The sequence below is a fragment of the Viridibacillus arvi genome (genome assembly GCF_001274945.1).
In the GTDB taxonomy this organism is placed as follows: domain Bacteria; phylum Bacillota; class Bacilli; order Bacillales_A; family Planococcaceae; genus Viridibacillus; species Viridibacillus arvi.
On record NZ_LILB01000001.1, the window covers coordinates 313,365 to 371,035 of the forward strand.

A 57,671-nucleotide genomic window follows, 5' to 3' on the forward strand; every position below is an offset into this window, starting at 1 on the left:
AAGCTAAAATTCCTAAGGGAGCTGTACTTGTATCTAAAAGTGATAGACATAAACAGTTCAAAACAAACGGAGAATTTTATGCCGAATACCTTTTGAAACCAAAGCAAGTTAAAAGATTTAAAGATTCAATTGCAGAACATGACAAGTGGCAACCATTACCTGCTAGTGAAGAGTTTCAACAATTAGTAGCTAAGCAAATTCAACACGCTCTACCAACTGATGACCAGACCGGTAAATACTACTTTAATAACAATGAGAATAACGACTCCGTTCAAGATATTATGAAAAGTGAGACTTACGACTTTACAGTTGCTGTTTTAAATGAACAGGCAGGTAAACTGTATATTTTGAAAAAAGTACGGTAGAATCGATTTTTCATAGGAGTTTCCAATAACGGCGTGCCCGTCCAATCAAAACACAAAAATAAACAGCTAATTAATCCAGTCATTTTTAATATGATGTTGGAGGAATTAGCTGTTTTTTTGTAGTTTATATATTTACATGGGTATCTTTATACAAAACTAGTATTGCGGCTGTTATAAGGATTATACCCATAAAAGCCGGTGCGGCATGACCAATTGATACATAGATTTGACCTCCAATGATAGGCCCAATCATTCTTGCTAAAGCCTGAATAGATTGGCTACTTCCTTGAATCCTTCCTTGTTCACTAGAATCGACAGACTTGGAGAGCATCCCATTGAATGAAGGACCAAAGATCGAATCACCAAAACCAAATATAAACATCCCAGCGATAAAAAGAGGGTAGAATGAGAACAAAGCAGATAGCGCAATAAGACTGTAACCTATAATTTCCGAAACCATTCCAAGAATTGCTATCTGTTTATCACTAAGTTTTAATAAAAGCTTTGGCATTATGAAACCTTGTGAAATGATGTCTTGGAAGCCCATAATTGAAAACATGAGTCCGATTAGTGCAGGCTTCCAACTGAAAGTATCCATTGTAAATTGTGAAAAAACGGCCTGTAAAGATCCATTGGGTATCCAAATTAAGAACGCTGAGACAAGTAGCCTTTTTAAGTTTTTCATGGAAAGTACGTTAGCAAGCTGTATAAATGGATTCAGTCTTACAAAGGTAATCTCTTTTAGTCTATTATTTTTGGCAAGGCTCTCAGGCATATAAAAGATTCCATAAACAACATTCAATAAAGTTATTATTGCTCCAAAATACATGGGTACAGAATAACCAAACTTGGCAAGTAATCCTCCTAGAGTAGGACCAATAACGGTGCCCACACCTACAACCGCACTTACCCATCCAAAGTATTTGGTTCTCTGTTCTGGAGGAATGATATCTGCAAAATATGCGAAAATCGTGCTAATGCTCCCTCCTGTTATACCTTCAATTATACGACCAGCAAATAGTACCCATAAAGCTCCTCCTATACCAAAAACGAGGTAGCCGATTGCTGAACCAAAGAGGCATACTAAAAGCAAAGGACGACGGCCATACTTGTCGCTCAAAGCTCCAAGTACAGGGGCAGCGAAAAATACACAGACAGCATAAACAGACGTCAATAGTGTAACAACTATAGCTTGTTCTCCCGGGCTGCTTGTATATGGCTGTACTAGAAATGGGACGACGGGCATTATGATACTAAAACCAATTCCACAAAGAAATACAGAGATAAGACCGAATATTAAAGCGTGTTTATCTACGATTTGTTCTGTGTTCTGTTCATTTGGTGGTCTAAATATGGACATTTAAATGCTCTCCTCAAAAGTTATTATTTTGTTTCCTTGTCAACAAAATAATAACTTTAAATTGTTTCCTTGTCAACAATTTAAAAGCAAAAAAAATGCAGCCCGTTCTCAATAGAGTTGGGCTGCATGTAGTTTCATTTTTATTATTCAAATTTATTCTGACTTATTATCTATATCCATTTTCTTTATTTCTTGATCCAAATGCTTACTATACTTTTCCACGAAGCTAAGCATACTGTCAAATTGTTCCTCGGTTATCTTATCAAATACGGCTTTATCCCGCTCTTGAAACTCTTTGTGCAGGTCCTCATGGATTTTATAAATTACTTTTCCTTGCTCAGTCAGCCTAAAATAGATTTCTTTCTTGTTATCCGACTTCTGGTAGCTTTCGATAAGGCCTTTTTTTATGAGCTTCTTAGTTAATTTACTTATGGCACCGCGAGTCATATAAAAGTACTCCGCAAGTTTTGTCACGTTGGAATCTACATTTTTTTCAATGTATTCGATGCAATGTACTTCAGAAGACTTAAAACCCTTAAGGCTTTCTTCCATCTTATCCTTATTAAGCCAAACTATCTTGTTATATAAGTCCCTGAAACCCATTATGACCTGTTCTTCTTTGTTCATGACCTGTCCTCCCACTCGTTGGTGCATTAACATTATTATATTGAATTTTTGTTTCCATTTCAACAATATTGAAGATTACTTTCTAGACTGATATCAATTGATAGCGCACTTTTTTCCCTGGCAATCGCCCAAGGTAAAGACTGAAATAAATTGCGGTTGAACAGTTACAATATCTCGCCGTTTTAAAAAATATAACTAAGACTGCTTAAATACTATAGCAGTCTTTTTTGTTTTCAAAAGTATGAAAATTCTATATCATAAACTGTATAGAAATATTTCGAGATAGGAGTGATAGATTTGATAAGTATTAAGAAAAAATCACGTTTAGTTTATCCAATCATTGTGCCTACAAGTTATGGAAAAGTAGGCACTATTAATAGTTACATAATAAATGACGGAGATTCATTATCTCTAATAGATGCGGGGATTCATACAGAGAAATACAAAGATGCACTCATTACAACATTAGCTGCAAATGGTTATCGAATAAGCGATTTATCTCGTATTCTTTTGACACATCATCATGAAGATCATGTAGGCCTAGTCAATTGGATTCTACAGAAAAAAGATATACCCGTATATGCACATCATGAAGCGGTTCCTCGCCTAATGGTGGAACAAGAATTTCTCGTAATGAGAAAGAATTTCTTTACTGAACTATACATATCTATGGGTTGCATAGAAGAAGCGCAGCCACGCCTTGAGAAATTACAACAGACAATTGAACATAAAAATGAAAACACTCTTCAAACTATCATTCGTCCATTAGGGGAGGGTGATAGCATCTTAGGTATGAAAGTATTAGAAACCCCAGGACATTCTGCTGATTCTATTAGTTTTTATGACGAGGAGAGGCAATGGTTATTAGCAGGGGATGTTGTATTAAAAAAGACTACATCAAATGCAATTGTAGATCCAGATATAAAAGGGAACCGTCTACCTACTGTGAAACAGCATAAGGAATCTTTAAAAAGACTACAGCAGTTAGATGTAGAATACCTTTTTGCTGGGCATCAAGAAATTATTGAAGACCATCATAATGTCATCTCTCAAAAGTTAGATAAGATACAACATAAAGCGAATCGTTTATATTCCTTTATTAATGAAGGGACGCATCTCCCAAAAGAAATAGCACAAAATTTATATGGTCATAAGTTCAATACAGAGTTTTCACTCGTTATGTCAGAAGTTATTGGTTACTTAGACTATTTAGAAGAAGAAGGGCTAATAGAGAAATCACTGCAAAATGGTATATGGCACTATAAAGCACTGAAATAACAAAACCCACACCATATATAACTCATGGTGTGGGTTTTGTTGTGTTAGTCCCTCATTTCTCTTTATAGCATCTTTCAATCTTTCTTTCCTCCCTCATTTTGAATGTTAGTATATATGCTTTAACGCACCTTCTTTCTTTGCCAAACGTTTTGTCCTCCATTCATAACTACGTTTTGAAAATTCCTCCTGCATTTTTACTAATTCAATTTCGGTATTTTCTAAATTTTCTATATTATTTAACTTTTTGTATAAATCAATCATTTCAGACAATATATCTACTGATAGTTTAGTATCTTCGTAATAATCCGATAATTTTCTAGATAAAATTAGTCCCTCTATCGCTTCTTCATCTTTCCCTAATTGTTTGTTTATTTTTGACATAATAATATTTAATTGTATTTTTTGTTTTATAGTGTATTCGACCTTTTGATCTTTAGCTAAACTTTCTAAAATTATCGATGCTTCTTCTACTTCATTCATCAATAATAGTATTTCCACTAATTTTATATAAATTGTAAATTTAGGGGTAAAATTATTATTTTGCATTTTTCCTGCAAATTCAAGTGCTTTTTTACCAAATATGTATGCTTCGTTGATTTTTCCTTCTTTAATACATAATGAACATATATTGTTATAACTTGATTATCTTCTACCTCATTTGCAAGTGAGATTGTATTGAATAATGTACGCTCAGCTGCTTTATAATCACCTTGAATTTCCAACTTCCTTACGACTATTTGAGAAAATCGGTCTTTTTAAGACACCTCTCTGCTTCTCAATTTACATTACAATCATTAACAATTATACCATATTTACTCATATTGTAACTTAATTTATTGCTGAAATGGGGGGAGAAAACCGAAAAACCAAAGCAATTCGAGAGCTATAATGATACGAATATGGCATTCTCGAATCGTCTGAGAGCGAATTTGGAGCATCCTAATATTTAGGAGAAAATAGATTGTTTTGGAAGGGGACTCTTGATAAAAATTGTTTTTCAAAAAAGGTTCCCAAATACGCATTTGGGAACCTTTTTTATGCTAGAATAGTGGTATAAGAGGTGACGAATTTTGCAAACTACATACCCAAAAGTAATGAGAGACTTCCTAGTTTATTTAACAGCAATTAAAGGAAAGTCAAAAAGAACGCGCGAAGAATATGAATATGATTTATTATTATTTTTTAGATTTTTAAAAGCGGTACAACAAGATATGGATATAAAGTTAGTGGATCAAATAGATATATCAGACATAACAATCGATTTTATCCGTGAAATATCATTAGAAGACATGTACTTGTTTTTAGAGTATTGTGAGGAGCAAAGAAGAAATAGTGCCCATGCTAGAGCAAGAAAAGGTGCTACATTAAAATCTTTCTTCAATTATTTGAAATCAAAACGACATTTAATAGAAGATAATCCTGCTAGTGAGTTAGAATCCCCCAAGATAGGGAAGAGGCAACCTATTTATATGACGATGGAAGAGGCAAAAGTTTTCATAGATGGAATAAAGGAATCTACACATTACTATCGTAATTATTGTATGATTACCTTCTTTTTAAACTTAGGAATACGTGTAACAGAGCTATGTAAACTGAATTTAACCTCCATACAAGGTGACTATTTAACTGTTACAGGTAAAGGCGATAAGGAAAGAACCGTTTTCCTAAATGAAGCTTGTCAGAATGCTCTTTCACGCTATTTAAAGAAAGAACGCTACGCTATTAAAGACGCAGATACGAACGAGTCTTTATTTCTATCACAGAAAGGAACACGCCTAACAAGGCAGCGTGTTGCTAGAATAGTAAAAGAGATTAACGAGCAATCAGGATTGAATAAAACAAAGCTAACGCCGCATAAATTACGACATACTTCTGCAACAATGATGTATAAAAGTGGAGCAGATATTCGTAGTTTACAGCAGATTTTAGGGCACTCTAGCGTTTCTACAACGCAGATTTATACGCATGTAGAAGATAAAGAAATCCAACAAGTGATTGAAAACAATCCATTTAATCAATTAATTTAATAAGAACAATACATTTTGCATACAAATCCGCACTCATATTAAGCTAGCGGATTTTTTTAGTTTAAATCCATTTACACAGTACTTTATTAATAATATAATTCCTTATTAATACATAATGAATAGGAGGTTTCATATGTTTACTGTAGAGATTGATAAGAAATTGCAACTGAAGTTATTACAAGAGCATGATGCACAAGAGTTATTTACAGTTATGATGGGGTCAAAAGAGAGTTTAAGAGAGTGGTTACCCTTTATAGATTCAAATGAAGTTGTCGAAGATACATTACAATTTATTCGGTCTTCTATGAAGCAATTTAGTGCTAATGATGGCTTCCAAACTGCCATTGTATATGAAGATAACATAGTTGGAGTTATTGGTTTTCACCATATAAATTGGCAAAACAAGTCTACAAGTATCGGATATTGGTTAGCGAAAGACTATGAAGGATTAGGTATTATGACCAAATCAGTACATAAGCTTATGGATCATGCCTTTCATGATTTGAAGCTAAAACGTATAGAAATTCGTGCTGCTATTGAAAATAAGAGAAGTAGAGCGATTCCAGAGCGATTAGGAATGACTTTAGAAGGTTGTAGTCGTCAATCAGAGTGGCTATACGACCATTTTGTAGATCATGCCGTTTATAGCATTCTTCAAGAGGAATGGAGAATTAAGTAGTTAAAGACCATCTTGAATGGTCTTTTTTTTAGTAGTTTACATAATATTATTATGTAAACTACATGGTATTGGATGTATAATTAAGGAAAATAACTATTAGTTACTATTACCTAATATTTTTGATTTTATATAATTTAAACTTAAATTAATTAGTGATTTTTAAAATTTTTTAAATAGTAATTGAAAAAAAGTAGCTCACTAAATTTCTTTTTTATTTATTCGTTCTAGACAATCAAACTAGCCAAATTTTTCGGAATATTGCATTTTATCATTGCTGTATTTGAATTATTTTACAGCGAAAAACCTATAAACTGTAGAAAAAATATGTCACAACTACTATAAAAACTATATGAATGGTGTAAAAATTTGATAATAGGAATCTCTCCCTTTGACCTGTATTGTTTCATAGGTTTTTCGATTTAGGACTTTTTACCTTTTGTTTTAATTTGAATAATAGCCTTATATTGGTTGTGATAAAATAATAACAAGAGAGAAATTGCTCGAATTATGCCGAACTGATTAGGAGTGAGGTCATATGGACCAAGATTATAGTCAAACGACAGATCTTAGCCTACATAATGATGCGTATTCAGTACAACAATTAATAGATATTCAACATGCATTGGACCAATCTATTATCGTCGCAATAACAGATAATAGAGGTATCATTACATTTGTAAATAATCATTTTTGTACCATTTCAAAATACAGTAAAGATGAGTTAATTGGGCAAGATCACCGTTTGTTGAACTCTGGCCATCATCCTAAAGCCTTTTTCAAAGAATTGTGGCGTACAATTGGTAGTGGAAAAATATGGCGTGGTGATATTTGTAACCGCGCAAAAGATGGTAGTTTATATTGGGTACAAACAACGATAATACCTTTTTTGAATGATAAAGGTAAACTTTACCAATATGTGTCAATTCGAACAGATGTAACGGAACAAAAAAATGTAAAAAAACTAAAATTCTTTGCTTATCATGACGAATTGACGGGTTTATATAACCGTAGAAAGTTGAATATATGTTTAGCAGATCAATTCAAAAATGTACATAAAGAAGGCTTTTCATTGTCACTCTTAATGATAGATATCGACCGTTTTAAGAGTATTAATGATGGATTAGGTCATTTAACAGGTGATTTATTTCTAATTGAAGTAGCGACTCGCCTGAAAAGATTAGGTATCGATGAAAAATCACTGTTTCGCTATAGTGGTGATAAATTTGCGATCATATTGAAGAATAATGAACATGCTATTTGGAAGGCACATCAAATAATGGCTAATTTTGAAGATAGTTTTTTGATTGAACAATTTGAATTCTATTCTTCTATTAGTATCGGTATAAGCTCAAGTCTAGCTGGTGCAGATACACCCGAGGACTTAATAAAATGTGCGAATGTGGCCTTGCTAGAAGCTAAAAAGAATAGAGCTAGCAATTACATACAGTATGAAAATACGATGAATAGTACTCATAATCAATTCCTGCTGCTAGAAACAAAACTCCGTCATGCTATTAAGCAAGATGAAATTCAACTATATTATCAACCGAAAATCGATTTAAAAACAAATCAATTAAACGGAATGGAAGCTTTAATTCGTTGGTATGATAAGGATTACGGCTTTATTTCTCCAGCTAAGTTTATCCCTTTTGCAGAAGAGTGTGGATTGATTAGTTCTATTGGTGAATGGACATTGAAAAGGGCTTGTAAACAAATGAAGAAGTGGCTTGATGAATATGGGTTTGATATTCGTATTTCGGTTAATATTTCGCCTATTCATTTGAAGGAAAGAAATTTTGTGCACAATTTACGTTCAGTATTACAAGATACAGGTTTACCAGCAAAAAATTTAGAGTTGGAAATTACCGAAATGAGCTTAATGCATCAAACAGAGGAATTAATTGAAACGTTTAATCAAATAAAAGCTCTAGGTGTACTCATCGCTATTGATGACTTTGGAACTGGTTATTCATCTCTTAGCTATTTAAAACAGTTTCCGATTGATGTGTTAAAAATTGATCAATCGTTCATCCATGGTTTAAAAACAGGTCTTAGTAATGTCGCAATGGTGACTGCTATTATCAAATTAGCGCATGCATTAAGTATGCAAGTGGTTGCTGAAGGGGTAGAGACGGAAGATGAATTGTATATCATTCGTGAAAACCTATGTGACTTTGCTCAAGGATATTACTTTAGCAAGCCATTACCGACAGATGAATTTTCCGCAAAATTACATGAATTGTATGTATCGAGAATTTAGGGAATTGTCATATATATTTAGAAAGCAAGACAAAAAGGTCACCTTATTTGCTGAGGTGACTTTTTTTATGGTTTTTATTCAAAACGTTTTTTATCATCTAATTTATTTAGTATTTAGTTATGCTTCTAATAGTAGAAAGAACTTAACAAGTATATTGTATACATTGTAGCCGGCTATCGAGAGATTATTATGGTTTTGAGGTCCAACTAAGTCAGTTACAGCTAAACGTGCACTGAGAGTGGCCCAGTGCCCTTTACAAAGCCTGTTGATAGTAGGTGGATAGCATTTGGCCATTTGGCATCAAACAAGGCTAGAGCGCATATTACACTATTATTGTAGAAGAAAGCTATCATAATTGATTATAAAAATCATATATTATAAAGAATTTTCTAAATTTTTATTGACAATAGATTTCTATAGTTGTAAATTAAGAATCAACAAAATAACTTTTTTCTTATCCAGAGAGGTGGAGGGACTGGCCCTGTGAAATCTCAGCAACGGACGATGTACCGTGCTAATTCCAGAAGCGTATGCTTGAAGATAAGAAGAGTGCATGGACGTATCGTCAACCTCTTCTTATCAAGAAGAGGTTTTTTTGTTCAAAAAAATGATGAGGTGATGGATATGTCAACAGAATTAATCAATGCACTACAAACGTTAAAAGAAAAGAAATGGATCGATTTAACACATGCTTTTGGAGCAGAAACACCACGTTTCAACGCATTCAAAGGGTTGGAAAAAACAACTTTATTTTCACACGATGATGGTTTTTTTGCTCAAAATTTCTCGTTTGCTGGACAATACGGAACACATTTAGATGCACCTATTCACTTTGTTCGTGATGCTCGTTATTTAGAAGAATTAGAGTTAAAAGAACTTGCATTGCCGCTCATTGTAATAGATCATTCAAAAGATGCAGCAGAGAATCATGATTTTACGATTTCAGTTGAAGATATTTTGAAATTCGAAGCCGAACACGGTGAAATTGAGGCAGGTACATTTGTTGCTCTTCGTACGGATTGGAGCAAACGTTGGCCTGATGTTGAAGCATTTAATAACTTTGATGCTGAGGGAAATCCACATGCACCTGGATGGTCCGTAGATGCACTAAAATTCTTGTTTGAAGAGCGTCATATTAAAGCGGTAGGGCATGAAACTTTTGATACGGATTCTAGCATTTTATACCGTCAAAACAATGCATTACTAGGTGAACTATATGTATTAGAACAAGATACATATCAAGTAGAATTGCTAACTAATTTAGACCAGCTACCCGCAAAAGGGGCTGTCATCTTTAACATCGTACCTAAACCTGAGAAGGCTTCTGGTTTCCCTGTTCGCTCATTTGCTATTCTGCCTTAAGTACTCATTTTGAATATACTTGTAAATGAATAATAGCAAGAGGTGTATTCTTTGGATATTAGAATTGATGATTTATCAGGTGATGACGTTAAGGCGTTACTGGAGGAGCACCTCCAAGGTATGGCACTAAATTCTCCACCAAAAAGTATACATGCGTTAAATATCGAGGAATTGAAAAAACCAGAGATTACTTTCTGGAGTGCATGGGATGAAGGCGCATTAGCAGGTTGCGGAGCACTAAAAGAATTGGATGCACACCATGGTGAAATAAAATCAATGCGTACTTCATCATTATATTTACGGAAAGGCGTTGCAAGAAGTATTCTTGAGCATATTATTGAAATGGCTAGGTACCGTGGATATAAGCGATTAAGTTTAGAAACAGGTTCAATGGAGGCTTTTGAACCTGCTAAGAGGCTGTATTTGAAAAAAGGGTTTCAATATTGTAAGCCATTTTCTAATTATATTGAGGATCCTAATAGTGTATTTATGACATTAGAGTTATAAGTAAATTGATTATCATTTTATTTACAGAGTTATAAAAACAATAAGAGCATGTTTTGAATAATCTTCATTCAAAACATGCTCTTTCTCTTTGTTCTTCTATATTTTTGTTGGACAAAACTTCTTACATGTTAAGAAAGCTTTGCAGAACAGCGAATAGCAGTAGCGATGGTTTTTATTTTTTGCTCTTTAGCTATTAATGCTTGTTGAGCTTCCTCTAATGTTACGAGCCTGAATCGGATTTTAGCGCCTGTTTGTAACTGTGCGAGACTAGCTAAATCAGCTGTGATGACTTGAACCATTTTCGGATAACCACCAGTTGTTTGACGATCGGCCATTAAAATGATCGGTTTACCACTTGGTGGGATTTGAACTGTTCCAAAGGTCACAGCCTCTGATAATAATTCGAATTTCTCTGTCAATGATAACGCTGGCCCCTCAAAGCGGTACCCCATACGATCAGCTTCTGTAGAAAGAGTGTAAGGGTTGTTTGTTAAGCAATGCTGACTTTCAGTGGTAAAACTATCCCACTCTGTACCAGGCATCACACGTATTGTTTGCTGTTGCTTTAAAGAGATTAATTCGTTGTAATTCACAGACCAAGAAGCAGGACCTACTAGTTGTATTGCATATTGATGTATTTCTTTATTACTTTTAGTATAAGGTCCGATTTTTATTTCATCCTGCTTTTGTAATGCTCTACCTTCAAATCCACCCATTCCCGCCTTTAAATATGTACTTTTACTATTCATTACAGTAGGAACTTGAATACCGCCAGCAAAGCTTACATAAGCACGACAACCTTTGTGGGCTCTTTTAAACTTTAATAAGTCTCCTTTTTTCACTATAAATGGACGCCAAAGTGGTGCAGGCTCATTATTAATTGTTGCTGTTAAATCTCCACCTGTTAGTGCAATAAGGTGGTCATCATTAAATTGTAATACAGTCCCAAATAATGAAACCTCAAGTACGGCTTCACTTTCTAAATTCCCTACTAGAATATTCGCAATTCTTAATGAATAAGCATCCATAGCACCACTAACGATGACTCCATATTTTTGTGACCCGAATCTCCCTAGATCTTGAATGGTAGTTAATAAACCTGGTTTAACGACTGTAACTGTCATGATCTTGTCTCCTTCAATTGTTTGTATTCTTTTTCAGATATTGGTTTAAAGCGAATACAATCACCTGCTTGCAATAGGGAAGGTGGCGTTTCATTTGGTAAAAATAAATCGAGTGGCGTACGACCGATGATTTGCCAGCCACCAGGTGTTTCAAATGGGTAAATTCCTGTTTGTTTGCCTGCAATCCCAACCGAAAGTGCTGGAATGGCTAGTCTAGGTGTTTCTTTTCGAGGTGTTGCTATAGCTTCATTCATGCCCCCCATAAAAGCAAAACCAGGTGCAAAACCAAGCATATAAACAAGACACTCATTCTCACTATGTAACTGAATGACTTCATCAGTCGTTAAGCCATTTATTTCGGCCACATATTCTAAGTCTGGTCCATATTCACCACCATAGACAACTGGAATTTCAACTACTCTTTGCGTGTGTTGTTTAACTGTTGTCATTTGAGTAATCAGTTGTTGTACATACTGACATACAAAGCTATATGATGTTACATTCCCATTAACTTTAAAAAGGGTGTAAGGATTGTAGTAAATTGTAATATTTGTATATGCAGGAACAGCTTCTATAAACCCTTCAAATGGCTGTTCTTCAAGTAATGATGCTAAATTTTGTAAAATGGTGCAGTTTGATGGATCAATTGTATTCCCAATCTGAACCATTACTGCTGAATCACCCAAAGGTTTAAATTTCACATGTTTAAATTCTTTTCCCATAACGTACAACCCCTCATTTTGCATATTAAACAATATAATCATATAGATAGATAATAGTAAATGACAAGTAAGTTATTTACAATTGATAATTCATTATTGTGAGAAAGTTCAAAAATAAATGTTTTCAGAATAATGATTTAGTGATAATATAAATTTTGTGTTAGAAAAACTGACATTATATTAATTTTGAATTAGTAAGGGGCTGAGAAGATGTTTCGTGTAGACTTGAATTGCGATTTAGGAGAAAGTTTTGGTCAATACAAACTAGGGGAACAAGAAGAAATTTTAAATTATATTACATCAGCTAATGTAGCATGTGGTTTCCATGCAGGAGACCCAACAGTGATGAGGGAAACAGTTAAAATGGCTATAGCTAAAGGTGTGAAAATTGGTGCTCATCCTGGTTTGCCTGATTTAAATGGCTTTGGACGTCGCCCAATGCAAATTACTCCTCAAGAAGGCTATGACATGGTCGTATACCAAATTGGTGCATTACAAGGGTTTTTATCAACATTTGGAGAGAAAATGCAGCACGTAAAACCTCACGGAGCATTATATAATATGGCTGCGAAAGACCAGGCATTATCTGAGGCTATTGCACAAGCTGTTTATGATGTCTCACCTGAGCTTGTATTATTCGGATTAGCTGGAAGTGAGTTAACGAAGGCAGGAGAAAAACTCGGTCTTCAAACAGCTCATGAAGTATTTTCTGACCGGACATATCAAGCGGATGGTTCACTTACTTCACGCACACAATCAGATGCTTTAGTAACAGACGAGGAACAGTCTGTAAATCAAGTCGTAACGATGGTCAAAGAAGGCTATATTGAGTCTCAACAACAAACAAAAGTATTATTGCGAGCAGACACTGTTTGTATCCATGGGGATGGAGTACATGCACTTGCATTTGCAAAATATATTCGAAACACATTGGAGAAAAATAACATTAACGTTCAAGCATTTCACGTATAAAAAGGGGTTTTCATATGACAAAGGTAAGCTTAAATCAAGGTCAAGGCAGCAAGAAAGTAGGGCGTAGCGTCTTATTAGGAGCTGCCTTCCTAATGGCAACATCATCGATTGGACCAGGGTTTTTAACACAAACGACGGTCTTTACACAACAATTAGGAGCTAGTTTTGCCTTTGTTATTCTAGTTTCACTTATTTTAGATGTCTTCGCTCAAATGAATGTTTGGCGTATCATCGCAGTATCAGGTATGCGTGGTCAAGAAATTGCCAACAAAGTACTACCTGGTTTAGGTCTTGTATTAGCCATCATGATCGTTATTGGTGGTCTAGCATTTAATATCGGAAACGTTGCAGGAGCTGGTCTAGGATTAAATGCTATGCTCGGCTTGGATCCGATTATGGGCGCAGTTATAAGTGCAATATTTGCAATTTTCATTTTCCTTGTAAAAGAAGCAGGGAAAGCGATGGATAAGGTTGCGCAAGCAGCTGGTTTTATCATGATTTTACTAATGATGTATGTGGCTTTTACAACATCGCCGCCAATTGGTGATGCATTAGCTAACACATTTACACCAGAAAAACTGGATATTCTTTCAATCGTAACTTTAGTTGGGGGAACAGTAGGTGGATATATTGTTTTCGCCGGCGGTCACCGCTTATTAGATGCAGGAGTTAAAGGGGTAGAATCTTTACCTGATGTAACGAAAAGTTCAGTAACAGGTATTGCTGCTACTGGTATTATGCGTGTAGCACTGTTCTTAGCGGTATTAGGTGTAGTACATCAAGGTTTGGCAATTGACCCTGCTAACCCACCTGCTTCTGTCTTTAAATTAGCTGCAGGTGAAATCGGTTATCGTATGTTTGGAGTTATTATGTGGGCAGCTGCAATTACTTCTGTAGTAGGTGCTGCATATACATCAGTATCATTTATTCGCTCATTCCACCCAATGATTGAAAAATATCATAACTGGGTTATTATTGGCTTTATCGTGGTATCAACTATCACATTTGCATTCGTTGGTAAACCTGTGAAAATTCTAGTTTTAGTAGGAGCAATCAATGCAATAATCTTACCGCTTGCACTTGGTACGTTATTAATCGCAGCATATAAAAAAGATGTTGTTGGTAATTATAAGCATCCGATGTGGTTAACGATTCCTGGTATTTTTGTTGTAGTCGTTATGGCTGTACTTAGCGTTCGTACACTTATTGTCGAATTACCTAAACTATTTAGCTAGTAAAGAAAGCGGGGAATTATGATGACACAATTCGATACAATGGCTCCTGCTGCTATTCGAGAACTAATTCGAAAAGGTGAATTGACTGGACCAACAGCTGGAATGGCTAAAGGCTATACACAAGCAAACTTAGTGATTTTAAAGAAAGAATATGCGTATGATTTCTTGTTGTTCTGTCAACGCAATCCAAAATCTTGTCCACTAGTGGATGTATCCGATATTGGGTCATTTACACCTAACTCTATTGCTGCTGATGCAGATATTCGCAAAGATATACCGAGATATCGAATATATCGTGATGGTGTTTTCACTGAAGAAGTAACCGATGTTACAGATTATTGGGAAGATGATATGGTATGTTTCCTATTAGGATGTAGCTTTACTTTTGAAACGCCACTTCTTGCAAGTGGAATTCCAGTAAGACATATTGAAGAAGGTTGCAATGTACCTATGTATAAAACGAATATCCCATGTGAAAAAGCAGGTATCTTCGAAGGCCCAATGGTTGTTAGTATGCGTCCTATGAAACATGCTGACGCAATCAGAGCTGTACAAATTACTTCTCGATTCCCAGATGTTCATGGTGCACCGGTACATATTGGCGAACCAAGCCAAATTGGGATTACAGATGTAAATACTCCTGATTTTGGAGATGCCGTAACGATCAAAGAAGACGAGGTTCCGGTATTTTGGGCTTGTGGTGTTACCCCCCAAGCAGTAGCAATGGAAAGTAAACCCGCTATTATGATTACGCACGGACCCGGCTGTATGTTCATTAGTGATTTAAAAGATGATAAATTAAGCGTATTGTAAGTTTTAAAGCGCCTCCAAGTTAGAAAGTTAACTTAGAGGCGTTTTTTATTTGTGTTTTACTTATATATTTCTTTACATCTTGTCACTGCAAGTGATGTTATTTCTTAGCTATTCCTCCTTTTTTGATTTCGTAAATACTATTTATGTTAATAAAACCATTAAATGTGTAAATAGGAATTATTATATTAATATTTCTTAGTTGACATAATATTATTATGTCAACTAAACTCTATACTTTCAATTTTTAAAATGAGAACGTATTATTATAAAAGCAACTTATTTTTGATATGTTGTGATTTGTCATAAAGGAGATTGTTATATGAATGATAAGCGATTTAAAATTGCGCATCGTGAAGCCATCATTGGGGTGATTCTTGTAATCATCAACTTTAGTATTTGGTTTGGCTTTGCCTATGGGATGGGCTCAGGAGATCCGTCTTCTTATACATATGTACTTGGTTTTCCAGCGTGGTTTTTCTATAGCTGTATTGCAGGTACTATTTTCATGGTCATCCTGATAGTTTTTGTTATTAAATTCCTCTTCACAGAAGTGCCATTTGATGATGATGAGGAGAGTGAACACAAATGATACATTGGCAAGTGATTATTCCATTAGTTGTTTTTTTAGTACTTATATTTGGAATTGGGATATGGGCGAATCGCCAAGTTATGCAATCAAATTCGTTCTTGCAAGAATATTTCCTTGGCGGACGTGAAATGGGCGGCTTCTTACTAGCGATGACAATGATGGCCACTTACGGTAGTGCTGGTAGCTTTATTGGCGGGCCAGGTGTTGCCTACAATACAGGACTAGGTTGGGTGCTTTTGGCAATGGCGCAGTTACCAGCTGGTTATTTCGTTCTAATGATTCTCGGTAAAAAATTTGCAATTATTGCTCGTAAATATCAAGCAATCACACTAATTGATTTTTTACGTGAACGATATCAAAGCAAAACAGTTGTCATTGTATCCGCAGTTAGTATTATTCTATTTTTATTTGCTTCCATGGCGGCACAGTGGATTGGTGGGGCGCGATTAATTGAGTCATTAACAGGCTTAAACTATTCTGCTGCATTGTTTATCTTTGCAGGTGCTGTATTAATATATGTGATTATTGGCGGTTTCCGTGCAGTAGCATTAACGGATGCAGTACAAGGTTCTGTAATGGTTATTGGGACAATTATTTTACTTGTCGCAACGGTTATTGCTGGTGGTGGAATATCGAATATAATGAGTGATTTAGTCGCTGAAAATCCTAATCTTGTATCGCCTTATGGTGCAGATCGTAGTTTAACACCATTATACGTATCGACATTTTGGATTTTAATTGGGATAGGTGTTATTGGCTTACCTCAAATTGCGGTTCGTGCCATGTCATATAAAAACTCAAAAGGCATGCATTCAGCAATTATTATTGGCACAATCGCACTAGCTACAGTAATGTTTGGCATGCATTTAATTGGTGTACTAGCACGTCCTGTATTACCAGGCGTAGAAATAGGTGATAAAGTGATGCCTTTACTGACATTAAAAGTATTACCACCTTATTTAGCAGGAATTGTTCTTGCTGCTCCTATGGCAGCAATCATGTCTACGGTCAATGCTTTACTTATTTTAGTAAGTTCAACTGTTGTAAAAGATATTTACTTAAACTATATAAAACCAACTGCTTCAGACGCACAGATTAAAAAGGCAAGTTTCTATGTGACTACAGTGATTGGCATAGCAGTGGTATTAGTAGCTCTACGTCCACCAGATTTACTTATATGGTTGAACTTATTTGCTTTTGGTGGATTGGAATCTGTATTCCTATGGCCGGTTATATTCGGTCTCTATTGGAAAACAGGAAACAAATACGGTGCGATTGCATCAATGATTATCGGGATTACATCTTATATCTACATCGATCAAATAATGCCAAGTGTATTAGGTATGCATACGGTTACGTTGCCTATTATTTTATCTTTAGTAGCATTTGTTGTAGTAAGTCTTCTTACGAAGGACAAAGTTAATACTGGTAAATAGATTATTTAATAAGAAACACCAAACTTTCAATTATAAAGTTTGGTGTTTTTATGTGGAAAAATCGGTTAATAATTTTCGTGAAATCAATTGACAGATAACTCTAACTGTTATATATTAATAAAAAATAATTAATTTGTTATATAACAGGAGGGTTTCATATGGAAATGTATAGAGAAGGTTATGAAACATATTGTCTAGCTTGTGAAAATTATGGTATGGAGTCAATGAATTTTTATCTTTACGTGAGAAACTTAACAGTAGAGCAGTTAAACGCATTCAATCAACATACGAAGGGAAGTGGTGATTACGAAGTCTGATGCCATAGCAATTTTATAAAAACCCTACCCGTTGCTAAATTAGGTAGGGTTTTGTTGTTTTTCTGTTAAATCAAGAGAAAAAAATCTGAATTTTATCACAATACAAAAATCTAATTTACAATCTAAAACTTTTATGAAATACTTTAGATTAATAGACAATTAAATATTTCTTATAAGAGTGCTTATGTTCATCATAAGCTAATAGGGAAATCGGTGTAAATCCGATGCAGCCCCGCTACTGTAAGTGTGGATGAAATTGTTGCGAACCACTGGTGCATGTTAAATGCGCTGGGAAGGGACAAGAGTAAATAGATACACAAGCCAGGAGACCTGCTTTTATAATGTAGTTTCAATCTTCGAGGGGGAGATTTGGAGCATCGAAGGCCATTTTTGTATATTTCTGTACATTTTTTTGGCATTTCGCCGTCCAAATTCTCTTTACATTGCGTAAAGGGATATTTTTTTGCCCTATTATATATATGTTCATCCTTTTGAAGTAAAAACTACAAATAATTCACAAAAAGATATGGGGGATTTCAACATGTACACAAGTAAATGGGTAAGAAAATGGGTAGCACCTATCGGAATGGCAAGTTTATTAGCATTTTCACAATTACCAGGACAATTGTCGACAGTAAACGCTGCAGAAAATACGTCAGCGACAGTTCAAGTACCAGCGAAAGATATCAGTTATAAAAACGTTCTAAATTCAACAGCTGCATTTTTACTACAACAAGTGCCCAACCCATCATTTGGTGATGAAGACTATGTAACAGATTTCGCTCGTGCTAGCGTACCAGTTCCATCTAAATACTATGAAACTTACTATAACAACCTTGTTAAAGAAGTGAGTAGTAAAAAGGGTAAAATCTCTGAAGACGTTGGTAAATATTCAAAAGTCATTATTGCATTAACAGCAATCAATAAAGACCCACGTAATGTTGGTGGTTATGATTTAGTTAAATCTATGTATGATACATACTTGGCTACTGAAGAAGCAAAAAAATTAACAAACGGGAATAAATTTCATTTCTTAAACGCTATTGATACGAAAAATTATGATTTATCAACGGAATCGAAATATGCAGAGATTACAAGAACGAAATTGGTAAATGATTTAGTAAAAGATCAATTTAAAGATGGGTCATTTGCGTGGGCTCTAGCATATGGGTCTGATAAAGACTCAACGTCTATGACGGCTACTACTTTAGCACCTTATACAAAGGATGAAAAAGTAAAAGCAGCTGTTGAAAAAGCAAATGATTATTTAGGTAAAGAACTAGGTGAACAAGCCGGTTTCTACTCAGAGTGGGCAAAAGGTGACAGCCCTGAAACAGTATCTCAATTTATCATCAATTTAACATCTAATCAAACTAATCCAAAAACGGATCCACGTTTTATCAAAGGTGATGGTAACTGGGCAGTTTCTAACCTAGTAAGTTTTGTAGATAGTACTACGGGTGGATTAAAGAGCGGTTTATCACTTAAAATTCCGAACTTAATGTCAACAGATCAAGGTTTACGTGCACTTGCTGCATATGACCGCTTTGAAAACGACAAAAACCGTATCTATGATATGTCTGATGCTGCAGAATCTATTAAATTCTACGCAGTAGATATTGCTGCACCGGTAGTGGAGTCAATAGGTGATAGCGCCACTGTTGTTAAAGGAAAAGCTACAGCAAATGCGACTGTTTATATTTACAATAACAATAATTTATTGAATAAAGTTAAAGCTGATACTAAAGGGAATTTCTCAGTAACAATTAAAAAACAAGCAGCTGGAAGCAATATTATTGCAATCTCAGAAAATGCTGAAGGTGTAAGAAGTAACAATGCCTCATTAGTAGTTAAAGACATTACATCACCAATAGCCGCAACAGCTAACATAGTTAGTGATCAAACAACTAGTGTTAAAGGCAAAGCAGAAGCAGGTTCGAAAGTTACGATTTATAACGGCTCTAAGTTACTAGCATCAACAACTGCTTCTACGAAAGGCACATATTCTTTAACAATCAAAAAACAAAAAGCTAATTCAACATTGAAAATTTATGTTACAGATGCGGCTAAAAATAAGAGTAAAGCATACACATTAAAAGTAGTTGATAAAACGGCTCCTAAAGCACCATCAGTTAAAAAGGTAACAAAGTCAAATAATAAAGTAACTGGTACTGCTGAAAAAGGCGCAAAAGTATATGTATTAAAAGGTAAAGCGGCTATCGGTAAAGGCACTGTAAATAGTAAGGGTCAATTTACTGTTAAAATTAATAATCAAAATGCTAATACGAAATTAACAGTCTATGCCAAAGACAAAGCCGGTAACAAAAGTAACGCTACAAAAGTAACAGTTAAAACGAAATAATTTGAAAGAAATAGGAAGGGTGTTGGAGTTTATCTCCAGCACCCTATTCCCATCTATAAGAAGAGGTGCGATAAATGAAAAAGTTAATACCTTTATGGCTAATGATGATTTTCTCATTGATCATTATTACAGGCTGTAAGATTCAATCTGTTGAAGAATATAATAATCAAACTGAGCAAGAACAAAGTGTTAAGGGAGACGGAGAGACTAAGGTAATTGTTAAAGAAGATAAAGGAGAAGAATCAACAAGGGAAGAAATAGAAAAAGATTTAACAAAAGATGCTAAGAAGCCAAAAAACGAAGAAGATGAAAAGTCCGAAACAAAGCAAAAGGAATCAAAAAATGAAGAAGAGGTAACGCCAAAAAAAGAGCAACCAACTAGCACACCTAAAACTGATTCAACATCAACTTCGAAAACACCTAGTAAAGATACTTCGACTAGTTCAAATAAAGAAAAGCCAGCTAAAAGTCCTGCACCAACAAAAGATCAAAAGCCAGAAAAAGATAAAAAACCAGAAAATAATAACGTCGCTCAAAAGCCAAGTAAGCCTAATAAAGAAGATGAAAAGAAAAAAGAATTTGTGACTATTTCAATTAGTGCTGCAACTTTGCTAACTCATTGGGATATGTTAAAACCTGCGTTACAGAGTGAAAAATACGTACCGAAAAATGGTGTGATTTTAAAGTCTACGAAATATGAGATCTTAAACGAAGACGAAACGGTTTGGTCTATTATTAAACGAGCTACAAAAGAACATGGTATTCATATGGAATATGAAGGAGCGGGTGAAAATCAATATGGCTCTGTCTATATCGAAGGGATTAATCACCTTTATGAATTCGATGCAGGGGAATTAAGTGGTTGGATGTATTCTATAAACGGGCAAACCCCTAATTATGGTGTGAGTGCAATTACCGTTAAAAATGGTGACAATATTCAGTTTCAATACACAGTCGATTTAGGCCGTGATATAGGTAGATAATGATTAAAAGGAGTAATAAGCATCATGAAAGCATTTGAAACGTATCACCCCATTGTCCTTTTCGCATATTTTGCATCTGTCATCGGACTTTCCATGTTCTATATGCATCCAGTTTATTTACTTATTACATGTATTGGAGCTATTACATTAAATCTATTACTGAATAGAAAATCATTTATAAGTGGATTAAAGTTTTTCTTACCGATGTTTTTTATCGCAGCAATTATTAATCCACTTATTAGTCATGACGGGGAAATCATTCTATTTTACATAGATTATAATCCTATAACATTAGAGGCTATTGTTTATGGATTTGCGATGTCCATTATGATTTGTTCAGTCATTTTTTGGTTTGGTTGTTATAACGTTGTAATGACATCTGATAAATTTCTTTATTTATTCGGTAAGGTATCCCCTGCACTAGCGTTGGTCATTTCATTAACATTACGTCTTGTGCCGCGCTTTAAACATCAAATTACAGTTATTTCACATGCACAAAAGACAATTGGCATGGATATTTCAGCCGGCAATCCTTGGCAAAGAGTAAAAAGCGGGATTCGAATTATCTCCATTCTTATAACTTGGGCACTTGAAAATGCGATCGAGACCGCTGATTCGATGAAAGCACGTGGTTATGGTTTGAAAAACCGTTCCACATTCTCACTATTCGTTTTTGAAAAAAGAGATGGGTTTTTACTTGGGATTATATTAACTCTTCTTTTTATAAACATTCTTGGCAGTTACTTTGGTGTGACAACGTATTATTTTTATCCAACGTTTACTGAATTAACTGTAACTCCAATTAGTATAGGACTTTATATTTCTTATGCTAGTTTACTAGTAATACCTATTGTGATAGAAATTCGGGAGGCAATTAAATGGCGCTCATTGAAATACAACATGTAAATTTTCAATATCCAGATAAACAAGAGCGAGTATTAGATGATATCAATTTAACAATTGAAGAAGGTGAATTTGCTGTTCTATGCGGCACATCTGGCTGTGGTAAAAGTACATTATTAAAACATTTAAAAAGAGAAATAGCTCCTCATGGTGATAAATCAGGGGTTATTCTTTATGGGGGTACTGCATTGGCCGATTTACCTGATCGAGTGGCAGCTTCTGAAATCGGTTTTGTTATGCAAAACCCTGAAAATCAAATTGTCACTGATAAAGTGTGGCATGAGTTGTCTTTTGGTCTTGAAAACTTAGGATTAGACACGATGACAATTCGACGTAGAGTGGCTGAAATGGCAAATTTTTTCGGTATTCAACAGTGGTTTAGGAAAAGTACGATGGAGTTATCCGGTGGCCAAAAGCAACTGTTAAATCTTGCAGCGATTATGGCTATGCAACCAAAGTTATTGATTTTAGATGAACCGACCTCTCAGCTAGATCCAATTGCGGCTACGGAATTCATCGGTACTTTGCAAAAGTTAAATAAAGAACTTGGATTAACAATTATTCTTGTAGAACATCGCTTAGAAGAGGTTTTTCCTATAGCAGATCGTGTTGTGGTCATGGAGAAAGGTCGCATTATTTGTAATGATTCACCACAGGATGTTGCACAACAATTAAAAGCATTTGATGCCTATCATCCAATGATGCTAGGCTTACCAACACCAGTGCGGATTAATAATGCATTGCAAATCAATGACGTTGTACCATTAACGATACGAGATGGACGAAATTGGCTTACAAAGCACTTTACTAATGAAGTACGTGCTTTAGATGGAAAATTGAGTGCAGCCAATCCAACTGATGACATTGTTTTGGAAGTTAATGAGGCGTGGTTCCGTTATGAAAAGAATGCTCAAGATGTATTAAGAGGATTCTCAATGCAAGTACGTGCTGGGGAGATTGTTAGTATTTTAGGAGGGAACGGCACAGGGAAAACAACCGCACTAGGTGTAATGTCAGGTTTATTTAAACCATATCGAGGAAAAGTCTTTGTTAATGGAAAAGCCATTAAAAAGTTTTCAAATGGCGAACTGTATCGTAATAATTTAGCTGTATTACCGCAGGACCCATTAACTCTACTCGTTGAAAAGAGAGTACAACTTGAATTCGATAGTATAATCGACGTTTTAGGCATCTCAAAAGAGGCAGCTAATGTACAGCTAAATGAAATTATCAAAACACTTAATATCGGTCATTTATTAGATAGTCATCCATATGATTTGAGCGGGGGAGAACAACAAAAAGTTGCTTTAGCCAAGGTTTTGTTATTAAACCCTAAAATAATCCTACTAGACGAGCCTACAAAGGGCATTGATGCATATTCTAAGGAAATATTCGCCGAAGTACTAAGAGCGCTTAAAAAGCGTCGTGTGGCCGTTGTAATGGTTACACATGATATTGAGTTCTCAGCGCAGTATTCTGACCGTTGTGCCATGTTCTTTGATGGCAATATCGTTTCTGAGGATGAACCAAAACTGTTTTACAGTGGAAATAATTTTTATACAACTGCAGCGCATCGAATGTCGCGTCATTTATATGATTTTGCAGTGACAAGTGAGGACGTGATTTCGTTATGCAAGCACAATCAACAGCTCGAGCAGACATCTACTCCCGTAAACGTCTAATTTTCTCCAGTATCATTATATTTGTAGTTATTCCAATTATCATGCTTATTGGAGTGACTATCTTTAATGATCGTAAATACAATCTTATATCTATGATTATCGTATTATTAGCCTGTGTGCCATTCTTTGTTTCATTTGAAAGAAGAAAACCACAAGCACGAGAAATTTTAACGATAGCTGTTATGTCGGCTATTTCTGTTGCAGGTCGTGCAGCATTCATTTGGATCCCTGCTTTCAAGCCAGTGACAGCGATAACAGCTATTACTGGGTTTGCATTCGGAGCAGAAGCAGGATTTCTTACAGGAGCTACATCTGCCATAGCATCGAACATCTTTTTCGGACAAGGTCCATGGACGCCATTTCAAATGTTCACATGGGGAATCCTTGGTTTTATCGCTGGTCTCTTAGGACAAAAAGGTTGGATGAAAAGCAAAATAGCACTCATTATTTATGGGGTTTTTGCTGGAATAATGTATTCCTTCTGTATGGACATTTGGACGGTCATTTCTTATGATGGGTTGTTTTCTTGGAAAAGGTATTTAATTGCTATGTCAACAGCTATTCCGTTTACAATTGTCTATGTAATATCAAATGTCGTTTTTTTACTCGTTTTAGCCAAACCGATTGGTGAAAAATTAGAACGAATAAAGGTGAAATATGGGATGTTGAATAACTAGAAAAGAAAAAGAACTGTTTCGAAAGTCGTTAATCTAGACTTTTAAAACAGTTCTTTTTTTGATGCAGCTTGCTTTCATACTCAACGAATAATCGAACCTATGGACTCTGAGTTCTTTTTAATTTTTTTAAAGGGTAATATAAACATTGTTGGAATTATGTTAGAATTTCATTTATTCCAGTAAGGAGGGTCACACATTGGATAAAAGTAAACATTCATCGGTTCTTTTAGTAGCTTTAACAAACTTATTAATCATTTGTTTAGCTCAATATTTATATGCTTTGATGTTGATAGACAATAATGAGGTGACATTTTTCAACTTTTTTACATACCTTTAATTAGCATAACTATCAATTTGCTACTATGGTCAAGTAGATTCAGAATCAAATTTTATCAACATTGGATTTTTGTATATATTAGTTACTTCTTTTCAGTTTTTATTTTCTATTTCATTAATTATATTAATGTAGATTCAATAAAGTGGGGAGATTTCCCCCCAGGTGAAGTATACTGGGATTTGTTTTTATACATCTTCGTGAATTCAACGTTACAGTTAACTATTTTGTTTTTTCTGAACATTGTTACTTGGTTACTTTATAAAATCATCAAAAGAAGAAAAAGTGATTCTTACAACTATTTAACTTGATCAATTATTCATGTTAAATAGTTGTATTTTTTACTTATGAAACACGTAATCTTCATAGAGCTAAAAATATATTAGATTTGTGAAAGTCTTTTAAGTAGAATAAAATATACATAATATTAGACTTTATGCTAAAAAAATGAAGAAAGGGGGTCTCATAACAGTGAAAAAGACATTTTGGAAGAATTTAAGTATTTCTTGTCTTGCTTTAACAACTTTATGGACCTTAGCCGATAACCAGCAATTCGCTTACGCTGAAGAAAATACAATCAATGCATTGATCTCATATAAAAACGAAGAGGGTAAACAGAGAGTGTTAGGTGACGTTGAAGATGTCAGTGAAGTTCTGGACAATGTGGAAATGGTTGAAGCATCTTTAACAGAGCAACAACTGTCTGACCTAAAAAAGGATCCGAACATTGAATTTGTTGATACTAAAGAAGCACCTATGACTCTAGCTGAATTGGATACACCGGCTCAACCCTTACTAATACCTACTTGGAATTTAAGTTTAATCAATACGCCTGTAGCATGGAATAGCGGTATTTTTGGCAATAAAGTTAAAGTAGCGGTGATTGATACAGGAATTAACCTCATTGATGATTTGCCGAATGTTGTAAGAAGAGTATCCTTTGTGAGGGATTTGCCAGAAACAGTTATTAAAGAATCAGACAATGTGGATCGTGGAGGTATTAGAAATAATGGTCATGGTACATCTGTAGCTACAGTCATCGGAGCGAGAGTTGGTGGATATTTAAAAGACCAAAAAACAACTGATGTTATTGGGGTTGCACCAAATGTCCAATTATATTCTTTGAAATACGCTGATGGTACAACGAGCGGTACTACAACAGAAATTGTCAAATCAATTGATTGGGCTATTGCAAACAAAATGGACATTATTAATATTTCTTCTGGTTTATATGTTGATGTCCCAGCTCTAAGAAATGCAGTTCAAAAAGCTTATAACGCAGGTATTTTAATAGTTGCCTCGGCAGGTAATGATGGTAATGATAGAAATGTCACTTATCCTGCAAGATATAGTCAAGTGATTGCTGTATCATCTATTAGTGCTAAACAAAAGATTAGTACTTTCTCTAATACAGGCTCATCTATGAATCTTACTGCTCCAGGTGAAGCTGTACCTACGATTAATAAAGATGGCAAATTGATTTATGCTAGCGGTACTTCATATGCAGCACCGCATGTTACAGGCTTACTCGCTCTATTAAAACAGCAATACCCATTTTTATCTGCGAAAGAATTACGTGCAAAATTAGATGAACAGGCAATTGACCTCGGTATAACAGGGATCGACAATTTATATGGGCATGGGTTGGCTCAATACCCACAACCCGAAGAATTAGTCATTGAAGATTTGGTTGATCCTCAAATTGAAAAAGTAACTGATCATACAGCGACTGTTAGTTTTTCATTACCAAATGATACGAACGTTAAAAAGATAGCTATTTACTTAGATGATAAACTTGTCACATCCACCACTGCAAACAAATATACAATAAAAAAATTACAAGCTTCAAAAGACTATAAGATTACTTTAAAAACTGTAAGTCGAGATGGAAGAGCGTCCAATGGCTTAGACTTACAATTGCATACGTTAAAGGACGTTACCCCACCTGCTGAGGTGACAAAATTAATAGCGTCATCAATTCAAATTAATAAAGCGACGATTAATTGGCGAGAGCCGTCAACCGAAGACTTTAAACAGTCTAAAATATACGTAAATAATAAAAAAGTAGCAACGACAAATGAATCTACATATACAATACGCAATTTGAATCCAAGTCATACGTATAAAATCGAAGTGAAAACAGAAGACGAAGCTAAAAATATTTCACAAGGTGTAGCAATTACCATTCAAACACCTGCGAAGAAAGTCTTACATTCACCTTCAGTAAAAAAAGTATCTGATCGAAGTACGAAGGTAAGCGGTACTGCTGAAGCAAATACGACTTTTATAATTTATAAAGGCAATAAAAAAATAGCTCAAGCTTCCGTACAATCAAATGGTAGCTATACTGCTGCTATTAAAAAACAGGTAGCCGATAGTCAATTATCTGTCTATATTACAGATGAAAAAGGCAATACGAGCCCAGTAAAAAGACTGACAGTTATTGATAAAACGGCACCTACGAAGCCAAAAGTAAATAAGGTAACAAGTAATTCAACTATTATTACGGGTACCGCTGAACCGTTTGCAATAATAGAAATGATTAAAGGAAAAACGATTTTGGCTAAAACCGAAGTAAAATCTTCTGGTAAATTCACTATGAAAATTAAAAAGTTAAAGAAAAATTCAACTGTTTCGTTTTGCGCTATTGATCAAGCACATAATCGTAGTAAAAGTACATTAATTAATGTGCAATCATAGAAAACTATACCTCTATATAGGTCTCTTATCCTCTTAAATCGCTTAGTTATGTGGTTGATATTGAAAGGGTAGGGGAGTGTATATGGGGGTATATTTTTTGTTGAATATATGGACTAACGAGGTTTATAATAAATGTAATTAAATATATAAAATGGAAGGTGATGTATTTGAAAGAAAAAACGTTTCAACAAACAGTTGGATTTAGCATAAAAGACACTGTGGCACTATATTGGCTATTTAAAACAAAACAAACGGAATGTTATTCTGTTGAAATACATAAAACCTTTCAAAATGACTTCCCCGGACGCCCTGTTGGCTATGAATATGTCGCACGTATTGCTAAACAACTAGAAGCAGATGGGGCTTTAAAAGTGAGACAAGAACAAAAACGTCTATTCTATCATGCTACTGAGCTAGGTATTGAACGATTGCGCAGATACGAAAAACTCTATTTCCAGCAATTCCATGAAATCGTACTCGTATTGGATCGTTTTTATTATGCTTTAACAAAAAACGGGGATAAACCAGCAGCACCTAACCATCCGCTTCCAGAAGAATTTCGTGCTTATTTCTCAAAACTTATATCAGTAAAGGATATCGTACGCTATTTGGCACTTAAACTAAGTCAAACAAGATCGTCATTTTATATGGCAGAAGTAGGTCAACAACTAGAAGACGTGTTTGGTTGGACTCCTTCAAACGGATATTTATATCAAATCGCACGTGAAATGGAAGAAACTGATTTGCTCATTGGTTATTGGCCTGATGAAAGACGTACTGTACGGAAATTAAAAGGAACAGACGCAGGAACGGCATTTTATGATGTCATTGCTAAATCATTAGAAGAGCGAATAACAACGACTCGTCATTACTTACGATATATGCTTGCTTTTTTTCATAACAAATCGGCTTAGATAATGTTTATATATCTCCTTATAGGGAAATATACTCTAGAACGTATAATATATAAGGAGTTGTTTTCTTTATGAATAATTTAAAGGATAATATTCTGTCTATTTTAAAAGATAGTAAAGTTGGGACAATGGCTACAGTGCATAATAACAAACCGTATTCATGCTACATGACCTTTTTTAATGATGATTTGACTCTCTACACAGCGACAAGTAAAGAGACAACTAAATATGATACTCTGCACGAAAATCCTTTTACACACATATTACTTGGCTATGAAGGTAACGGTTTTGGCGATACCTATGTAGAGTATGAAGGAAAAGTCACTCAATTTGATGATGAAAGTATGAAGACAAAGATTCTAAGTAAGCTATCAGGATTAATATTTGATAAACCTGAAGAAATGGTCATTTTGAAAATTGATCCTGAACGAATTACACTTCTAAATAAAAAAGGTGAGCCTTCGCAAGAATTAGAAATGAAATAAAAAGATTATTTAGCCAAAAAGCGCGATTATAACTAAATTGTTAGGAATTGAAGCCAAAATCTATAATTGTTAAGATTTTGGCTTTTTAATGTAAAAAAAGATCTGGGAGCACCTACTCCCAGATCAAAGTTTCTCAATATTAATCAATATATTTGTTCACAAATCCCCACACCGTTTTCCAATACTTCTCTGGATCTACTTTTTCAGCTTCTCCATGACCTGCACCTGGAATAATTAATTTTTCTTTATCAACATTTGCCGCATTATAAACGTCATCTAGCATTTCATAAGGGACAAATGTATCTTTGTCACCATGGATAAATAGCATAGGCGTTTTACTCTTCGCCACTTGTTTGACGGCAGAGGCCTCGTTTAAATCGTACCCTGCACGAATTTTCGTGATGGTGTTAGCCGCGTTCATAACGGGGAACTTTGGTAAATTAAACAAGTCATCAAGCTGATATGTAAATACATCCATAACAGATGAATAACCACAATCTTCAACAATTACTTTGACATTTGAAGGTAATTTTTCGCCAGAGGTCATCATAACAGTGGCTCCACCCATGGAAATTCCGAATAAGGCGATTTCAGCTTTCGGATCTTTATCAGTAATTGTCTTGATCCATAAAAGCATGTCTTTTCGATCATCCCAACCCATTCCGATGTAATCTCCTTCGCTTTCTCCATGTCCACGAAGATCTGGTGCTAACACATTGTATCCTTTTTCATAAAAATTGCGGATCCACCGAACCATTAGAGTGTTATTTGAGGTATACCCATGATCGACGATAACCCATTTATGATCTGAATTATTGTTATCATATAAATGGCCTTTTAATGATAATTTATCTGAAGAAACAATACTTGTTGTAATAGGTGGATGTTTTTTTGAAAAGGCAACATCCGCTAATTCACTTGTTTTTGCTACTTCAGCTGAAACAGCTTCCGATTGAGCTAAATGCGGATTACCGGTTAAAAATTCTTTTTCCGTATTAGCATTTAATGCGAAATTGTAAAAGTAATTTCCGACTAAACCATAAGCAATGACTAATATGATGATAATTACTGATGAAATAATACTGAATTTTTTCATGAGACACTTCCTTTTAACTAAACTATTAATATTTTAATAGTTCAAAGTATAGCATATGTTGTAATTTGAACTAGTTCTCACTATAGAATTCTATTAGATGTCTATAAGTTATTTTATAGCCATGAGAGATCAGTCTAAATTAATGATTGAATTTTAAGACACTTCTCTTTATAATAAATGCAAGTAACATTTTTACACACAATTGTATAACAGAATACGTAGATAAGGATTAGTACATAAGGAATGCGCGGATAGAGAGTCGGGTTTGGTGGAAACCGATACGCAGCAACTAATGGAATGGACCTTTGAGTGACTGCTTGAAAGTTGAGTATGGCAGTTCGATTAGCGAATCGTTATATCGCTTATAGTGGTAGCGTTTTTCGCTGCAATTGAGGTGGTACCGCGGAATTTCCGCCCTCCATAGAGAATAGTCTCTATGGGGGGCTTTTTGTGTTACTTGAGATGAGCTGAGAAAAGGAGTTTGAGCAAATGACAGTTAAGATGAGAGAGTATGAGATGGTAACACTTCAAGGGGATATGATGACACCGATATCCATTTATCAAGCAGTGAGAGGTCGAAAGAAAATGCTTTTTGAATCGTCAGCTAAGCACGAAGAAAGTGGTCGATATTCATTTATTGCTTTGAATCCAATCGCGGAGTTAAAGAGTACGGAAAATGGTACGGTAATATTTCAAAAAGGGCAGCAGAGAAAAATACAACGTTCTCCAATTGACGTTTTAAAAGAAATGCTGCCATTAAATATGGAAGACTATCCATTCGCCTTTTTTGGTGGTGCAATAGGTTATATCGGTTATGAGACCGCCTTTTATTTTGAAAAAATCGGTAACTCTTTGCCAGATGAACTAGACATGTCGAATATGCATATGCTTTTTTACGATACATTTATTATTTATGATCATTTACAACAAACGGTATCAATTGTTGCGATTGATTTGTTTAATAGTGATCGTAGTCCTGAAGATATGAAGGCAAGTATTCAAGAAATTGTGACAAGCCTACAAATGACGACTGTCTCACAGCCTGATGAGGAAGAAGATACTTTAGAATTTAAATCATCAATGGATGAAGAGTCGTTTTGTGATATGGTCAAAACAGCTCAGGAACATATTAAGCAAGGTGATATCTTCCAAGTTGTACTTTCACAACGTTTTTCATCGCCATTTTCAGGCAATCCATTTTCTTTATATAGAAAATTACGTACATCTAACCCTTCACCATATATGTTTTATATGGATTTTGAAGACTATATCATTTTGGGTACTTCACCTGAAAGTTTAGTCAAGGTTAAAAACAGACTTGTTACCACGAATCCGATTGCCGGAACGCGTCCTCGTGGTAAAACGGCTAAAGAAGACGCTGCGCTTGCCAAAGGTTTACTTGAAGATGAAAAGGAGATTGCCGAACATCGTATGTTAGTCGATCTAGGACGCAATGATATAGGTAAACTATCAAAAATCGGCTCAGTGAAACTACCAAAGTATATGGATATTGAATACTACAAATATGTCATGCACATCGTTTCTGAAGTGACTGGTGAGTTGAAAGACGATATTCATGTGTTAGATGTATTAGCAACCTGCTTACCCGCTGGTACTGTGTCAGGCGCACCTAAAATTCGTGCAATGCAAATTATCAATGAGTTAGAAAAGATGAAACGTGGTGTATATGCGGGTGCAGTCGGCTATATTTCAATTTCTGGTGACATGGATATGGCCTTAGCTATTCGTACAATGGTTGTTCGAAACGGCCAAGCACATGTGCAGGCTGGCGCAGGCATTGTCTATAACTCTATTGCAGAAAGCGAATACGAGGAGACGCTAAATAAAGCAAAAGCGCTTTTGGAGGTGCGAAAATGATCCTACTAATCGATAATTATGACTCTTTCACATACAATCTTTATCAACAAGTGAGCGCATTAGGGAAAGAAGTTCAAGTTGTACGAAATGATGTTCTGCCTATAGATGATATCCGTCTTATGCAACCAGAGGCTATTATCATTTCCCCAGGACCTGGTACGCCATCTGAAGCCGGTATTTCAGTACAAATTGTACAAGAGCTTTATAAAGAGTTTCCTATTCTCGGTATTTGCCTAGGTCACCAATCGATTGCAGAAGCCTTTGGTGCAAATATAGTGCAAGCGCAAAATATCATGCATGGTAAATTATCTTTGGTTAATTATGAGCATGAAGACTTATTCTCGGCCATTCAAGGCCCGCTCTCTGTTATGAGGTATCATTCACTAGTAATCGAGCCTAGAACATTAACACAAGCCTTTAGAGTAACTGCCACGGCTGCTGATGATAACGAGATAATGGCTATTCAACACAAAACATATCCAGTCTTTGGCCTGCAATTTCACCCCGAATCCATTGGTACACCTGAAGGGGATAGCATGATTCAAGCATTTATAGAATCTTATGGTAGAAAAATCGTACAGTTTTAATAAAGTTTAACCGTTTATAAAAAAGATGAACCGAAATATTAATTATTTCGGTTCATCTTTTTTTACAAACAGAATTGTATTAGATTGCGAAAAATCGGATAAAGCTAAATGTTATCTTTTTAATAGGTCTATATATTTTAGTAGCTCTGAAATCCCTTTATATTGGTATAACAACTGATTGCTCAGATTTTCTAAAGCCACCGAAAATGAACTCTCGATTTTATCATAGCTCTGCGCGTCTAAATCATTCAAAAGCTGCTTTATGTTTTCTATATAATAGACGGTTTTTCTTAAACTACTAATAACCAATATCTTACGCAGTTCTGCTATTGTAATCATTCTATATCCATTTTCATTATTCCTTTCCGAACGGACTAACCCTTCCTGTTCCCAATAACGAATAGCTGAAGTATTAACGCCTGCTATTTCAGCTGCCTCTCCAATACTCATACATTTCTTTAATTTTCTATTTTTATATTTCGTAAAATCGGCATTTTGAATCATTGTAAGTATTTCTTCTACTTTCCGTTTCTCCAACTCAATATGGAATTGTTGTTCATTTATTAACCAAAGAGCTTTTTTATAATTTTCGTTTTTTATCATTCTCATGGCTTCATAGACAATAGGTACCTCATAGCCTTTTAATAATGTTCTAATGGTTGTAAATGCTTGTAAATGTATCAATGTATATATCCGATGATTACTTTGATGATTCAGAATTAAAAGTTGGTTTAGTTGGTAATCCCAATTTTAAAACGATTATGCTGCCAATAGCTAAAGAATCTGTTTATGGTGAGGAAGGAAAAAACTTAAAATTATGGGGAGTAGACCCTGAATTAGGAAAACACTTTATCGAGGGACTACAAGACAACTTTCAAGTTTTATATTTCGACTATGAAGGACACCGTTTGAAACACCCTAACCCAGAGAATCTCATACCTGAAAACATAGTAAAAGATTTGTTATTAATTGCTGATGAAATGAATATTAACAAATTTAGCTATTATGGTTACTCTTGGTTAGCTCTAGTTGGTTTACAACTAGCAATAAGGACAGACAGATTAGAAAGCCTTATCATGGGTGGTTTTCCGCCAATAGATGGACCATATAAAGAAATGATGGTGGTGAAAAAAAACATATGAACAAGCTATGAATAATCAAAATGCTCCTTTTAATAACGAACAAGAACATATTAGCCCAAAAAAAGTTGATTGGGATAACATACAGATAAAGATCGACATAAATCAAACTAAACAGTTTGTTACGATGTACAATAATCTGATGAAATTTGATGATCGAGAAATTCAAGGTCATCTAACTATTCCGAAGTTAGCGTTTGCTGGAGAAAAAGACACTATTGTATATGGGGAGAACTTTGGAAGTGTAACAGTCGATATTGTCGGTATACTACAAAAAAATAAACAAGAGTTAGAAAACTTGGGATGGAATGTAGAAATTTTAAAAGGAAAGAGTATGGATCATACCAAAGCTATGCAACCAAAAACTGTTTTATCATTAATAAAGCCATGGTTGATTCAAAATTCATGAAAAACTCATTAAATTGAAAAACCTTTTACTTGGGCTTGTTCTTTTACTTAAGGCTTATTGAAACGATCTAATTTACATTGACATAATGTATTAAACGCTTAGTTTCAGCTTGTTTCCATGATTGAGTAGGTGATACAAAAAAAGTCCTACATTTATGGTCAGAAATTAAACCAGAAATTCAAAATTGAAAAGATCAATGGTGTTGCTGAAGAAACCATGGTCATTTTTAGTATAAGAAGGATAGAGAAGGCATATTTCAATATGCCCACCTATCCTTCTTTTTGTGCTCTTTGATTTAAAACCTTTAATTTTTATTTCACCAAATGACATAAAAAATTTATAAATACCTAAAAGTTGGAATAAAGTGATGAGATGGGGGGATTTGATGAAAGGAAATAAGAGCGTTTTTGTTATATCTTTAATTTTAATTATTGGATTCGTTTTTTGTTATATCTTCTTTAGTGGGATAGGTAAAGCTACTTTCAAAAATGAATTCTGGGAAGAAGCAGATATTGGAGCAATAAGCCAGATAGAGCTTATTAGAGGTTCAGATAGTAAGCAAATACTCTTTTCTAAAGAACATGAGATTAAAGTGTTTGTAGATACTATTTCTGAAGCGAAAATAAAACAAATAAAAGAAAGTGCAAGCAAAATAAATGAATCTTACTGGATCACGATATGGATAGCCGGGGACAGAAAATTCGGATTACGAATTGATGATAATCAGATCTTGTCTGTTTTTAATTATGAAGGTAGTGAAAATAACGCTAACCTGTATGAAATGAAAGATCAATCTATTTATAAATACATTGAAAATCTGTTTTAAGCAGACTTAAATACCATGAAAAGCGATTTAAAATTAACTTTACAACAGTAGTTTTTCAACCTTTAGCATTTTAATTGAATTAAGATTATTTTTTCTATTAATCCAATATCCATTGAAAAGTAAATAGTAGTTTGTATTTTCAATATTATTGCGTATAATAATTGGAAAAGGAGGGCTGGAGTTGGAAATATCAGATTATATTGAACAAGTGTATGAAAACAGGCGTGATGCGTTTCGAAAACTATTTGAAACGGTTCAAGAAAACTTACCACCAGGCTTTGAAGCAGTAATGCAGTATACAATGCCGAACTTCGTAGTACCGAAGTCAATATATCCGAATGGCTATCACTGCAGTCCAGAAGAGCCGCTACCGTTCATAGGCGTAGCTGCTCAAAAGAATCATCTTTCGTTGTATCATATGGGGATTTATGCGAAACCAGAGTTACTAGACTGGTTTGTTTCTGAATATCCGAAACATATGACTACTAAGCTCAATATGGGCAAAAGTTGCATAAGATTTTCGAATGCCAAAAAGGTACCGTATGCATTAATTGCGGAGCTTGTTAGTAAAATGACAGTAGATGATTGGATTGAATGTTACGAAAAGCAACTTAAAAAAGCATAGAGGGGTGTTTTGAATGCAGACACGTATCGAAGAAATTGATGGGCTTGTTGTGAAAGGTTTAAGTATTCATCAAGGTAAAACGTCAGATATTCCCGAGAAATGGGAGGAACTTGCGAATGTCCTTGAAGGCTATAACGTATCGCAGGATGTATCATATGGTGTTTGTATTCAAATGAATGAGGACGGCTTAGATTACGTCGCTGGTATTGACGATCATCTACTACCAGATGAAATTACAGCAGTGACTGTGAAGATTCCAAAAGGTCGTTACTTAGTCGGTAAAGTTGATGGTGGAATCGGCCAGATTCAAGAGACATTCCGAAAACTATTCAGCAATCAGGATGTTACACATCGACCATCTATGAGTTTTGAAAAATATATCGGACAAGATATACACGATATTGAAGCTTGGGTGCCAATCGTTTAAAAGTCAGGCGTAGAGTATAATGCTCTACGTCTTTTTTGTTAAGATATTTGGATCAAAGATTACGCGTATGGAGAAGTAGTTGATTCCGCTATTATCATTTTGTTTGTCATTAGAACAATGTGAAGTGCATTGATTGATTGCCCTACGGATGATAACACTCTAGCTTTCAGTAAAAAAGAAAACACTATTCCACGATAATAATATATAATGAAGGTGGAGGTGAACTATTTGTTTTATGTAAAATTTATACTTCTTTTTTTATTTTTTATACTAGCTGATTTCATTCTTGGGTTGTTTAATGCTCCAACATGGATTGTAATGACCATCAATGCTATCGCTGGAATTGCCGTTATTTATGACCATATACATACAGTGAAATTCTCGAAAAATGCGAAGAAAATCGTAAGAACAATGAAATATCAAAAGAAAAATCCGTTTTTCGCATATGTATTAGCTGTAAAAGAAGGTACATTAGAAGATGAATTAAGAGAAATCGAGCGTGTCATGGCAAAGTATAAACAACCAGATCTTCGTAATAGTTTAGAATTCACAAAAAATTATCGACTTAACGATTACGACAAGGCAATTCAATTTGCTAAGAAAATTGAGAAAGAGCCTTTAAAAAACTTTTATTTAGCCATTGCAGATGTTCTACAAAAAGACTATGTAAAAGCACGCTCATATACTTTCGCCCAAAAATGGATGAAACACGCAATAGAAGCTGAAATAGCACTTCAGTTAAAAAACATTGAAAACTATAAAAAACATATGAAGCTAGTGATTGAAGAATCAAAAGGTATGCAACTTATCTTAAATCAAGCAACGTTTGAAAAAGAACTACTTAACTTTAAACGTGACGAAAATAAATAATATATATGCTTTTAGTTACTATGAAGATTTTGAAGTACATAGTCAATTAGTAGAACGGTAGAAGAGTTCATCAATGCGTTTGAAAAATTCGGACAAGACATACACAATATTTAAGCTTGGATGCCACTCGTTTAAAAGTAAGACGTAGAGTATAATGCTCTACGTTTTTTTATGTAATTTTGTGTATCTATCAAAAGCTTTATTTTTAAAATTAATGTACAATAAGCTCGAGGTGAAGAGTTTGTATTATTTAAGGTTAGGTTTACTGTATTTGTTTTTAGCGGTAATTGGATTCGTACTTGCATGGTTTAATGCTCCTACATGGGTCATAGTAGTCGTCTTTATAGTTGCTGTGGCTGCCGTGATTTATAATAATGTACTAGTTATGTACTTATCTAATGATGCGAAGAAAATTGAAAGAGCGATGCGTAATCAACGTAGAAATCCACTTTTCGCACATGTTCTTGCAGTAAAAGAAGGTACGCTTGAGGATGAAATGAAAGAGATTGATCGTGTCATTGCGAAATATAAGCAACCAGATCTCCGTAATAGCTTTGAATTTCTACGTAATTATCGACTAGGGCAATATGAAAATGCGATTAAGTTTGCTAAGGAAATTAAAAGAGAACCCTCTAGAAGCTACCATTTAGCACTTGCTGATGTTTTACAAAAAAATTATAAGAAAGCACGCTCATATAGTTTTGATCAAGCATGGATGGCCCATGCTGTAGAAGCAGAAATTGCTCTGCAACTGAAAAATCTAGAAAATTATAAAAAGCATATGCAACTTGCGATAGACGAATCAAAAGGTATGCAGCTTCTATTAAATCAAGCAACATTTGAAAAAGAGCTAAGAACATTTAAAGTCTCTGGAAAGAAATGATATTTGTGCAGTTAAGCTTTTATGAAGCAGGGTAGCCACCCTGCTTTTTTTGTTTTTCTTGAAAGGATTAATCTAATACTATATTTATAGTTTTAATTTTCTGATAAAATATAAGGAATAGTACATAAAGGGGAGAATGCGATGGTGAAACTAGAACAATCAATAGATGTTTCAAATCATAATTATGTACAACTGGCGAATAGTACAATAAGACTTGGACCAGTGAAGATGAATGTGTTTAGTTTTGCAGTAGACGGAGTATTGATTGATACAGGCGCACAATCTTTGTTTCCTTCATTTCGTCCTTTTTTCGAACAAGCTGATTTTGAGAAAGTAATGCTTACGCATTTCCATGAGGATCATATTGGATGTGCAGCTTGGTTAAAAGAACAGAGAGATATCCCATTCTATATTCATAAAGACTCCGTTGAGCGCTGTAGTAAAAAATATATCTATCCAAAGTATCGTCAGTACTTTTGGGGGCAAAGTGAGCCATTTCATGCCCAAGCAATTGGGGAGACGTTCCAATCAAGAAATGCAACATGGGATGTAATTGCTACACCTGGTCATACTCAAGACCATTTAGCTTTCCTAAACAAAGAAACTGGTGCATTATTTACTGGAGATTTGTTTATTCAGGAAAAAACGAAAGTAATTTTAGCAGAAGAGAACATCGTTGATACTCTACAATCATTAAAGAAAATATTAACTTATGATTTTAAAGATATGTATTGTTGCCACGCAGGTTTTATTGAAGATGGCCATCAGCAAATAAAAAACAAGATTGAACATTTAGAAGCGTTACAGTCGCAAATTATTAATATGCATAAGAATGGCATGTCTATTGAGGAAATAACTGCTCAACTATTCCCTAGGGTGTATCCTATCGTTGAAACATCTGAAGGTGAATGGTCAGCCATTCATATTGTCCGTGGTTTTGTGGAAGGAAGCAGGTAAAACTACGAAAATAAGAAGCACAGATAAATGTGCTTCTTATTTTTATTTATGCTATTTTCAAATAACAGTTCTTTTACTTAAAAAATGATCTACTAAATAAATCGATTGAGGGAATGCTAACCCTAATTGCCATATGCCTATTCCTTTAATTTTGTAGTCTACTACTAATTGTAGCTTTTGTGCACGAGACCTTGAATCTTCAAACCAAATAATATGTCGATTGCCTAATGCGTCCCAATATTCAAAGTGTGCCTGGTGATATTGATTAGAGTATTGAATCGGCACTTGATTGGTCATTGCAGTATTCACCGCATCTCCTACAGCAATCGCACGAGCACTAATAACAGAACCATCCCTAGCCATCGCCCAATCGTATCCATAATTTGGAACACCTAAAATAATTTTATTAGCATTCATATGATTTTTGGCGTATTGAATTGTTTGTCTTACCTCTTTTATTGGTGCCACAGGTCCTGGTTCACCACCTCCATGATGAAAATCATAGGCCATCAAAAAGACGAAGTCAGCAGCAGCACCAATCCCTTTATAATCATAACCTTTTGTCCACGGAGTGGTATCATCTGTCTTAGCAGGTAATGCAACAGATGTAGTATATCCTTCAGGACTTAAACGATTTCTCACCATGCGGATAAAAGTCACATAATCAGCTGCATCATAATCCTTCAATAATTCAAAATCAATATTTACTCCTGCAAAATTATTGTTTTTTACTATGTTATAAATATTATTCAATGCTTGATCTCGTATAGTCGGATTACTAATAATACTTCTTGCTACTGCGGAACTAAATCCTGTTTCCGTTAAGTTGGATATAACAGCAATTGGCGCTACTTGTTTTTGCCGACTTAATGTATTAATGCTGTGAAGATACAATGGACTCAGTGTACCGTCACTTGAAATATGATATTCAAAAATACCATAATAAGAATTACTATCTGCAAATTGATTAATCAATTCTATATCTCTTGCTGGTGTAGTAGGAGTTAAATAGCTAAAATTGGCTGCCCGATATTTGGTTCTAGGTGGTAAATATAAACGCATACCGATAGACAAATTATTTGAGTGCAAACCATTATAAAGCTTTATCGTTTCAACAGGCACTAAAGCCATTTGACCAATTGTAAATAAGGAATCACCAGGTTGAACAATATAGACATTTGTTGGAATCAGCAAATCTTGCCCAGGTACAATATTTGGTATTTTTAATCCATTTGTAATGCGTATACTATCCATATTTACTTGATATTTTGATGCCACGGAAAATAAAGAATCTCCCGCTTTCACTACATATATAAACAATGATTCACCTCTGTTTATCTGTATTTAACCCTTTATCATATGCGTTTCAATGATATTGTGTTATGCAATCAAACGTAAATGATATTACAACAGGCAGTACTGCAGTGGGACAGATTTGATTGGATATATAATAAAAACCGAGAAAATTTTATTTTCGGTAATTGAAAATGAAAAGCGGATTCAATTTTTAAAGAAGTTGTAACTTACTTTCCTAAGTGCTATGGAAACGAATACTAATTATCGGAATGTATATTAATTCGGATGCGAGCTATACTATTTACGATTCACTTATAGATCCACCATGACTAGGAGGCGGAACACGATGAGTAGGCCGGAACACTTAGATCCAAAATCTCAACAAATCCACCACAACTGGACAAGGGATAAGCGTCAAAAATCTCAAGTGAATGGGCAAACAGAGGTAACTCTGCATAACAAACTCTTGAGAACTTCAGCGAAATCACGACAGTCACAGTTATAACAATCATGTAGGTATAAGTGCAATCGAACCCGGAAATTAATTTCCGGGTTTTTTTGTGATTTTAGATGCTTTTTCAGCGATTTCATTAATGTTCTAGCCACTGGGCGTTATTCCTTTTCTAATAGGCTAGTGACACACTTCAGGGGCAATGTACATATCATTTGTATGAAGAGGTGGTGAAGAATGAGAGACGATAAAATGACTAAAAACCACAATCCTGTCGAAGTTGAACAACAGGAATGGAAGAAAAGACAATTGAAAGAACGCATGAAGCAGATGCTTACAATCGCTTCACCTATTTTTCTCTTGCTGTTATGGGAGTTCCTATCCCAGACTAATTTGCTTGATGCACGTTTTTTCCCACCGCCATCTGAAATCGTCAGTACGTTCTATTCCATGGCAATGAGTGGTGAGCTATTTAATCATATTGGCATTTCCCTTTACCGGATAATAGCGGGTTTCTTACTTGGGGTTATTCCAGGCGTTGTCATCGGATTATTGATGGGTCTGTATTCACCAATTAGGCACTTCATATCACCTATTGTAATGGCGCTAATGCCAATTCCTACTCTTGCCTTGTTACCCATTATCATCATCCTATTTGGAATCGGAGACTTTTCTAAGGTTGTGACGATTGCTGGTAGCGTCTTTTTCCCAGTCGTCATCAATACAACAGCAGGGGTCATTAATATTGACTCCATCTATTTAGATGTCGCCAAAAATTATGGTGCCAGCTCTAAGGACTTTTTCGTAAAAATCGCATTTCCTGGGGCATTGCCGGTCATGATGGAAGGTATTCAAATGGGGCAGGCAATTGCGCTCTTAACGATTGTGGCAGCTGAAATGATGGGAGCTACATCAGGTATAGGCTATTTAATTTGGACCTCATATAAAGCATTTATGTTAAAAGAGATGTTCGTTGGGCTTATACTCATTTCATTTTTCGGCTACTTATTTTCACTTTTGCTAAGGGCACTACAAAATAAGATTTTATCTTGGAGGTGAAGCAGTGGAAAACAACACTAAAATTTCAATTCAAGATATGACGAAAGTATTTTACAAGAAAAATAGTAGTGTCACTGCTTTGGATCATATTTCTCTTAATATTTCAGAGGGTGAATTTGTTTGTCTGGTAGGTCCAAGTGGTTGCGGGAAAACAACGTTGCTACGTATTTTAGCAGGACTTGAAACTACGAGTGTAGGTGAATATAAGATTACCGAGGGAAAAGAAAATAGGCCCCTACAATCAATGGTTTTTCAAGAGAGAGGTGTCATTCCTTGGCTAACCGTAGAAGAGAACGTTGCATTCGGTCTGAAAATGCGACATCTTCCATCTGAATTGATCAAAGAGCGTACATCTTACTATTTAGAAAAAGTTGGCCTAGAAAATTTTTCGACACTCTATCCAAAAGAACTTTCTGGAGGTATGAAGCAACGTGTAAGTATTGCACGTGCATTTGCCAATGACCCAGAAATCTTACTGATGGATGAACCATTTGCAGCACTTGATGAGCAAAACAAATTCATTTTACAAGAAGAGCTACTGTCTATATGGGAGGAAACGAAGAAAACGGTGCTGTTCATAACGCATAGTATTGATGAAGCATTGCTACTAAGCGATCGAATTCTATTGATGAGCTCGCAACCTGGCAGAATCATTAAAGAGATTAAAAATGATTTGCCAAGGCCGAGAAATATAGAGCAAATTAGATCGGACCATAATACAGCAGGACACTTTGTGGACATTTGGAAGCATCTGCAAGAAGAAGTGCAAAAATCTAGAAAGTAATCAGTAAAAGGGGGCATGACATGCGGAAATGGTTCAAGTTAGGTTTATTTATACCATTCCTTATCCTTGCAATGTTCGTTGCAGGGTGTTCGGATAAAGAAACATCAAATAAGGGAACTACAGGGACGAAAGACAATAACGAAGTAAGTAAAGATAATCCGTCTGGCGATTTGGCTGCTTTAAGTAAAAAAACGAAAGTTGTTATCGCTGAGGACGGAGCGGCATCAGGAGCAGGTTTTTATATCGCTAAAGAAAAAGGTTACTTCGAGGATTATAATATTGAGGTAGAATTTGCTCAATTTGCGAATAGTGATGACATGTTACCTGCACTTGCAGCGGGTGAAATAGATATTGCAGGAGGAATATCAACAGCCTCTTTCTTTAATGCAATTGCACAGGGGATTGACGTTAAAATTATTGCAGATAAAGGGCATAACGTACCAGGAAAATCCTATTTCTCATTTGTTATCGGTAACCATATGAAAGATAAGATTAAAGATTACTCAGATTTTAAAGGTAAAAAGATTGCAGTCTCTGCAAAAAATGCGATTGATGGCTACATCTATCAAAGAATGCTTGAACATGCAGGGTTAACGGATAAGGATGTTAAATTCACACTAATGAATGACTTCGGTAGCATGCTTGGAGCCCTCCAAAACGGTTCAATAGATGCTGCGCTTAGTATTGAGCCATTAATTGCTCAAGGAATCGATAAAGGCATTCTAGCACGCTTTGGAGATACAACTGACTATGCGCCAGATTCACAAATAGCCTTAGTTTTAGCATCTCCTAAATTTATGAAGGAAGAACAAGACGTTTCACTTCGCTTTATGTTGGCTTATTTAAAAGGTGTCCGTGATTATAATGATGCGTTCATCAAAGGCGAAGGCAAAGACCAAATCATCGACATCATGACAAAACATACAGCATTAAAAGACGCGAAGTTATGGGAAAAAGTATACGTAACTGGTCTTGATCCAGATGGTAAAATGCGTATTGATGACATTCATGCACAATACGATATGTACAAAGCAAATGGGGCAACACAAGGGGAGTTCGACTTCGACAAAGCAATTGACACTTCACTCACAGAGAAAGCCGTCAAAATCCTTGGCGAATATTGATTTATTCGTGTTTGATTTGTTTTAATTGCAACGATTCCCGCCTATAGCGCGAATTTAATGTGTTATGGGCGTCTATATAAATCAAAGTGGCTTTCATCGCAACAAGATGAAAGCCACTTTTTTATTTTTTACGGCCATATATTTCTTTGTTTAAATGTTATTCACCAATAAAGTCACTTAAACAGCTATTAACTTTTCAGCTAACTTTATGTTTTCCTTTAGATAAATTGGTATTTCAGAGTTATGTAAAATCTCCTCTGTCGACATCCAACAAACATCGTCTACTTCATCTAAACACTTAGCATATGCTTCTCCAGACTCGTGATCACATTGAAAAACAATATCTATTACGTTTAATCCTGAATCTGTAACAAAAAAAGAACTATTCACATATTTCAGGTTTGAAACCTCAATACCAACTTCTTCAAAGATTTCTCTTTTTAATGTTTTCTCTAATACATCAGTTGATGTTCCATCTACTTCCACTTTACCTCCAACTAGTGAAAGTTGGCCACCAGCATGTTCTTCCTTTTTGCTGCGTCTTATTAAAAGCCATTTTTCATTTTTGTTAATTGCCCCTTCAACATTTACGATAAACATAAACTTCCCCCCAAATTAAGCGTTATATAATATTCTATCTAACTAGAAGCTTTTCCTTTAAAGAGTATGAATAAGTTAAAAACTCGATACTCTATGATCTTGCGGTTATCTTTCGTTCCACATATATGTAACGTCGTCAGAAGTGTTAGAAAACAGAGGTAACGAATAAGTACCAATAATTTATAGATAAAAAAAACCATCTAATCTTTTTGGGCGATTAGATGGTTACTATATGTGTAAAGTTAAATTAGACAGTTTTGTATATATAATATCTCCATATTTTAGGTATGCCTCTATCTACATATTACCAAAATATTAAATATAAGTCTATTTCTTTTTTATTTTCTATGTGAAAATAAAGGGGCGCACAAATAGCATAACGTTATGCCTCAAAATTTGGAGGTATGTAATGAAACAAAATATCTACGATCACCCTGACTTTTTCAATGGCTATAAGGAGCTTCGGCAATCTAGTTATAATTTCAATAACTTACTCGAACAGCCTACGTTGAAGGCGATGTTACCTGAACTAAAGGATACAAAAATTCTTGATATCGGGTGTGGAATGGGGGAATTCGCTAACTATTGCATACAACAAGGATCAAAACATGTAACAGGAATCGACATCTCTTTAAATATGATTTCAATGGCACGTAAAAATAATCCACATAAATCTATTCAATATATACATGCAGCGATAGAGGATATCAACTTTGCACCTTCAAGTTTTGATATCGTAAATAGTTCACTTGCAGTTCATTATATGGAGGACTTCGGAGCGATAACATCAAAAATTTCAAATGTCTTGTGTGAAAACGGTTCTTTTATTTTTTCAATGGAACATCCAATTGTTACTTCAAGAAAAGAGATGGATAACTGGTTTAGTGATGATAAAAGACGACTTCTACATTATGCTATAGACAATTACCAGGAAGAAGGGCAAAGAAGCCAGCATTGGTATATTGATGGTGTCATCAAATATCATCGAACATTTGCAACTATTATTAATACACTTATCTCAAAGCAATTACAAATAGAAAAGATAATTGAACCGATACCTACTAAGGAAGCAATAATCCAATTGCCTAGCTTGCAAAAAGAACTTAGTCGACCATCTTTTCTAATCATAAAGGCAAAAAAAGTGACTCTCTAATCATGGCAAGCTTTGTGCAATCGAAATCTGCCGTTCAGGTGAATTTAGGGCCAGAACATACTTTGTAATATAAATTCTGTATATGGAATTTTGTAGTGAATGTAACTTTCAACAATCATTTCATTCTGAAAAATGCCCTTTTTAAGCGTACAGAACAAATGTTCTATGTATGTAAAAAGGGCATTTTTCGCATTAAAACAATGTAATTCAAACTTATATAGTGTAAAATTACATCATTTATACGGAGAATTATACATTTTTTTGAATTAATCTACGTATTGTATTAAGAATATTTATATTGCACATAAGAACATTCGTTTGTATACTAGGGGAAAGGGCACTTTTTATTAAGAATAAGCTAGGAGATGGTGTTTTTTATGTGGAAATTATCAAATGGGAAATTGATTCAAGCAACAGATATAGCTCGAGTAAAATTTCGCACGAATATAAGTGCTGCGGTTTTGGAGAAACTAAAAGTTATGGCTGATGATTATGATACGCATGTCAATTACTTGTTGGAATCAGGTGTACATTCAGTATTAAATCAAAATACAATCATCTATGATAAAGCAACTCGTCCAACTGATCGAGTGCAGTATAAGACAACATACGATGCAGATCTTTTAGAAGCTTTGAAGGCTTTTGCGAAACAGCATCAAGTATATATAAACGATGTTATTGAATATAGCGTACAATACATAGATCTAAATGATGTGAAAAATGCGAGTTACAAACATAGAGTAGAGTGATGGAAATTCACTTTTACTCTAAATCACAAAACGCCCCGAACATAATATACATTATAGGAAGTTACGTTTCATTTCATAAGTATACTTGAAACAGTGAGATATTTTTAAAATTTATGGTAAATTGGCGTTGGCGTTTTGTTGATGTTTATTAAAATTACACCTAGATACATTTAGACTACTTAGTTATACATTTGATGCATTCGGTTGCATTCGGTTGATCAATTAACACATTCACACGCTCATTTAACCCACTGAGGTATTTCGGATCACTTTAGCTCTATCAGCAAGAATATCCTGAACTTTTGATTCCCAATATGCTCCTTTCTAAACTGCTTAAGATTTTTCAGAAACTTTTATCCAACTATTATTTTTAAAATATTCTACAAGTTCATCACAAGGTAAACTTATTTCTTATAAAGATTAGCAACAACTAAACAAAAAATTTTATTCATTTTAAAAATGTCAAACATCACATTGTTTATTCCTCTGTGCTTTTAAGGCTATCTAGGGTATTCAGAAGCATGTTAAATATAAAAATACGGACTTCCCTACCCTTTTAGATAAAGCCCTTTAAAACGCTTATAAAGCCTATTTTGCATTTGATTATTTAATCTGGTCTTTTTGTGAATCAATGGATCGTACATGGACTAACTTTTATCGATTACATGTGTTTTATTGTCATTGATGTGTTATTACTAAAAAAGCTGTGAATCAGAGTCTTTTGAGAATATAATGCATTGGAATAGTCAGGGTTAACAGTGAAAGCACCCGGAAACTCATACATTAAGAAAAGTTTTTACCTTAGCTAAGTAGACTGGTATATTATCATCATGGACAAAGTGTCCGGCATCATCTATCGTCACCAATTCGCAATTCGGGATTAGTTTAGAAACTTCGTGCAATTTGTTATGAGGAATATGACTGGTTCCCCCACCTATTATAAGAGTAGGTTGGTTAATGTCAGCAAGGCGCGCCCACCATTCGGGATTTGGTTCATTTAGCTGTTTTAGAATAGAAGGCACAACTAGCCAATCAAACGGTAGATGATCAGATGGTTTAGAGGGTATCTCGATCTGCTTATCCGGAAAGGGCGGAGGAGTATCTTCAACAATCAACTTTTCTATCCTTGACGGAAATTTCTCTGCAAACAGATAGGATACTGTTCCCCCCATAGAATGACCTAGTAGCGTAAAACGTTCTAAACTCAAAGCATTGGCAAAATGAAGCAAGTCCTCGCACATCAGTTCAAAAGTGTATGTACTCGTTCTCGCACTCCCACCGTGCCCACGTTGATCTAAAGCTAAAACGCGGTAATTCTCTCCTAATACTGCAGCAACTTGATCCCATGATTCTGAATTTTTTCCCAGCGCATGAAGTGCAACAAGTGGTGGTGAAGAAGATTCCCCAATCTCACGATATTGAAAAGTAAGTCCATTTAAATCAATTTGTTTCACCTGTATTTCCAATTTCATCATCTCCTAGGGGTGATTTTGTCATTTAAAAACCGATTTATTTATTACACATACGTCTATATTTCAGTTATTTGAATGTTCCCTTTTATTTTGAAATGTAGCCAGCTGAAATTGATAAGTTTTTTCTATTTATTAAGCCAATATAAAACGGATGAATCCTAATATTGCAAAGCAAAACAGTACTATACCCGCTCCGATACCGGTAATAGCGCTATTGACTACGTTAAGCTTTTTAGAAAGAAATACTGAGATGACTGAGACTGCGACGAGCAAAATTGCTAAGAGATATAAACTGGAGTCTTGGAAGATGCTTTTTAACCAGATAAAATGTATGCCGACGATAAAGGCAACCCAAGGAGACACATAGTCTTTTCTTTTCTTTTTAATTAATAAGAAAGCACCGATCCCTGCTACGAAGAATTCAACGTATACGAAGATTAAATAATTCTTGAATACACCCGCTTCCGACAATACACTTCGTTCATGCCAATTTGTCACGCTTAAATAAATGCCAACTAAGCCAACTAAAAGCGAAAATACAGAAGCAATGCCTAGATATTTTCGCCAGCTTTCTCTCGGCTTTTCTTGTGCCCAGCCAAACCAGCTTGATCCAAACACACCGAAAATCGCCATGTACATTGCGTAGTCTCTAACAAATCCCATGTGAATTCCCCCTCATTTTTTACATTTTGACAATCTTCAGCGTTTTAATAAAAAATTTGCTTATTAATTTATACAGTTTTTTAAATGGCGTTATGACCTTTTTCTAAAGTTACTTATGTATTTTCAGATTTATTTCGATATAGAATAGAATAAAAAAATCCCGTATTCCACAAAGGATACGGGATTTTAATACATAGGTTCTATTTTAATAAAAGATGACTCTTTAACGTTTGTTTAATTTCACTTAGCTCATTTGCATCAGGGTAATAGTACCATACCCCTGCTTCTTTTCCTCCATTGCCTTTTTCAAATTGAATTTGTTCAATACTTTTATTCAATGATTTATATTGTTTCTGAATATTTAACATTTCTGTCAACGTGAAATTCGTTTTAATGTTATCACCCAAGTTACCAAGGATATCATCTATTTTTAATAACGATGATAAATTTGTGCCTTTGTCTAAAACTGCTTGAATGAGTTGCTTTTGTCTAATCTGACGACCAAAGTCTCCTCGAGGATCTTCATAACGAATACGAGAAAATATTAGCGCTTCTTTACCATTAAGCTCAATCTCGCCTTTCGGGAAGTGATAGTTTTTGTATGTTAAATCCATATCATTTACAACTGTGACACCATTTAACGTATCAATTATATCTTTAAAGCCTTCCATGTTTACTTTCACATAATAATCAATTGGCATATCTAAAAAGTTTTCGACTGTTGCAATGGCCATCTCTGCTCCACCACGAGCATAAGCATGATTAATTTTCTCTACTGTTCCGTTCCCTACGATTTCAGTCTTTGTGTCTCGAGGAATACTTAACATTTTGACCGATTCTTCTTTTGGATTGACTGTCATGACAATCATAGTATCTGATCTACCTGAATCGTTAGCTCTCTCATCTACACCTAACAATAATACAGAGAAAGGATCTTGTTTTTTAATAGATATATCATTTTCTCTTTTATCTGTTTTATTTATAGGCTCATGTATGTTATCAAGAGCGGAATTGAAAGAATTATATAGGCTAAATGCATAGCCGCCTACCCCGAAAACTAATAACAGTACAATACCAAGTGTAATTTGGTATTTCTTCTGTTTAAACCACTTTTTATCTTCCATCATCATTCTCCTAATCTTTCTGATATATAAGTAAGTTATTTTATAATTGTAATCTTCCTTAAATATCATGATTTAAATGAAAATCATGAAATCTAATACATATAACGATAGAATTGTTTAAATGGTTGCCAAAGAATATTATAAAAATTTTTCTTGAAAGGTCAACAAAAAAGAGCTGCTTCAGCAACTCCATGAAATTAACCCTATTTAATTATATATTTAATAAATCATTAATTGCTTTAATTGCTTTAGAAGTTTGAGCATGAACCAACCAATCAGCTTTAACCATCTCTTTATTTGTAGTAAGTATTTCTACAATTTCCATATCATTAAGTACATGATGTATTGGCTTCAGTTTGCCATTTACCAATGCAGCAGACATACATTTAGCTATTTGAGAATTTAATGTAAATGCGAAATCAATAACTGTGGAGCCTTTAGGCAAGGAGACGACATCCATTTTAGGTGTATAGAGAGTAATAACCCTTTGAAGCAATTCGAAAGCTATTAAATCATAAAATTCGATTGAGGAATTTGAAATAGATTTTACTGTGTGTATAGCATCCCCTAACAAATTTCTACTTAAAGTCGTTATTTCACTACTTGTTAAATCATCTTTTAATAATGCAAATACCCCGGTATCATTTAGTTTTTTATCATACTCACTCTTAATAATAAAGTTTACTTCGATATTGTCGACATGTACTTTGGTCTTTAGTTGTTTTAAAAATGGGCTTTTCGCTATTGCAATATTATCCATTAATTGATTTTCTATTGGTGTATATAGATTATGTATTATTCCAAGTGCAGTATAACAATTCAGAGGTGAATTTGTTATAACTTTTATTGAGAATAAATCAGATAAAGCATGTTCTTCTAGTAAAAGGCAATAAGATCTGTATAAAGGTTCCTTACCCCAATCCAAACCGATAATTAGAGAACCCCCTACCCTTTGTACTTCAGCAGAGCACTTAAAAAAAAGATCCGCAAATTTATCCGCATAATTGTTTATTAACTTTTGAACTGTATTTGACTTCGGTGGATTCAAATAACTGAATGATAATGCCTCCAACTCCTCTTGAATTCTGTATAACCCTAGTCGCTCAGCAAGTGGAGCAAAAAAGATGATTGTTTCATTTGCATATGGAATTTTCTTTTCAATTTTTTTTATTGAAAGAGTCCTCATATTATGCAATCGATCCGCAATCTTAATTACAGCAACTCTAATATCAATAATGGAAGCAGTCAGCAATTTTTCTGTATTGATGGCACTGTATTCTTCTTTTTCGAGTAAACCTTTCTCTACTTTGGTTAAGCCCTCTACGATTGTAGATACTTGTTTACCAAATTTAAGTTGTATTTCACGGATAGTTATATCCGTATCTTCCACTACGTCATGAAGTAATGCTGAAATTAATGAGGTGATATCCGCCTTATATTCTAACAGTATTTCGCAAACCGCTACCGGATGGGTGATATATGGCTCTCCTGTAGCCCTTTTTTGTCCATGATGTGCCTTATCTGCAAAAGTAATAACTTTTTCTAAAAGTTTTATTTCACTTCGCGAAAGATAATCGCTCATCTGAATCAAACGCGCTTTTAAATCATCTATCATGGAATCACCCCGTTTTTAGATAATTATAACATTAAGGGTTAATTTTCCAACAAAAGTTATGGCAATAGGTTTTAGATACAAAACCATTGGTGTAGCAAAAGAATTATTACCCCTTGATACATGTCCCCATTAGAAAGCAATTAGCTTACAATTTGGACGTTGTTTGTAATGGCTCTTTATGTATATTGTTGTTTCTTAAAAATGCTGACTAGGGTTTATCAATGAGGAGTTAGTATTTGAAGATGCGTATATGCAGAAATCAGTTACAAAGGAATATTTCTATAATCAATCGGCTATACAACTAAACAAGTTTGTATAATCAAACTAAACAGCCCATATCTTCTATATGAAAGGATGATTATTCTGAAAAGCCTAGTAGAAAATGTAAGACTTTTAGAAAACATATATGAAATATCTATAGCAATCCTACTTTTATGTTCAATTTTTTCTGTACGGCTTCTGAAAAAAATAAAGCGAGAAAGAAAACTTTCTTCTTTTGAATTTGCAATGTACGTGATAATTCGAATAGCAATATTTTTATGGTTAGCCAGTTTTCTACTTATTGAATATGGAATAAAATTGGTTTAATCCCTTTTACCTTACTAAAATAACGATTTTGAGAAAACAAACTTTTTAAACAATCAATTGCAAAGAACCATTTGATTTTAGGGGTTTTTACACAACGTGAATATTGTCCGATTCTTCTATAGGGTGAAAGTAGCCTGTAGCATAAATAAGATCATAAAGAACCTGTTCCCAGCTAGTCCTCTATAAGGAAGTTAACTTAAACAATTGGTTTATAAAACATCTATCCGTTAATTTTTAAAATAATTTCATAAAACTAAATCATTGAACCCAAACACACTTTCAATATTGACATAGAATGAACTATTAGACGTATGGGAGGTGTACAGTATGGGTATGGAAAACGGCGGCTTCGAAGAACGTCGCAACAATGGCGGCGGCTTCGCATTACTTATCGTTCTGTTTATTCTTTTAATTATTATTGGTGCAAGTTTCATGAACGGTGGAGGTTACGGTGGCGGTGGCTACTGTTAAGGTAGCTATGATTGACACTGTTGGATAAAAATCGCAATCCACCAAAAAAGGCAGGTTTTTATAACCTGTCTTTTTCTGTTGTTTTAAAACGAAGCAAGTAGGTTTTGAATGTACATAAATGATACTAGTTGGCTTGTGTTTACACTTTTTCCATTAAGGGTAATGAATTTAAGAGCATAATAATCTAAGGAGGAATTGATATGCAAAACAACTTAAGTCAAAAGATTATGGTTGTCTATGGTACACAGGCGGTTTTAAATAAAATTGAAGAATTACGATCAGGTGGTATTATAAGCAATGATATTCACATTTTCACTAAGAATAGTAGCAAATTTGCGAATTTAAAATGGGACTCAGACATTAAAAGACATCCTACTGGCAATTGGGTTGACCAGTTTAAATCATGGTTTTCTGATGATTCCGCTATCGAGGAAGGTTTAAAAAAATTGAATTTAACTGATGAAGAAAATGCGCATTGTACACGAATATTAGAAGCTGGTGGTACTCTTTTAGTCACTGGTCAAGACCCTTTCAATGATTTAGGTCATTCAGATAAAATAATCGATGAGAATGATGCGATGATAGACGAGCCCATTCATCATGATGAACAAATGATTGATCGAGAGGACTCTATAGACAGATGTGAGAGAATTGTTGAGATTGAATCGATGCGTCGACTATATTGATAACCATACGTCTAAGTTAATGAACTTTATTGTCATTTACTGTAGTGAACATTTAATTACCCCTTTTCTAGTTGGTGCATTATGTTAGTTTTAGAATTTCCGTTACACTTGCATAGTCAATATGGGGTATAACGTCAGTAAAAGTTCAGGGTTTTTTATACAGGCAAAAGGGAGTAGAAAGTACCTACTCCCTTGATTGTTACCCCTTGTTATTTTACTTTTAAGATGACTTTTTGTGTTTTTGTTACTTCCGTACCATTGTCTTGTTTAACATATGCAGTCACTGTATACGTACCTTTTTCAAGTGGTGCTCTGAATACGATTGTTTTATATTTGCTGTAGCTTTGAATTGTTACTGGATATTTTCTATCCTTAACTCTATATTCGGATTTATAAAACAGATTATTACCTTTAGCTGATACTGTAAGAGTCACTTTTTGACCTTTCTTTGCAGTTGTTCTACTTAATTTTAATTTTGCTTTTGTTGGTTTCTGTTTCTTTACAACATTGACTTTTATTGTTTTACTAGATGTTACCCCTTGTGAATTCTTGATAGTGAATTTCACTGAGTGCTCACCTATTTTTTCTGACCAGAATTCGTGAACAGATTCATCATTAGCGTAATAGTCGACTACTCTGTAGGTTTTAGTACCTGGGTACTTATAACTTACCTGGTAATCTACGTTTTTGTCGTTTACAATTGGTTGCATTTTGTTACTAATTCCTTGAGGTAGCACACCTTTTTTCTCAATAGCGATATCAGTTATTTTAGGTTTTATTTTTGTGTTGTCTTTTAATATAAAGTTTAGTTCTACACCTGTAGCATCTATTTCAGATAACCCTTTAATTTCAACTGTATAGATACCTTTTTCTAGGTGCGTATTTGTAATCGACATTTCTACCCCTAAGAAGTTATTAAACGATTCAGTGCTTACTACTTTACCAGTAATGTCTGTAATGACAACAGATAATTTATCTTTAACCGTTAGACTATCCGTTGAGTTAGGAGCATTTAAAGTTTCGATAGTTACAACGTCTTTTGCTCGCGCTACTTCGAAGTCATACTTTAAAACTGTGTCTTTGTAGATTGTTTTGTTGATTGCCTTGTCATAAGGAATTTTCGGGTTCTCATCTAATACGTTTACTACTGATGCATCAGGTGAAGCACCCTCTTGTGCAAGAGGGGCAATTGGTGAAGTCAGTAAAGAAATACCTAAAATAGCTGTTGTTAAGAGAGCTGTTGATGTTTTAAAGTTCATTTTAACTCCTCCAGTTTGTCTGTTAGTGATTACATTTCTTTCTAAAATAGTTTATCTGAAGAATTTGTCGAGTATTAATTTTGTAAAGTATTGGCATGCATTTTTTGAATAATTACTAGACCCATTACCATTTCCATTAGCACCGTCTGTAGGTGGGGTTAAGTGCATACCATTCATTACAAAACGCCCTCTTTTTATGAGTATTTTCTGTTTTTACATTAATTAACACTTGAATATTCTAGCTTTTATAGTACCAAAAAATAGTAATAGATGCTACATAATCCATTATCGTATTATCTATCTAAGTGTTTTAATCAAAATTTATAACTGATCAATCTTTACTTAAAATAATTGAACTTACAATCCTCTTTTTGTTTCTATAACTTTATCTACATATCTTAATAATTGAAAGAGCCTGTTTTGATGACAATATCAAAACAGGCTCTTTCATCTTTATATTATTATTTTGTACTGTTTAATCGGATTTTCGCATTTTTTAGCATCCCAAAAGCTAGACCCATCATTAAACCAATACCTGTGGTAATAAAGAATAATAAACCAATACTTTCTTTTAATACGACCATTTGCAATATAACCCCTAATAACGCACCTAATGTTAAACCGATGAACATAAACGCTGCGTAATATAGTCCAATTGCTTCCTCTATATTTGGTTCAAGATATTGCATCCATTTTGCACTTTTATCTAGCAAAGGATTGTCTGGGTTTTCAACTGCAAACGATGCCTTAGCCTTTTCGAATGCATCTGCTTCAGACATTCCTTCTTCTATCATCAAATCTTGAATATAATCGTCCATATAGCTCATTAATTCTTCTTGAGCTTCTTTATTTTTTTGTGAAGACCATTTAAATTTAGCCACATTTATACCCTATAAAGCAATGTATAATTTAAATTAAGGTACAAGTAGTTCTTACTTTTATAATTGAAGCCATTCGCAATAATGGCTCAATAGGTAAAAAACACCGTCTATAAAGCGTTAATCTACGCTGTATAAACGATGTTTTTATGTAAATTAGAAAATAGATAATTCTTAAAATAAAGGGGTTTTAGCATTTTTCTAGAAGTATAAAATATACTGGCACTAATGTGAGGAGTGAAGGAATTATCTTTAAGCTCAAAAGGAGTTTACCTTATATAGTGGCTGTAATTATTACGATGATTTATTATTACATATTTTTATTTTTGTATTTTCAAGATGTTATCAGTGGCGTTTCTTTTGTTGTTATTTTATTAGTTAGCTTAATTACTTTATCGATTGTCCTTATTGTGTATTGGAAAAATCGTGCTATCAAACGAAAAGTAATATTAAGTACATCATTGATGGCCCTATTATTTTGTTACGAACTGCCACTCTTATTTTATGATGCTTACACACACGCTGCATATAGATATACTGATCCTTTAGAAATATACAAAGATTCAGGGATCTATTTATTAGGAGTAAATAGAGTTAATTTCCAATTCACTGAAAACAAAAAGGCTGTTATAGACCTTTTAAACAAACAACAAATGGACTATCTAAATATTACTAAAATCACCAATTCGGATCGATATGGAAGCAAGAACCGGCAATTATTGAAATGGTTCCATCTTGGAAAAAGTGACATAGATCAAATGAGAGATAACGTGAAGCAATTTTTAGGACAGGAAGATGGACGGATTAACGAATTTTTAAATAGCGATACTATTGAGGGAAGTAGTGCTGGATTAGGTTTAGCGTTGACTGGACTTGTTATGAGAGGCGATTTGCAAAATGATTTGAAGATCGCTGTTACAGGAGCAATAAGCGAAACGGGAGACGTATTACCAATTGGGATTTTAAAAGAAAAAATGCAAATTGCTGAGAAAGCAGGATTTTCATTGATGGTCATTCCAAGTGCAAATAGAAAAGAAGCTTTGGAAATACAAAAGAAACTACACGTAAACATAAAAATTCTTGATGTCGCACAAATAGATGAAGCGGTTCTACTGATTAATGAATTAAACGGTAAAAGTAAATGAACAATATAATTAAGGCACTCTACATTACTACTTATAAACAATGTAGAGTGCCTTATGTATAAGACTACAATAATTAAGCTGAGAATGTTCTAGATTAGCATGACGAATCTATAAAACTAATTCAAATGAACATCTTTGTTACCATGCTGCTTATGGTTGAATGTCTAATAAAAACCAATTTAATAGGGGTAAAACTACTATCAAAATTAATATGATTATTATCCAAATAAATGTATTTCTTTTCATTCCATTATCACCTCTTAAATGTTAAAACTAATAAATCAATTAATTAATTTGTATCTATTCTCTTACTATCCTATTTATAATCTAGATAATATTTACATTATAATACAATTAAGATACGGTAAATAATATTATGTAATTGGAAAGAAGGTGCCAAATGGAAGTTATCGGGGTTGTGATTATTTGTGCAGTTTTTGCTGTATTTGAAGCTGTAAGGAGATTAAATAATAATGTTCTAGAGCAAACGGAAGAAATAAAAAAATAGGTGACGAGCTAAAAGAACTTCGTAAACGACTGTAACACAGATTTAGATTACTTATATGCGGAGTTTCCGACTTTATATTATTTACTTTGAATACCCAATAGTAACTTAAGGGAGTTTCGCTTCTTTTTCATCTTTTTTATACCTTCCTTTGAATCTATGATTACTACCGTTTTAAATATCCAAATTCGAAGATAGAACGATTCAAAAATTATCGGTCCTTTTATCCCCCGTTCTTCAAATTCAGAACCATCCTCTAATTCTGTCTCTGTTCTAACAATCCACGTATTACCAATTCCTATTTCAATAAATTTCATTTTTGATCACCGCTTCACTTTTATTAATCCCTTAATGTAAATGTTATTTATAGTCTTACAATCGGACAAAAAATAGATTGGTAAAAATAATAGTAACATATCAAAATTTAAAATTGAATTCACCAAATTACAAAAACCACTAAAAACCACTTTAATTTTCCTTTATTCGTCCGAAAACGAGTGATTTTCGCAATAAAAATTCAAGTAAAAAACTATCTATAAACCCTTATGTATCAATGGTTATAATGTGTTTAACTACTAATTATAGTTGCTGTGAGAGTTCGCGAAAAATAGATTTGTGTATCTTTGTGTTCTAAAACGCTATAGTGAATTCAATCTTTCTACTACATTCAGTGATTTATTTATAGATTATTTCGAATATATAATATCCTTTTCGCATTACACTATTTTCAGTTGTCCCATTCTACAAAACGTCCGTTCATTTTTGAATTATTAAATATCTACATTCTCTAAACTCTAAATGCCTAATTTTCTACACCTATAAATTAGTACCATCCTTCACTTTCTTTCATTCTTTTTAAAATGAAGATACTTACATTAATTATTTGACAATTTTTTTCTGTTCTGTTACGATAATTCTCAATAAAAGCATACAAATTCGTTGATGAGAAAGAGTAGCTTTACATCTTATTCCCTAGAGAGCTGACAGATCGGTGCAAGTCAGTGTTTAAGTGTAATGTGAAGATCCTCTCTGAGAAGATAGTCTGAAGATTTAGTAGGTCTATCCGGGTGTCCGCCGTTAAAAGGAACACGTATGATTGTACGTTGCTGAGTGCTATTGAGCGGTTTTCAATAGAATTAGGGTGGTATCGCGGTTAACCCCGTCCCTTACTTGGGACGGGGTTTTTTGTATGTTTTTATATAATTTAGTATTGGAGCGATATCAATGAATTCGAATGAAGGTAAAGAAAATACAGTACAGCGTGAGCAACGCATTCGTAACCTGTGGACAGAACAAGATACTTTTCAAGCTTCTGTTGATGCAAGAGAAGGACGCACACCGTTTGTTTTTTATGAAGGTCCACCAACTGCAAACGGGCTACCTCATGTAGGCCATGCATTTGGCAGAACGATTAAAGACGTTGTGGCACGTTATAAAACGATGCAAGGATTCCAAGTAGAGAGAAAAGCAGGCTGGGATACACACGGTCTTCCTGTAGAACTTGGTGTTGAAAAGCAACTAGGTATTTCAGGTAAACAAGAGATTGAACGTTATGGTATTGAGCCATTTATCAACAAATGTAAGGAAAGTGTCTTCACTTACGAGAAGAAATGGCGTTCATTTACCGAAGAATTAGGTT

Annotated in this window: 57 protein-coding genes, 1 pseudogene, 2 riboswitches and 2 other annotated features (2 of these 62 cut by a window edge); of the genes and pseudogenes, 42 read left to right on the forward strand and 16 right to left on the reverse strand. The window is 34.4% G+C overall.

What is annotated here, in order from left to right:
* Window positions 1–365, forward strand: the 3' portion of a protein-coding gene (locus AMD00_RS01450; RefSeq protein WP_053415326.1) for a hypothetical protein. It extends 112 nt beyond the left edge of the window; 365 of the gene's 477 nt are visible here — the last part of the coding sequence; the start codon falls outside the window, past its left edge; it ends in the stop codon at window positions 363–365.
* A gap of 124 nt (window positions 366–489) precedes the next feature.
* Here AMD00_RS01450 and AMD00_RS01455 read toward each other — a convergent pair whose 3' ends face one another.
* Both AMD00_RS01455 and AMD00_RS01460 read right to left on the reverse strand, forming a co-directional pair.
* On the reverse strand, window positions 490–1,725 hold the full coding sequence (locus AMD00_RS01455; RefSeq protein ID WP_053415327.1) for an MFS transporter: 1,236 nt from the start codon (window positions 1,723–1,725) through the stop codon (window positions 490–492).
* Window positions 1,726–1,878: 153 nt separating this feature from the next.
* Window positions 1,879–2,352, reverse strand: coding sequence for a MarR family transcriptional regulator (locus AMD00_RS01460; protein ID WP_053415328.1), 474 nt, complete (start codon window positions 2,350–2,352; stop codon window positions 1,879–1,881).
* A 297-nt stretch (window positions 2,353–2,649) separates the two neighbouring features.
* Between AMD00_RS01460 and AMD00_RS01465 the strand changes: the two genes are divergently transcribed.
* Window positions 2,650–3,630, forward strand: a complete 981-nt coding sequence (locus tag AMD00_RS01465; protein ID WP_053415329.1) for an MBL fold metallo-hydrolase — start codon at window positions 2,650–2,652, stop codon at window positions 3,628–3,630.
* A 105-nt stretch (window positions 3,631–3,735) separates the two neighbouring features.
* Here the strand turns inward: AMD00_RS01465 and AMD00_RS01470 are convergent, their stop codons facing one another.
* Window positions 3,736–4,176 carry a hypothetical protein gene (locus AMD00_RS01470; protein ID WP_157059149.1) on the reverse strand — a complete coding sequence of 147 codons (441 nt, stop codon included), beginning with the start codon at window positions 4,174–4,176 and terminating at the stop codon, window positions 3,736–3,738.
* Window positions 4,177–4,700: 524 nt separating this feature from the next.
* Between AMD00_RS01470 and AMD00_RS01480 the strand changes: the two genes are divergently transcribed.
* The 5 genes from AMD00_RS01480 to AMD00_RS01500 all read left to right on the forward strand — a co-directional run bounded on the left by AMD00_RS01480 (window position 4,701) and on the right by AMD00_RS01500 (window position 10,465).
* Window positions 4,701–5,657, forward strand: coding sequence for a tyrosine recombinase XerC (locus AMD00_RS01480; protein WP_322787035.1), 957 nt, complete (start codon window positions 4,701–4,703; stop codon window positions 5,655–5,657).
* Window positions 5,658–5,790: 133 nt separating this feature from the next.
* Window positions 5,791–6,336, forward strand: coding sequence for a GNAT family N-acetyltransferase (locus AMD00_RS01485; RefSeq protein ID WP_053415332.1), 546 nt, complete (start codon window positions 5,791–5,793; stop codon window positions 6,334–6,336).
* 535 nt (window positions 6,337–6,871) lie between these two features.
* The gene (locus tag AMD00_RS01490) at window positions 6,872–8,596 is read left to right on the forward strand and encodes a putative bifunctional diguanylate cyclase/phosphodiesterase (RefSeq protein ID WP_053415333.1); all 1,725 of its coding nucleotides are present in this window, start codon (window positions 6,872–6,874) and stop codon (window positions 8,594–8,596) included.
* A gap of 451 nt (window positions 8,597–9,047) precedes the next feature.
* Window positions 9,048–9,143: riboswitch (SAM riboswitch) on the forward strand.
* Window positions 9,144–9,220: 77 nt separating this feature from the next.
* Window positions 9,221–9,958 carry a cyclase family protein gene (locus AMD00_RS01495; protein WP_053415334.1) on the forward strand — a complete coding sequence of 246 codons (738 nt, stop codon included), beginning with the start codon at window positions 9,221–9,223 and terminating at the stop codon, window positions 9,956–9,958.
* A 51-nt stretch (window positions 9,959–10,009) separates the two neighbouring features.
* On the forward strand, window positions 10,010–10,465 hold the full coding sequence (locus AMD00_RS01500) for a GNAT family N-acetyltransferase (protein ID WP_053415335.1): 456 nt from the start codon (window positions 10,010–10,012) through the stop codon (window positions 10,463–10,465).
* A gap of 128 nt (window positions 10,466–10,593) precedes the next feature.
* Here the strand turns inward: AMD00_RS01500 and AMD00_RS01505 are convergent, their stop codons facing one another.
* Window positions 10,594–11,589: a 5-oxoprolinase subunit C family protein gene (locus tag AMD00_RS01505; protein ID WP_053415336.1), complete on the reverse strand. Its 996-nt coding sequence runs from the start codon at window positions 11,587–11,589 to the stop codon at window positions 10,594–10,596.
* Window positions 11,586–12,311 (reverse strand): 5-oxoprolinase subunit PxpB, encoded by a 726-nt coding sequence (gene pxpB / locus AMD00_RS01510; protein WP_053415337.1) that lies wholly within the window; start codon window positions 12,309–12,311, stop codon window positions 11,586–11,588. The genes AMD00_RS01505 and pxpB overlap by 4 nt, the downstream gene beginning before the upstream one ends.
* 210 nt (window positions 12,312–12,521) lie before the next feature.
* Here pxpB and AMD00_RS01515 point away from each other — a divergent pair, with 210 nt between their 5' ends.
* From AMD00_RS01515 to AMD00_RS01580, 15 genes are all read left to right on the forward strand, one after another.
* The gene (locus AMD00_RS01515; protein WP_053415338.1) at window positions 12,522–13,283 is read left to right on the forward strand and encodes a LamB/YcsF family protein; all 762 of its coding nucleotides are present in this window, start codon (window positions 12,522–12,524) and stop codon (window positions 13,281–13,283) included.
* A gap of 14 nt (window positions 13,284–13,297) precedes the next feature.
* Complete coding sequence (locus tag AMD00_RS01520; RefSeq protein ID WP_053415339.1) at window positions 13,298–14,518, forward strand: NRAMP family divalent metal transporter; 1,221 nt, start codon at window positions 13,298–13,300, stop codon at window positions 14,516–14,518.
* 21 nt (window positions 14,519–14,539) lie between these two features.
* A complete protein-coding gene (locus AMD00_RS01525; protein ID WP_053415340.1) occupies window positions 14,540–15,331 on the forward strand; it encodes a putative hydro-lyase in 792 nt (263 codons plus the stop codon).
* Between the two features lie 319 nt (window positions 15,332–15,650).
* Window positions 15,651–15,920, forward strand: a complete 270-nt coding sequence (locus AMD00_RS01530) for a YhdT family protein (RefSeq protein WP_053415341.1) — start codon at window positions 15,651–15,653, stop codon at window positions 15,918–15,920.
* Window positions 15,920–17,356 (forward strand): sodium/pantothenate symporter, encoded by a 1,437-nt coding sequence (gene panF / locus AMD00_RS01535; RefSeq protein WP_211258628.1) that lies wholly within the window; start codon window positions 15,920–15,922, stop codon window positions 17,354–17,356. The genes AMD00_RS01530 and panF overlap by 1 nt, the downstream gene beginning before the upstream one ends.
* Window positions 17,357–17,514: 158 nt before the next feature.
* A complete protein-coding gene (locus tag AMD00_RS01540; RefSeq protein ID WP_053415343.1) occupies window positions 17,515–17,673 on the forward strand; it encodes a hypothetical protein in 159 nt (52 codons plus the stop codon).
* Between the two features lie 159 nt (window positions 17,674–17,832).
* Window positions 17,833–18,025: riboswitch (cobalamin riboswitch) on the forward strand.
* A 189-nt stretch (window positions 18,026–18,214) separates the two neighbouring features.
* Window positions 18,215–20,035 (forward strand): Ig-like domain-containing protein, encoded by a 1,821-nt coding sequence (locus tag AMD00_RS01545; protein WP_053415344.1) that lies wholly within the window; start codon window positions 18,215–18,217, stop codon window positions 20,033–20,035.
* A gap of 74 nt (window positions 20,036–20,109) precedes the next feature.
* Window positions 20,110–21,018, forward strand: a complete 909-nt coding sequence (locus AMD00_RS01550; protein WP_053415345.1) for a DUF4430 domain-containing protein — start codon at window positions 20,110–20,112, stop codon at window positions 21,016–21,018.
* A gap of 24 nt (window positions 21,019–21,042) precedes the next feature.
* Window positions 21,043–21,924 (forward strand): energy-coupling factor transporter transmembrane component T, encoded by an 882-nt coding sequence (locus tag AMD00_RS01555; protein ID WP_053415346.1) that lies wholly within the window; start codon window positions 21,043–21,045, stop codon window positions 21,922–21,924.
* Window positions 21,897–23,603: an ABC transporter ATP-binding protein gene (locus AMD00_RS01560; protein ID WP_053415347.1), complete on the forward strand. Its 1,707-nt coding sequence runs from the start codon at window positions 21,897–21,899 to the stop codon at window positions 23,601–23,603. Before AMD00_RS01555 ends, AMD00_RS01560 begins: the two co-directional genes overlap by 28 nt.
* The gene (locus AMD00_RS01565) at window positions 23,552–24,280 is read left to right on the forward strand and encodes an ECF transporter S component (protein WP_053415348.1); all 729 of its coding nucleotides are present in this window, start codon (window positions 23,552–23,554) and stop codon (window positions 24,278–24,280) included. The genes AMD00_RS01560 and AMD00_RS01565 overlap by 52 nt, the downstream gene beginning before the upstream one ends.
* Before the next feature lie 196 nt (window positions 24,281–24,476).
* Window positions 24,477–24,617: a hypothetical protein gene (locus tag AMD00_RS23390; protein WP_169786293.1), complete on the forward strand. Its 141-nt coding sequence runs from the start codon at window positions 24,477–24,479 to the stop codon at window positions 24,615–24,617.
* Between the two features lie 468 nt (window positions 24,618–25,085).
* The gene (locus tag AMD00_RS01570; RefSeq protein ID WP_053415349.1) at window positions 25,086–27,314 is read left to right on the forward strand and encodes a S8 family serine peptidase; all 2,229 of its coding nucleotides are present in this window, start codon (window positions 25,086–25,088) and stop codon (window positions 27,312–27,314) included.
* A gap of 167 nt (window positions 27,315–27,481) precedes the next feature.
* Window positions 27,482–28,228, forward strand: coding sequence for a hypothetical protein (locus AMD00_RS01575; RefSeq protein ID WP_053415350.1), 747 nt, complete (start codon window positions 27,482–27,484; stop codon window positions 28,226–28,228).
* 71 nt (window positions 28,229–28,299) lie between these two features.
* A complete protein-coding gene (locus AMD00_RS01580; RefSeq protein ID WP_053415351.1) occupies window positions 28,300–28,713 on the forward strand; it encodes a pyridoxamine 5'-phosphate oxidase family protein in 414 nt (137 codons plus the stop codon).
* Window positions 28,714–28,852: 139 nt separating this feature from the next.
* Here AMD00_RS01580 and AMD00_RS01585 read toward each other — a convergent pair whose 3' ends face one another.
* Window positions 28,853–29,809, reverse strand: coding sequence for an alpha/beta hydrolase (locus AMD00_RS01585; protein WP_053415352.1), 957 nt, complete (start codon window positions 29,807–29,809; stop codon window positions 28,853–28,855).
* A 210-nt stretch (window positions 29,810–30,019) separates the two neighbouring features.
* Window positions 30,020–30,231 (forward strand) — a binding site (T-box leader).
* A 67-nt stretch (window positions 30,232–30,298) separates the two neighbouring features.
* Here AMD00_RS01585 and trpE point away from each other — a divergent pair.
* Together trpE and AMD00_RS01595 are read left to right on the forward strand one after the other, a co-directional pair.
* Window positions 30,299–31,687 carry an anthranilate synthase component I gene (trpE, locus tag AMD00_RS01590; protein ID WP_053415353.1) on the forward strand — a complete coding sequence of 463 codons (1,389 nt, stop codon included), beginning with the start codon at window positions 30,299–30,301 and terminating at the stop codon, window positions 31,685–31,687.
* On the forward strand, window positions 31,684–32,274 hold the full coding sequence (locus AMD00_RS01595) for an anthranilate synthase component II (protein ID WP_053415354.1): 591 nt from the start codon (window positions 31,684–31,686) through the stop codon (window positions 32,272–32,274). Before trpE ends, AMD00_RS01595 begins: the two co-directional genes overlap by 4 nt.
* A 111-nt stretch (window positions 32,275–32,385) precedes the next feature.
* Here the strand turns inward: AMD00_RS01595 and AMD00_RS01600 are convergent, their stop codons facing one another.
* Complete coding sequence (locus AMD00_RS01600) at window positions 32,386–32,994, reverse strand: MerR family transcriptional regulator (RefSeq protein ID WP_083446065.1); 609 nt, start codon at window positions 32,992–32,994, stop codon at window positions 32,386–32,388.
* Between AMD00_RS01600 and AMD00_RS01605 the strand changes: the two are divergent.
* The 7 genes and pseudogenes from AMD00_RS01605 to AMD00_RS01635 all read left to right on the forward strand — a co-directional run bounded on the left by AMD00_RS01605 (window position 32,958) and on the right by AMD00_RS01635 (window position 38,410).
* Window positions 32,958–33,822 (forward strand): annotated as a pseudogene (locus tag AMD00_RS01605) (alpha/beta fold hydrolase). The gene AMD00_RS01600 and the pseudogene AMD00_RS01605 overlap by 37 nt on opposite strands.
* A 385-nt stretch (window positions 33,823–34,207) precedes the next feature.
* Window positions 34,208–34,648 carry a hypothetical protein gene (locus AMD00_RS01610; protein ID WP_053415355.1) on the forward strand — a complete coding sequence of 147 codons (441 nt, stop codon included), beginning with the start codon at window positions 34,208–34,210 and terminating at the stop codon, window positions 34,646–34,648.
* A gap of 181 nt (window positions 34,649–34,829) precedes the next feature.
* Window positions 34,830–35,273 (forward strand): DUF1801 domain-containing protein, encoded by a 444-nt coding sequence (locus AMD00_RS01615; RefSeq protein ID WP_245639415.1) that lies wholly within the window; start codon window positions 34,830–34,832, stop codon window positions 35,271–35,273.
* Window positions 35,274–35,286: 13 nt separating this feature from the next.
* On the forward strand, window positions 35,287–35,700 hold the full coding sequence (locus AMD00_RS01620; RefSeq protein ID WP_053415356.1) for a GyrI-like domain-containing protein: 414 nt from the start codon (window positions 35,287–35,289) through the stop codon (window positions 35,698–35,700).
* A gap of 228 nt (window positions 35,701–35,928) precedes the next feature.
* The gene (locus tag AMD00_RS01625; RefSeq protein ID WP_053415357.1) at window positions 35,929–36,570 is read left to right on the forward strand and encodes a hypothetical protein; all 642 of its coding nucleotides are present in this window, start codon (window positions 35,929–35,931) and stop codon (window positions 36,568–36,570) included.
* A gap of 271 nt (window positions 36,571–36,841) precedes the next feature.
* Complete coding sequence (locus AMD00_RS01630) at window positions 36,842–37,453, forward strand: hypothetical protein (RefSeq protein WP_211258596.1); 612 nt, start codon at window positions 36,842–36,844, stop codon at window positions 37,451–37,453.
* A 141-nt stretch (window positions 37,454–37,594) separates the two neighbouring features.
* Window positions 37,595–38,410, forward strand: a complete 816-nt coding sequence (locus AMD00_RS01635) for an MBL fold metallo-hydrolase (RefSeq protein WP_053415359.1) — start codon at window positions 37,595–37,597, stop codon at window positions 38,408–38,410.
* Between the two features lie 57 nt (window positions 38,411–38,467).
* Here the strand turns inward: AMD00_RS01635 and AMD00_RS01640 are convergent, their stop codons facing one another.
* Window positions 38,468–39,730 (reverse strand): glycosyl hydrolase family 18 protein, encoded by a 1,263-nt coding sequence (locus tag AMD00_RS01640; protein WP_053415360.1) that lies wholly within the window; start codon window positions 39,728–39,730, stop codon window positions 38,468–38,470.
* Window positions 39,731–40,052: 322 nt separating this feature from the next.
* Here AMD00_RS01640 and AMD00_RS22655 point away from each other — a divergent pair, with 322 nt between their 5' ends.
* The 4 genes from AMD00_RS22655 (at window position 40,053) to AMD00_RS01655 (ending at window position 43,124) form a co-directional block, all read left to right on the forward strand.
* Window positions 40,053–40,211 (forward strand): YpzG family protein, encoded by a 159-nt coding sequence (locus AMD00_RS22655; protein ID WP_083446066.1) that lies wholly within the window; start codon window positions 40,053–40,055, stop codon window positions 40,209–40,211.
* A gap of 183 nt (window positions 40,212–40,394) precedes the next feature.
* Window positions 40,395–41,216, forward strand: a complete 822-nt coding sequence (locus AMD00_RS01645; protein WP_053415361.1) for an ABC transporter permease — start codon at window positions 40,395–40,397, stop codon at window positions 41,214–41,216.
* A 37-nt stretch (window positions 41,217–41,253) separates the two neighbouring features.
* Window positions 41,254–42,000, forward strand: a complete 747-nt coding sequence (locus AMD00_RS01650) for an ABC transporter ATP-binding protein (RefSeq protein ID WP_053416747.1) — start codon at window positions 41,254–41,256, stop codon at window positions 41,998–42,000.
* Between the two features lie 20 nt (window positions 42,001–42,020).
* On the forward strand, window positions 42,021–43,124 hold the full coding sequence (locus AMD00_RS01655; RefSeq protein ID WP_053415362.1) for an ABC transporter substrate-binding protein: 1,104 nt from the start codon (window positions 42,021–42,023) through the stop codon (window positions 43,122–43,124).
* Between the two features lie 177 nt (window positions 43,125–43,301).
* Here AMD00_RS01655 and AMD00_RS01660 read toward each other — a convergent pair whose 3' ends face one another.
* Window positions 43,302–43,724, reverse strand: coding sequence for an NUDIX hydrolase (locus AMD00_RS01660; RefSeq protein WP_053415363.1), 423 nt, complete (start codon window positions 43,722–43,724; stop codon window positions 43,302–43,304).
* A 409-nt stretch (window positions 43,725–44,133) separates the two neighbouring features.
* Here AMD00_RS01660 and AMD00_RS01665 point away from each other — a divergent pair, with 409 nt between their 5' ends.
* Together AMD00_RS01665 and AMD00_RS01670 are read left to right on the forward strand one after the other, a co-directional pair.
* A complete protein-coding gene (locus tag AMD00_RS01665) occupies window positions 44,134–44,877 on the forward strand; it encodes a class I SAM-dependent methyltransferase (protein WP_053415364.1) in 744 nt (247 codons plus the stop codon).
* A 377-nt stretch (window positions 44,878–45,254) separates the two neighbouring features.
* Window positions 45,255–45,626, forward strand: a complete 372-nt coding sequence (locus AMD00_RS01670) for a hypothetical protein (protein WP_053415365.1) — start codon at window positions 45,255–45,257, stop codon at window positions 45,624–45,626.
* Window positions 45,627–46,402: 776 nt separating this feature from the next.
* Here AMD00_RS01670 and AMD00_RS01675 read toward each other — a convergent pair.
* The 4 genes from AMD00_RS01675 to AMD00_RS01690 form a co-directional block, all read right to left on the reverse strand.
* Window positions 46,403–47,098, reverse strand: coding sequence for an alpha/beta fold hydrolase (locus tag AMD00_RS01675; RefSeq protein ID WP_407701114.1), 696 nt, complete (start codon window positions 47,096–47,098; stop codon window positions 46,403–46,405).
* 132 nt (window positions 47,099–47,230) lie between these two features.
* On the reverse strand, window positions 47,231–47,761 hold the full coding sequence (locus AMD00_RS01680) for a hypothetical protein (protein WP_053415367.1): 531 nt from the start codon (window positions 47,759–47,761) through the stop codon (window positions 47,231–47,233).
* Window positions 47,762–47,961: 200 nt separating this feature from the next.
* The gene (locus AMD00_RS01685; RefSeq protein ID WP_281173018.1) at window positions 47,962–48,891 is read right to left on the reverse strand and encodes an LCP family glycopolymer transferase; all 930 of its coding nucleotides are present in this window, start codon (window positions 48,889–48,891) and stop codon (window positions 47,962–47,964) included.
* 205 nt (window positions 48,892–49,096) lie between these two features.
* Window positions 49,097–50,500 carry an HD domain-containing protein gene (locus AMD00_RS01690; protein WP_053415369.1) on the reverse strand — a complete coding sequence of 468 codons (1,404 nt, stop codon included), beginning with the start codon at window positions 50,498–50,500 and terminating at the stop codon, window positions 49,097–49,099.
* Window positions 50,501–50,860: 360 nt separating this feature from the next.
* Here AMD00_RS01690 and AMD00_RS23395 point away from each other — a divergent pair, with 360 nt between their 5' ends.
* The 3 genes from AMD00_RS23395 to AMD00_RS01695 all read left to right on the forward strand — a co-directional run bounded on the left by AMD00_RS23395 (window position 50,861) and on the right by AMD00_RS01695 (window position 52,245).
* The gene (locus AMD00_RS23395) at window positions 50,861–51,088 is read left to right on the forward strand and encodes a hypothetical protein (RefSeq protein ID WP_083446171.1); all 228 of its coding nucleotides are present in this window, start codon (window positions 50,861–50,863) and stop codon (window positions 51,086–51,088) included.
* Window positions 51,089–51,415: 327 nt separating this feature from the next.
* Window positions 51,416–51,559, forward strand: a complete 144-nt coding sequence (locus AMD00_RS22665) for a YjcZ family sporulation protein (RefSeq protein ID WP_083446067.1) — start codon at window positions 51,416–51,418, stop codon at window positions 51,557–51,559.
* A gap of 200 nt (window positions 51,560–51,759) precedes the next feature.
* Window positions 51,760–52,245: a general stress protein gene (locus AMD00_RS01695; RefSeq protein WP_053415370.1), complete on the forward strand. Its 486-nt coding sequence runs from the start codon at window positions 51,760–51,762 to the stop codon at window positions 52,243–52,245.
* A gap of 209 nt (window positions 52,246–52,454) precedes the next feature.
* On the opposite strand, the gene AMD00_RS01700 is transcribed toward AMD00_RS01695, so the two are convergent.
* Together AMD00_RS01700 and AMD00_RS01705 are read right to left on the reverse strand one after the other, a co-directional pair.
* Entirely contained in the window at window positions 52,455–53,504 is a 1,050-nt protein-coding gene (locus AMD00_RS01700) for a hypothetical protein (protein ID WP_053415371.1), read from the reverse strand.
* Between the two features lie 461 nt (window positions 53,505–53,965).
* Window positions 53,966–54,385: a permease prefix domain 1-containing protein gene (locus AMD00_RS01705; protein WP_053415372.1), complete on the reverse strand. Its 420-nt coding sequence runs from the start codon at window positions 54,383–54,385 to the stop codon at window positions 53,966–53,968.
* A 278-nt stretch (window positions 54,386–54,663) separates the two neighbouring features.
* On the opposite strand from AMD00_RS01705, the gene AMD00_RS01710 reads away from it, so the two are divergent.
* Window positions 54,664–55,527, forward strand: coding sequence for a S16 family serine protease (locus tag AMD00_RS01710; RefSeq protein ID WP_053415373.1), 864 nt, complete (start codon window positions 54,664–54,666; stop codon window positions 55,525–55,527).
* Between the two features lie 585 nt (window positions 55,528–56,112).
* On the opposite strand, the gene AMD00_RS01715 is transcribed toward AMD00_RS01710, so the two are convergent.
* Window positions 56,113–56,349, reverse strand: a complete 237-nt coding sequence (locus tag AMD00_RS01715) for a DUF3977 family protein (protein ID WP_053415374.1) — start codon at window positions 56,347–56,349, stop codon at window positions 56,113–56,115.
* Between the two features lie 613 nt (window positions 56,350–56,962).
* Window positions 56,963–57,202, forward strand: a binding site (T-box leader).
* A gap of 54 nt (window positions 57,203–57,256) precedes the next feature.
* Between AMD00_RS01715 and ileS the strand changes: the two genes are divergently transcribed.
* On the forward strand, window positions 57,257–57,671 hold the beginning of the coding sequence (gene ileS / locus AMD00_RS01720; protein ID WP_053415375.1) for an isoleucine--tRNA ligase. The gene runs 2,684 nt beyond the window's last position; only the first 415 of its 3,099 coding nucleotides appear in the window; the start codon lies at window positions 57,257–57,259; its stop codon lies off the right edge, out of view.

Bases quoted from the DNA above. Each gene is read 5' to 3' on its own strand.
- AMD00_RS01455 (WP_053415327.1), bottom strand. From the start codon at position 1,725: ATGTCCATATTTAGACCACCAAATGAACAGAACACAGAACAAATCGTA.
- AMD00_RS01460 (WP_053415328.1), bottom strand. From the start codon at position 2,352: ATGAACAAAGAAGAACAGGTCATAATGGGTTTCAGGGACTTATATAAC.
- AMD00_RS01470 (WP_157059149.1), bottom strand. From the start codon at position 4,176: ATGCAAAATAATAATTTTACCCCTAAATTTACAATTTATATAAAATTA.
- AMD00_RS01485 (WP_053415332.1), top strand. From the start codon at position 5,791: ATGTTTACTGTAGAGATTGATAAGAAATTGCAACTGAAGTTATTACAA.
- AMD00_RS01490 (WP_053415333.1), top strand. From the start codon at position 6,872: ATGGACCAAGATTATAGTCAAACGACAGATCTTAGCCTACATAATGAT.
- AMD00_RS01495 (WP_053415334.1), top strand. From the start codon at position 9,221: ATGTCAACAGAATTAATCAATGCACTACAAACGTTAAAAGAAAAGAAA.
- AMD00_RS01505 (WP_053415336.1), bottom strand. From the start codon at position 11,589: ATGACAGTTACAGTCGTTAAACCAGGTTTATTAACTACCATTCAAGAT.
- pxpB (WP_053415337.1), bottom strand. From the start codon at position 12,311: ATGGGAAAAGAATTTAAACATGTGAAATTTAAACCTTTGGGTGATTCA.
- AMD00_RS01515 (WP_053415338.1), top strand. From the start codon at position 12,522: ATGTTTCGTGTAGACTTGAATTGCGATTTAGGAGAAAGTTTTGGTCAA.
- AMD00_RS01520 (WP_053415339.1), top strand. From the start codon at position 13,298: ATGACAAAGGTAAGCTTAAATCAAGGTCAAGGCAGCAAGAAAGTAGGG.
- AMD00_RS01525 (WP_053415340.1), top strand. From the start codon at position 14,540: ATGACACAATTCGATACAATGGCTCCTGCTGCTATTCGAGAACTAATT.
- AMD00_RS01530 (WP_053415341.1), top strand. From the start codon at position 15,651: ATGAATGATAAGCGATTTAAAATTGCGCATCGTGAAGCCATCATTGGG.
- AMD00_RS01540 (WP_053415343.1), top strand. From the start codon at position 17,515: ATGGAAATGTATAGAGAAGGTTATGAAACATATTGTCTAGCTTGTGAA.
- AMD00_RS01545 (WP_053415344.1), top strand. From the start codon at position 18,215: ATGTACACAAGTAAATGGGTAAGAAAATGGGTAGCACCTATCGGAATG.
- AMD00_RS01550 (WP_053415345.1), top strand. From the start codon at position 20,110: ATGAAAAAGTTAATACCTTTATGGCTAATGATGATTTTCTCATTGATC.
- AMD00_RS01555 (WP_053415346.1), top strand. From the start codon at position 21,043: ATGAAAGCATTTGAAACGTATCACCCCATTGTCCTTTTCGCATATTTT.
- AMD00_RS01560 (WP_053415347.1), top strand. From the start codon at position 21,897: ATGGCGCTCATTGAAATACAACATGTAAATTTTCAATATCCAGATAAA.
- AMD00_RS01565 (WP_053415348.1), top strand. From the start codon at position 23,552: ATGCAAGCACAATCAACAGCTCGAGCAGACATCTACTCCCGTAAACGT.
- AMD00_RS01580 (WP_053415351.1), top strand. From the start codon at position 28,300: ATGAATAATTTAAAGGATAATATTCTGTCTATTTTAAAAGATAGTAAA.
- AMD00_RS01585 (WP_053415352.1), bottom strand. From the start codon at position 29,809: ATGAAAAAATTCAGTATTATTTCATCAGTAATTATCATCATATTAGTC.
- trpE (WP_053415353.1), top strand. From the start codon at position 30,299: ATGACAGTTAAGATGAGAGAGTATGAGATGGTAACACTTCAAGGGGAT.
- AMD00_RS01595 (WP_053415354.1), top strand. From the start codon at position 31,684: ATGATCCTACTAATCGATAATTATGACTCTTTCACATACAATCTTTAT.
- AMD00_RS01610 (WP_053415355.1), top strand. From the start codon at position 34,208: ATGAAAGGAAATAAGAGCGTTTTTGTTATATCTTTAATTTTAATTATT.
- AMD00_RS01620 (WP_053415356.1), top strand. From the start codon at position 35,287: ATGCAGACACGTATCGAAGAAATTGATGGGCTTGTTGTGAAAGGTTTA.
- AMD00_RS01635 (WP_053415359.1), top strand. From the start codon at position 37,595: ATGGTGAAACTAGAACAATCAATAGATGTTTCAAATCATAATTATGTA.
- AMD00_RS22655 (WP_083446066.1), top strand. From the start codon at position 40,053: ATGAGTAGGCCGGAACACTTAGATCCAAAATCTCAACAAATCCACCAC.
- AMD00_RS01645 (WP_053415361.1), top strand. From the start codon at position 40,395: ATGAGAGACGATAAAATGACTAAAAACCACAATCCTGTCGAAGTTGAA.
- AMD00_RS01650 (WP_053416747.1), top strand. From the start codon at position 41,254: ATGACGAAAGTATTTTACAAGAAAAATAGTAGTGTCACTGCTTTGGAT.
- AMD00_RS01655 (WP_053415362.1), top strand. From the start codon at position 42,021: ATGCGGAAATGGTTCAAGTTAGGTTTATTTATACCATTCCTTATCCTT.
- AMD00_RS01660 (WP_053415363.1), bottom strand. From the start codon at position 43,724: ATGTTTATCGTAAATGTTGAAGGGGCAATTAACAAAAATGAAAAATGG.
- AMD00_RS01665 (WP_053415364.1), top strand. From the start codon at position 44,134: ATGAAACAAAATATCTACGATCACCCTGACTTTTTCAATGGCTATAAG.
- AMD00_RS01670 (WP_053415365.1), top strand. From the start codon at position 45,255: ATGTGGAAATTATCAAATGGGAAATTGATTCAAGCAACAGATATAGCT.
- AMD00_RS01675 (WP_407701114.1), bottom strand. From the start codon at position 47,098: ATGAAATTGGAAATACAGGTGAAACAAATTGATTTAAATGGACTTACT.
- AMD00_RS01680 (WP_053415367.1), bottom strand. From the start codon at position 47,761: ATGGGATTTGTTAGAGACTACGCAATGTACATGGCGATTTTCGGTGTG.
- AMD00_RS01685 (WP_281173018.1), bottom strand. From the start codon at position 48,891: ATGATGATGGAAGATAAAAAGTGGTTTAAACAGAAGAAATACCAAATT.
- AMD00_RS01690 (WP_053415369.1), bottom strand. From the start codon at position 50,500: ATGATAGATGATTTAAAAGCGCGTTTGATTCAGATGAGCGATTATCTT.
- AMD00_RS22665 (WP_083446067.1), top strand. From the start codon at position 51,416: ATGGGTATGGAAAACGGCGGCTTCGAAGAACGTCGCAACAATGGCGGC.
- AMD00_RS01695 (WP_053415370.1), top strand. From the start codon at position 51,760: ATGCAAAACAACTTAAGTCAAAAGATTATGGTTGTCTATGGTACACAG.
- AMD00_RS01700 (WP_053415371.1), bottom strand. From the start codon at position 53,504: ATGAACTTTAAAACATCAACAGCTCTCTTAACAACAGCTATTTTAGGT.
- AMD00_RS01715 (WP_053415374.1), bottom strand. From the start codon at position 56,349: ATGAAATTTATTGAAATAGGAATTGGTAATACGTGGATTGTTAGAACA.